This window comes from Psychrobacter sp. CMS30, from assembly GCF_904846565.1.
GTDB lineage: Bacteria > Pseudomonadota > Gammaproteobacteria > Pseudomonadales > Moraxellaceae > Psychrobacter > Psychrobacter maritimus.
This window is the reverse complement of record NZ_CAJHBF010000005.1, coordinates 57,672-115,342: the sequence shown is the minus strand read 5'-3', so window position 1 is coordinate 115,342 and position 57,671 is coordinate 57,672. Positions and strand designations below refer to the sequence as shown.

General features: G+C 42.9%; 48 protein-coding genes and 2 pseudogenes (2 of these 50 cut by a window edge). 30 read left to right on the top strand and 20 right to left on the bottom strand.

The window, feature by feature from the left end; genetic code table 11:
* The 5 genes from JMX94_RS04245 to guaD all read left to right on the top strand — a co-directional run.
* Positions 1–1,165 carry the 3' portion of a uracil-xanthine permease family protein gene (locus tag JMX94_RS04245; protein ID WP_227673511.1) on the top strand. 197 nt of this gene lie to the left of the window's left edge, so the window shows 1,165 of its 1,362 coding nt (coding positions 198–1,362); its start codon lies beyond the left edge, outside the window; the stop codon is at positions 1,163–1,165.
* Positions 1,166–1,322: 157 nt separating this feature from the next.
* Positions 1,323–3,089 (top strand): xanthine dehydrogenase small subunit, encoded by a 1,767-nt coding sequence (locus JMX94_RS04240; protein ID WP_201563510.1) that lies wholly within the window; start codon positions 1,323–1,325, stop codon positions 3,087–3,089.
* Entirely contained in the window at positions 3,086–5,674 is a 2,589-nt protein-coding gene (gene xdhB / locus JMX94_RS04235; RefSeq protein ID WP_201563508.1) for a xanthine dehydrogenase molybdopterin binding subunit, read from the top strand. The genes JMX94_RS04240 and xdhB overlap by 4 nt, the downstream gene beginning before the upstream one ends.
* The gene (locus JMX94_RS04230) at positions 5,667–6,797 is read left to right on the top strand and encodes an XdhC family protein (protein WP_227673510.1); all 1,131 of its coding nucleotides are present in this window, start codon (positions 5,667–5,669) and stop codon (positions 6,795–6,797) included. Before xdhB ends, JMX94_RS04230 begins: the two co-directional genes overlap by 8 nt.
* Positions 6,798–6,896: 99 nt before the next feature.
* Positions 6,897–8,330 (top strand): guanine deaminase, encoded by a 1,434-nt coding sequence (gene guaD, locus JMX94_RS04225; protein ID WP_201563506.1) that lies wholly within the window; start codon positions 6,897–6,899, stop codon positions 8,328–8,330.
* 196 nt (positions 8,331–8,526) lie between these two features.
* Here the strand turns inward: guaD and JMX94_RS04220 are convergent, their stop codons facing one another.
* The gene (locus JMX94_RS04220) at positions 8,527–9,699 is read right to left on the bottom strand and encodes a cupin domain-containing protein (protein ID WP_201563504.1); all 1,173 of its coding nucleotides are present in this window, start codon (positions 9,697–9,699) and stop codon (positions 8,527–8,529) included.
* Positions 9,700–9,857: 158 nt separating this feature from the next.
* Between JMX94_RS04220 and JMX94_RS04215 the strand changes: the two genes are divergently transcribed.
* Positions 9,858–10,049 (top strand): NF038104 family lipoprotein, encoded by a 192-nt coding sequence (locus JMX94_RS04215; protein WP_183617888.1) that lies wholly within the window; start codon positions 9,858–9,860, stop codon positions 10,047–10,049.
* 137 nt (positions 10,050–10,186) lie between these two features.
* On the opposite strand, the gene purB is transcribed toward JMX94_RS04215, so the two are convergent.
* Positions 10,187–11,578: an adenylosuccinate lyase gene (purB, locus tag JMX94_RS04210; RefSeq protein WP_201563502.1), complete on the bottom strand. Its 1,392-nt coding sequence runs from the start codon at positions 11,576–11,578 to the stop codon at positions 10,187–10,189.
* 196 nt (positions 11,579–11,774) lie between these two features.
* Between purB and JMX94_RS04205 the strand changes: the two genes are divergently transcribed.
* Together JMX94_RS04205 and JMX94_RS04200 are read left to right on the top strand one after the other, a co-directional pair.
* Positions 11,775–12,131, top strand: coding sequence for a hypothetical protein (locus JMX94_RS04205; RefSeq protein ID WP_201563500.1), 357 nt, complete (start codon positions 11,775–11,777; stop codon positions 12,129–12,131).
* Positions 12,132–12,268: 137 nt separating this feature from the next.
* Positions 12,269–13,042, top strand: a complete 774-nt coding sequence (locus JMX94_RS04200) for a hypothetical protein (protein ID WP_201563498.1) — start codon at positions 12,269–12,271, stop codon at positions 13,040–13,042.
* A 10-nt stretch (positions 13,043–13,052) separates the two neighbouring features.
* On the opposite strand, the gene mnmA is transcribed toward JMX94_RS04200, so the two are convergent.
* Positions 13,053–14,279 carry a tRNA 2-thiouridine(34) synthase MnmA gene (mnmA, locus tag JMX94_RS04195; protein WP_201563496.1) on the bottom strand — a complete coding sequence of 409 codons (1,227 nt, stop codon included), beginning with the start codon at positions 14,277–14,279 and terminating at the stop codon, positions 13,053–13,055.
* 289 nt (positions 14,280–14,568) lie between these two features.
* Between mnmA and ispF the strand changes: the two are divergent.
* The 6 genes and pseudogenes from ispF to JMX94_RS04165 form a co-directional block, all read left to right on the top strand.
* A pseudogene (ispF, locus tag JMX94_RS04190) lies at positions 14,569–15,045 on the top strand (2-C-methyl-D-erythritol 2,4-cyclodiphosphate synthase); the annotation flags it as partial.
* Positions 15,046–15,332: 287 nt separating this feature from the next.
* Positions 15,333–15,683: a Grx4 family monothiol glutaredoxin gene (gene grxD / locus JMX94_RS04185; RefSeq protein ID WP_025653310.1), complete on the top strand. Its 351-nt coding sequence runs from the start codon at positions 15,333–15,335 to the stop codon at positions 15,681–15,683.
* 209 nt (positions 15,684–15,892) lie between these two features.
* Positions 15,893–16,426: a hypothetical protein gene (locus JMX94_RS04180; RefSeq protein ID WP_201563494.1), complete on the top strand. Its 534-nt coding sequence runs from the start codon at positions 15,893–15,895 to the stop codon at positions 16,424–16,426.
* Between the two features lie 258 nt (positions 16,427–16,684).
* Positions 16,685–18,583 (top strand): tRNA uridine-5-carboxymethylaminomethyl(34) synthesis enzyme MnmG, encoded by a 1,899-nt coding sequence (mnmG, locus tag JMX94_RS04175; protein WP_201563492.1) that lies wholly within the window; start codon positions 16,685–16,687, stop codon positions 18,581–18,583.
* 282 nt (positions 18,584–18,865) lie between these two features.
* Positions 18,866–19,825, top strand: a complete 960-nt coding sequence (locus JMX94_RS04170; protein WP_201563490.1) for an AEC family transporter — start codon at positions 18,866–18,868, stop codon at positions 19,823–19,825.
* A 94-nt stretch (positions 19,826–19,919) separates the two neighbouring features.
* Positions 19,920–20,939 (top strand): ornithine cyclodeaminase family protein, encoded by a 1,020-nt coding sequence (locus JMX94_RS04165; protein WP_201563488.1) that lies wholly within the window; start codon positions 19,920–19,922, stop codon positions 20,937–20,939.
* Between the two features lie 129 nt (positions 20,940–21,068).
* Here the strand turns inward: JMX94_RS04165 and JMX94_RS04160 are convergent, their stop codons facing one another.
* The 3 genes from JMX94_RS04160 to JMX94_RS04150 form a co-directional block, all read right to left on the bottom strand.
* Positions 21,069–21,221: a hypothetical protein gene (locus JMX94_RS04160; RefSeq protein ID WP_201563486.1), complete on the bottom strand. Its 153-nt coding sequence runs from the start codon at positions 21,219–21,221 to the stop codon at positions 21,069–21,071.
* Between the two features lie 48 nt (positions 21,222–21,269).
* Positions 21,270–22,271 carry an LLM class flavin-dependent oxidoreductase gene (locus JMX94_RS04155; RefSeq protein WP_201563484.1) on the bottom strand — a complete coding sequence of 334 codons (1,002 nt, stop codon included), beginning with the start codon at positions 22,269–22,271 and terminating at the stop codon, positions 21,270–21,272.
* 363 nt (positions 22,272–22,634) lie between these two features.
* Entirely contained in the window at positions 22,635–23,564 is a 930-nt protein-coding gene (locus JMX94_RS04150; RefSeq protein ID WP_183617908.1) for a LysR substrate-binding domain-containing protein, read from the bottom strand.
* Positions 23,565–24,040: 476 nt separating this feature from the next.
* Here JMX94_RS04150 and JMX94_RS04145 point away from each other — a divergent pair, with 476 nt between their 5' ends.
* From JMX94_RS04145 to JMX94_RS04125, 5 genes are all read left to right on the top strand, one after another.
* Positions 24,041–25,963 carry an MFS transporter gene (locus tag JMX94_RS04145; RefSeq protein WP_201563483.1) on the top strand — a complete coding sequence of 641 codons (1,923 nt, stop codon included), beginning with the start codon at positions 24,041–24,043 and terminating at the stop codon, positions 25,961–25,963.
* Between the two features lie 66 nt (positions 25,964–26,029).
* Positions 26,030–26,935, top strand: a complete 906-nt coding sequence (gene prmC, locus JMX94_RS04140) for a peptide chain release factor N(5)-glutamine methyltransferase (protein WP_201563481.1) — start codon at positions 26,030–26,032, stop codon at positions 26,933–26,935.
* A gap of 123 nt (positions 26,936–27,058) precedes the next feature.
* Positions 27,059–27,853 (top strand): HesA/MoeB/ThiF family protein, encoded by a 795-nt coding sequence (locus tag JMX94_RS04135; protein WP_201563479.1) that lies wholly within the window; start codon positions 27,059–27,061, stop codon positions 27,851–27,853.
* Positions 27,854–27,920: 67 nt separating this feature from the next.
* Complete coding sequence (locus JMX94_RS04130; RefSeq protein WP_201563477.1) at positions 27,921–29,246, top strand: AarF/ABC1/UbiB kinase family protein; 1,326 nt, start codon at positions 27,921–27,923, stop codon at positions 29,244–29,246.
* Between the two features lie 146 nt (positions 29,247–29,392).
* Entirely contained in the window at positions 29,393–30,736 is a 1,344-nt protein-coding gene (locus tag JMX94_RS04125; RefSeq protein ID WP_201563475.1) for a YbfB/YjiJ family MFS transporter, read from the top strand.
* A 49-nt stretch (positions 30,737–30,785) separates the two neighbouring features.
* Here the strand turns inward: JMX94_RS04125 and JMX94_RS04120 are convergent, their stop codons facing one another.
* Positions 30,786–31,274, bottom strand: coding sequence for an Lrp/AsnC family transcriptional regulator (locus JMX94_RS04120; protein ID WP_201563473.1), 489 nt, complete (start codon positions 31,272–31,274; stop codon positions 30,786–30,788).
* Between the two features lie 229 nt (positions 31,275–31,503).
* Between JMX94_RS04120 and leuA the strand changes: the two genes are divergently transcribed.
* Complete coding sequence (gene leuA / locus JMX94_RS04115; RefSeq protein ID WP_201563471.1) at positions 31,504–33,288, top strand: 2-isopropylmalate synthase; 1,785 nt, start codon at positions 31,504–31,506, stop codon at positions 33,286–33,288.
* A 308-nt stretch (positions 33,289–33,596) separates the two neighbouring features.
* Positions 33,597–34,214: a hypothetical protein gene (locus JMX94_RS04110; RefSeq protein WP_201563469.1), complete on the top strand. Its 618-nt coding sequence runs from the start codon at positions 33,597–33,599 to the stop codon at positions 34,212–34,214.
* 141 nt (positions 34,215–34,355) lie between these two features.
* On the opposite strand, the gene accC is transcribed toward JMX94_RS04110, so the two are convergent.
* The 4 genes from accC to JMX94_RS04090 form a co-directional block, all read right to left on the bottom strand.
* Positions 34,356–35,717, bottom strand: a complete 1,362-nt coding sequence (gene accC, locus JMX94_RS04105; RefSeq protein ID WP_183617923.1) for an acetyl-CoA carboxylase biotin carboxylase subunit — start codon at positions 35,715–35,717, stop codon at positions 34,356–34,358.
* Between the two features lie 158 nt (positions 35,718–35,875).
* Entirely contained in the window at positions 35,876–36,304 is a 429-nt protein-coding gene (gene accB / locus JMX94_RS04100) for an acetyl-CoA carboxylase biotin carboxyl carrier protein (RefSeq protein WP_201563467.1), read from the bottom strand.
* Between the two features lie 251 nt (positions 36,305–36,555).
* On the bottom strand, positions 36,556–37,923 hold the full coding sequence (locus tag JMX94_RS04095) for an MATE family efflux transporter (RefSeq protein WP_201563465.1): 1,368 nt from the start codon (positions 37,921–37,923) through the stop codon (positions 36,556–36,558).
* Positions 37,924–38,268: 345 nt separating this feature from the next.
* On the bottom strand, positions 38,269–38,763 hold the full coding sequence (locus JMX94_RS04090; protein ID WP_201563463.1) for an EVE domain-containing protein: 495 nt from the start codon (positions 38,761–38,763) through the stop codon (positions 38,269–38,271).
* Positions 38,764–39,030: 267 nt separating this feature from the next.
* Between JMX94_RS04090 and hemW the strand changes: the two are divergent.
* Positions 39,031–40,406, top strand: a pseudogene (hemW, locus tag JMX94_RS04085) (radical SAM family heme chaperone HemW).
* Between the two features lie 70 nt (positions 40,407–40,476).
* Here hemW and JMX94_RS04080 read toward each other — a convergent pair.
* Complete coding sequence (locus JMX94_RS04080; protein WP_144296920.1) at positions 40,477–40,617, bottom strand: entericidin A/B family lipoprotein; 141 nt, start codon at positions 40,615–40,617, stop codon at positions 40,477–40,479.
* Between the two features lie 275 nt (positions 40,618–40,892).
* Between JMX94_RS04080 and JMX94_RS04075 the strand changes: the two genes are divergently transcribed.
* On the top strand, positions 40,893–41,465 hold the full coding sequence (locus tag JMX94_RS04075) for a tRNA (cytidine(34)-2'-O)-methyltransferase (protein WP_201563461.1): 573 nt from the start codon (positions 40,893–40,895) through the stop codon (positions 41,463–41,465).
* A 93-nt stretch (positions 41,466–41,558) separates the two neighbouring features.
* On the opposite strand, the gene JMX94_RS04070 is transcribed toward JMX94_RS04075, so the two are convergent.
* The 4 genes from JMX94_RS04070 to tusD all read right to left on the bottom strand — a co-directional run bounded on the left by JMX94_RS04070 (position 41,559) and on the right by tusD (position 43,227).
* Positions 41,559–41,912 (bottom strand): TusE/DsrC/DsvC family sulfur relay protein, encoded by a 354-nt coding sequence (locus JMX94_RS04070; protein WP_201563459.1) that lies wholly within the window; start codon positions 41,910–41,912, stop codon positions 41,559–41,561.
* Positions 41,909–42,262, bottom strand: coding sequence for a hypothetical protein (locus JMX94_RS04065; RefSeq protein ID WP_201563457.1), 354 nt, complete (start codon positions 42,260–42,262; stop codon positions 41,909–41,911). Before JMX94_RS04065 ends, JMX94_RS04070 begins: the two co-directional genes overlap by 4 nt.
* Before the next feature lie 86 nt (positions 42,263–42,348).
* Entirely contained in the window at positions 42,349–42,672 is a 324-nt protein-coding gene (locus JMX94_RS04060) for a hypothetical protein (protein WP_201563455.1), read from the bottom strand.
* A 111-nt stretch (positions 42,673–42,783) separates the two neighbouring features.
* Positions 42,784–43,227, bottom strand: a complete 444-nt coding sequence (tusD, locus tag JMX94_RS04055) for a sulfurtransferase complex subunit TusD (protein WP_201563454.1) — start codon at positions 43,225–43,227, stop codon at positions 42,784–42,786.
* A gap of 295 nt (positions 43,228–43,522) precedes the next feature.
* Here tusD and glnE point away from each other — a divergent pair, with 295 nt between their 5' ends.
* The 5 genes from glnE (at position 43,523) to JMX94_RS04030 (ending at position 50,970) form a co-directional block, all read left to right on the top strand.
* Positions 43,523–46,372, top strand: a complete 2,850-nt coding sequence (gene glnE / locus JMX94_RS04050; RefSeq protein ID WP_201563452.1) for a bifunctional [glutamate--ammonia ligase]-adenylyl-L-tyrosine phosphorylase/[glutamate--ammonia-ligase] adenylyltransferase — start codon at positions 43,523–43,525, stop codon at positions 46,370–46,372.
* Positions 46,373–46,661: 289 nt separating this feature from the next.
* Positions 46,662–47,591 carry a branched-chain amino acid transaminase gene (locus tag JMX94_RS04045; protein ID WP_201563450.1) on the top strand — a complete coding sequence of 310 codons (930 nt, stop codon included), beginning with the start codon at positions 46,662–46,664 and terminating at the stop codon, positions 47,589–47,591.
* Between the two features lie 316 nt (positions 47,592–47,907).
* Positions 47,908–48,996, top strand: a complete 1,089-nt coding sequence (locus JMX94_RS04040) for a glycosyltransferase family 4 protein (RefSeq protein ID WP_201563448.1) — start codon at positions 47,908–47,910, stop codon at positions 48,994–48,996.
* Positions 48,997–49,026: 30 nt separating this feature from the next.
* Complete coding sequence (locus JMX94_RS04035; protein WP_201563446.1) at positions 49,027–49,989, top strand: glycosyltransferase; 963 nt, start codon at positions 49,027–49,029, stop codon at positions 49,987–49,989.
* 3 nt (positions 49,990–49,992) lie between these two features.
* Positions 49,993–50,970 (top strand): capsular polysaccharide synthesis protein, encoded by a 978-nt coding sequence (locus tag JMX94_RS04030; RefSeq protein WP_201563444.1) that lies wholly within the window; start codon positions 49,993–49,995, stop codon positions 50,968–50,970.
* A gap of 1 nt (position 50,971) precedes the next feature.
* Here JMX94_RS04030 and JMX94_RS04025 read toward each other — a convergent pair whose 3' ends face one another.
* The 4 genes from JMX94_RS04025 to aspS form a co-directional block, all read right to left on the bottom strand.
* The gene (locus JMX94_RS04025) at positions 50,972–51,835 is read right to left on the bottom strand and encodes a WlaTC/HtrL family glycosyltransferase (RefSeq protein ID WP_201563442.1); all 864 of its coding nucleotides are present in this window, start codon (positions 51,833–51,835) and stop codon (positions 50,972–50,974) included.
* A complete protein-coding gene (locus tag JMX94_RS04020) occupies positions 51,832–52,548 on the bottom strand; it encodes a glycosyltransferase (protein ID WP_201563578.1) in 717 nt (238 codons plus the stop codon). The genes JMX94_RS04025 and JMX94_RS04020 overlap by 4 nt, the downstream gene beginning before the upstream one ends.
* A 271-nt stretch (positions 52,549–52,819) precedes the next feature.
* Positions 52,820–53,746 carry a lysophospholipid acyltransferase family protein gene (locus JMX94_RS04015; protein WP_201563440.1) on the bottom strand — a complete coding sequence of 309 codons (927 nt, stop codon included), beginning with the start codon at positions 53,744–53,746 and terminating at the stop codon, positions 52,820–52,822.
* Between the two features lie 67 nt (positions 53,747–53,813).
* A complete protein-coding gene (gene aspS, locus JMX94_RS04010; protein ID WP_201563576.1) occupies positions 53,814–55,640 on the bottom strand; it encodes an aspartate--tRNA ligase in 1,827 nt (608 codons plus the stop codon).
* A gap of 465 nt (positions 55,641–56,105) precedes the next feature.
* Between aspS and sohB the strand changes: the two genes are divergently transcribed.
* Positions 56,106–57,092 (top strand): protease SohB, encoded by a 987-nt coding sequence (sohB, locus tag JMX94_RS04005; protein WP_201563438.1) that lies wholly within the window; start codon positions 56,106–56,108, stop codon positions 57,090–57,092.
* 278 nt (positions 57,093–57,370) lie between these two features.
* On the top strand, positions 57,371–57,671 hold the 5' end (the start) of the coding sequence (locus JMX94_RS04000; protein WP_374220396.1) for an acyl-CoA dehydrogenase family protein. 950 nt of this gene lie beyond the right edge of the window; 301 of the gene's 1,251 nt are visible here — the first part of the coding sequence; the start codon lies at positions 57,371–57,373; its stop codon lies off the right edge, out of view.

The following is a 57,671-nucleotide window of genomic DNA, read 5'->3' as shown; positions in this document are numbered from 1 at the left end:
CATCTCCTCTGGAATTGGCACTTATATTCAATGTAAAAAAATAGGTCCTATAGGCGCGGGCATGCTCAGTTTGCAAGGTACTAGCTTTGCTTTTTTAACGGCTATTATCGCTGCTGGACTGATTGTAAAAGGGCGGGGTGGTTCACCAGAAGATATTTTGGCTACTATTTTTGGGGTTAGTTTCTGTGCCGCCTTTGTTGAAATTATTCTTAGCCGCTTTATTCATAAATTAAAAAGAATATTTACCCCTGTGGTCACTGGCACTATTATTATTCTCATCGGTGTTCCGCTGATTGAAGTTGCCATGACTGATATTGCAGGCGGTTTTGGCGCCGAAGATTTTGGCAGTTTGCAAAATCTGTTTTTAGGTATGGTTGTGCTGGTATCGGTGATTGTATTTAACCGCTCAAAAAACCCATTATTAAGACTTTCTTCTATTGTCATTGCCTTAATCTTAGGAATGTTAGCCGCATTCTTCATGGGCAGATTAGATTTTTCTTCATTAAACAATGTCGGTTTTATTACCATTCCTATTCCATTCAAATTTGGTTTTCAGTTTGATATCACCGCTTTTATTCCATTAGCTATTTTGTACTGTGTCAGCGCCCTTGAAACGACGGGCGATCTCACAGCCAACGCGGTAGTATCAAAAGAGCCCGTCAAAGGCCCTGTCTATCTTAATAGAATTCAAGGTGGGGTATTGGCAGATGGGGTCAACTCTATGATTGCTGCCACCTTAAACAGCATGCCGTCGACCACCTTTAGCCAAAATAACGGCGTCATTGCGCTTACGGGCGTCGCCAGCCGTCATGTCGGTATTTATATTGCGGCTCTTATGATTGTCATCGGATTGTTTCCTATCTTTGGCGCCATATTGCAAACTATGCCGCAGCCAGTACTTGGTGGCGCAACATTGGTGATGTTTGGGACAGTAGCGGTAGCTGGTATAAAAGTATTGGCTAGCGCTAAGCTTGACCGCCGTGATATGTTGATTATTGCTACTTCTGTAGGCATCGGTATCGGCGTATCTATGGTGCCTGAGGTGTTATCACAACTGCCCGAATCAATACGTAACGTGCTGATATCGCCTGTCGCCATAGGAGCGATTACTGCCATTGCATTGAGTTTATTTTTACCAGAAGATACCCAAGACGCTGATATATAAAAGTAAACTTTTAGTAGAAGTGTGATTGGTAAATATTATTGTGTGATAGCTATTACATATTAATTGATTGGTTTGCGCCATCAAGCAAGTGTCTATGTTAACACTCTATGTAAGCTGTTTAATTTCACAAAGCCCAATTTTTTAGCCGAGTATTGCTATGATTAGTTTCTATCTGAACGGAAAGTACCATGAGATAAGCCACCTCAATCCGAATACGACGGTACTTGAGTATCTACGCTTGCACGAACATCAAACTGATACTAAAGAAGGCTGCGGTAGTGGCGATTGCGGTGCCTGTACGATTATGGCGCAACGCTTGCCTAATCATGCGATGAGCGATTCTAGTGACAGCACGCCTTTTTATACCTTTAACTCCTGTATTGCTCTATTGTCGCTGATGGATGGTCATCATTTAATGACCGCTTCTTATCTGGCGGACAATCCAGCACATCACCCAGAGCGGGCGTTATTGCATCCTGCACAGCAGGCGATGGTCGACTGTCATGGTTCGCAATGTGGATTTTGTACTCCTGGTTTTGTAATGTCTCTGGCGAATTTGTATGAAAACCATCGTATGCAACAACAAAAAAATGCCAAGCAGGGCAGTGCAAACGGTCAGCCAGCTAATGAAGCACTAAGTAATGACGACCTAAGCTATGATGATATTGTCGCCGCAATTTCAGGGAATCTATGCCGCTGTACTGGTTATCGACCCATCATTGAAGCAGGTCTAACGATGGGTAAGATTGGTCAGCAAAGAGATACTGATAAAACAGTCGCAAAAGATTTGACTATAAGCTTAGCGACGGATGCGATGGTAAGTAAAAGTCAGTCGTTATCTAAAACTGAATCATTGGATACCTCGAATAAAGCGTCAACTATTGAGCCTGCTCTTGCTGAAGGGTCGCGGCAGTTATTCATTCCAAAAACAGTGGATGCGCTTAATCAGTTATTGGCCGTATATCCACAAGCGACTATTTGGGCGGGTGGTACGGATTTGGGGTTAAGCATTACTCAGCACTTGGTTGATCATGAAGTGATTATTCAGCTGTCCGCTATTGATGAGCTAAAAACTTGGTCGCTTTCGAATTCAAAGTCTAGCTCAAAGGCTGATTCAAAGCCGTTATCGGAGTTAGATAAGTCCACTGATAATGAAGAAGCAGTACAAGAATTGACGTTTGGGGCTGGCATGACCTATCAGCAAATGCTACCGATACTTGAACATAACTTTCCTGCCTTTGCGGCATTATTCGCAAGAACCGCTTCACCGCAAATACGTAATATGGGTACGCTTGGCGGCAATATTGCCAATGCCTCGCCAATTGGAGATTTGCCACCAATTTTACTGGCGTTAGAAGCGCGCATTCATTTGCGTTATTGCAATCCCAATAATAGAGATATGGGTGGTGAAGAGGCAAACGCTAAAGATAAAAACAATGAACATAATCAAAAGCCTTATATAGACGAGATAATACCCTTATCAGAATTTTTTATAGATTATAAAAAGACCAAGCTACTGGCAGGCAGTTATATTGTCGCTATTCATATGCCACTGATGCAGGCTAATCAGCACTTATTTATTCATAAAATTAGTAAGCGTTATGAAGATGATATTTCGGCTTGTTTGGTTGCCGTAAGAATCGATCTGTCAGCAGACGGTATGACTATTGACCATGCAAAAATCGGTCTCGGCGGTATGGCAGCAATACCATTATTAGCCAAGAATTGCCAGCAAGCGCTCCTAGGTCAACCCCTTGAGCTTGCAAGTTTTGAGAAGGCTGCAAAAGCGCTACCGATGGATGTCTCGCCATTAACAGATGTCAGAGCAAGCCGTGAGTATCGCTTGCATGTGGTGCAACGTTTGTTGATTAAGTGTGGCAAGCAGCTGATAAAAGAGACGCAAACTGAGAGAGAATCATTATGAGCCATCAATCATCCTTATTTGACAGCTACAGTATTCGCCGCGTACGTCCGCCTAAAAATAAAATCGGCACTTCTGCCAAACATGATAGTGCGATAAGCCACGTCATGGGAACGGCAACCTATGTGGATGATATCCTAAAGCCGCAAGGCACTTTGCATTTGGCAGTTGGTAAAAGCAGTCACGCTCATGCTCGTCTAACCAGTATGGATCTCAGTGCTGTTAGAGCGGCTGATGGGGTCATTGATGTTTTAAGTTTTAAAGACTTACCCGCACAAACGGATATCGGCGCAGTGTTTGACGGTGAGCCATTGATGGTGGGTGAGATCACAGAGTACGTAGGTCAGACGCTATTTTTGGTCGTTGCAACCACTCACCGTGCCGCAAAAAAGGCAGTGCTTAAAGCAGTTGTAGAATATGAACCATTATCAGCAATATTAAGTATTGATGAGGCTTTAGAGCAGGACCAGTTTGTACGTCCTGGCCACTTCATGCAGCGCGGTGATACCGAAGCGGCACTTGCAGATGCGCCTATGCGTATTGCAGGCCATATTCATATGCTAGGTCAAGAGCATTTTTATCTTGAAGGCCAAGTGTCCTATGTCGTGCCTTGTGATGATGGCGGGCTTGAAGTCTATACCTCCTCGCAGCATCCGAGTGAAGTGCAGCAGCTGGTCGCTGAGGTGACGGATTTGCCCTTTCATGCGGTCAATACGGTCGTGCGCAGAATGGGCGGCGGTTTTGGTGGCAAAGAAACCCAAGCCGCTGCATGGGCATGCTTTTGCGGTATCGTTGCCAAACGTCACAATGTACCTGTCAGTATGCGCTTGGATCGTCAAGATGACATGGTGGTGACCGGTAAACGCCACGAATTTGCCAACCGTTATGAGGTCGGCGTTGACGAGTCAGGGCAAATCCTTGGCGTCGATATGCAGCTGGCTGGCTTGTGTGGTTATGCACCAGATTTGTCCGATGCTATCGTCGATCGAGCGATGTTCCACTGCGACAACGCTTATTATTATCCAGCCGCGCAGGTGGCAGGGCATCGCTGCAAAACGCACACCGTATCGAACACGGCTTATCGAGGTTTTGGCGGGCCTCAAGGTCTGATGACTGCCGAATATATGATGGATCATATCGCCTATACTTTAGGCAAAGACCCTCTGCAAGTGCGTTTGATGAACCTCTATCAAAATGGCCAAAGTACTCATTATGGTCAGCCAATCGAGCATTTTGATTTGGCAACGATTATGGATACATTGGCAAAAGATTGTGATTATGAGCAGCGTCGCCAGCAGATTATAAAAGCCAATGAGCAAGCCGAAGCTGAAGGCAGCGACAAACGCCTTGGCATCGCCTTAACGCCTGTGAAGTTTGGCATCTCGTTTACCGTGCAGACGCTCAATCAAGCGGGTGCTTTGGTACATATTTATACCGATGGTAGCATCCACCTTAATCATGGTGGGACAGAGATGGGGCAAGGGTTATTTGTCAAAATTGCTCAAATCGTCGCCAATGAGTTTGACGTGGATTTGGATACCGTAAAAGTATCGGCAACGCGTACCGATAAAGTGCCCAATACCTCACCGACTGCGGCCTCATCAGGCACCGATATCAATGGTAAAGCAGCGCAAAACGCTTGTTTAACCATCAAGGCACGTATCGTCGAGTTTGCCGCTGAGTATTTTGAAGTGGCGCAAGAAGACATACGTTTTGAGCGCAATCATGTCTATATTGGTGATAAGGAAGATTTTACTTTTGCTGAAATGGTGCAGTTAGCGTATCAGCACCGCGTTAGTCTATCTTCTACTGGCTATTATAAAACGCCAAAGATATTTTACGACCGCTCTAAAGCGTGGGGTCGACCTTTCTTTTACTTTGCCTTAGGCGCTGCCTGTTCTGAAGTTGAAATAGATACGTTAACGGGTGAGTATCAAGTGCTGCGCTGCGACATCTTACATGATGCAGGACAGTCGATTAACCCCGCTATCGATATTGGTCAGATTGAAGGCGGCTTTGTGCAAGGCATGGGGTGGCTCACAACTGAGGAGCTTACTTGGGATAAAAAGGGTACGCTAGCATCTAACAGCCCCGCCAATTATAAGATTCCAACGTCACATGATTTGCCAAAACAATTTAAAGTTAAATTATACGATCGTAAAAATGAAGAGCAAACCATTTATAATTCTAAAGCTGTTGGTGAGCCACCTTTTATGCTGGCAGCTAGCGTTTGGTGTGCTATCAATAATGCAGTCGCAAGCTTAAGTGATTATAAAAAGAACCCTGATCTTACGATGCCTGCAACCCCAGAGGCCGTATTGAAAGCGGTAATGCGCATGCAAGGGGAAGAGTGGGAGATTGACACGAATGTAAACTTTGATGCGATTGATAGTTTAACTAGAGATGAGGAGGACAACTGCGGTATTGACGACGATAAAGTTAAGCCACAACTCGTGCCGCATGCCGAAGATATCAAGCCGCCAGAGGTCGAGGGTGAGACAGTCGATGAGCAGCCAGAAGCGATAGAGCATCCTAACGTAGCAACGGCTAGAGGCCCTGCCCATAGTGAACCGACGCACAGTGAATAATTCATCATTGCCACCTATGCCAATACCAGTACGTTGGTATGATGGTCTAGCCCAGTATCAGCAGCAAGGGTCTGCGCACGTATTGGCGACTATCGTTGCGGTCAATGGTTCTGCGCCCCGAGCGCTACAGGCCAAAATGGTGATCACCCATGATAACTGTTGCGATACGCTTGGCGGCGGCGGTCTTGAGCATGACGTTGTTGCGACAGCACGGCAATTGCTAAATGGTGAGATAGATACAACCGTAGCAAAAGCTTCTAAAAGAGACAAAAGTGTCAATAAAAATACCGACAATGACAATGACAATGATAAAGATAACGATAACGATAACGACAGTGATTCGACGCCATCTAAAGTAGTAAGACGCGATGCGGTTTATACCAAGCATTATCCGCTAGGTGCGAAGTTGGCGCAGTGCTGCGGTGGTAGTGTCACCGTTATGTTTGAATGTTTTAATGTGACGCCGCCGATGTCAATATTGGTATTTGGGGCAGGGCACGTGGCAGCAGCGTTGATGACGATACTTGCGGAGCTACCTTGCCAAGTGGATTGGGTGGATAGTCGCCCTGAGATGTTTGAGCGTTATTTATTAGATAAATCTAATTCGCTAAATAAACCTATTCAAACAGAAGGCTTATCTGAAGAATTAGAAGCCCAGTCTAGTTTAAATCAGCCCAAGCTTTATAATCTTCCTGCTCATATTCGCCCGCATATTGATGATGATCCTGTTGATTTCATTCGCCCGTTTATTGAACCATTTAAACAAAGCGGTCAGCGTTTTATTCTAGTTATGACCCATGATCACAGTCTTGATTTTGAGATTGTACGTGCCGCGTTAGATGCTAGTTCAGAGGCAAACGGTTTAGCAACTAGTCTCGATAATAATGGTTCAGATAAGGATTTAGATAATGATTATTCGAAAATATCTATGCCTTATATTGGTTGTATTGCCTCGGCAACTAAAGCAGAACGTTTTAAAAGTCGTCTGCTGCAACGTGGTTATGATAAGCAGATAGTCGAGCAACTAACCATGCCAATTGGATTACCGATTGGTGGTAAAGAACCTATGGCCGTTGCCGTGTCTATCGCTGCGCAAATTTTGCAACATTATCATCAAAAATAAGCCATAAGTGCTAGACCATCAATACTGATTTCTACCTTTACCATTAATTTAGATTCTAACTAAAACGTTAGGTATGACCAAGTGACAGGAGATTTACCAATGGCTCTACATATTTATCAAGCGCAGCTCCTGCACTATCTTACTGAAAATGATCTGAATCAAAGGACTGAGCGCGCGCATGCTGAAAAACCCATCTTAGCGACTGATAACCACCCAAATACAGCAACCATTGATAAAAGTATCACGCTATTACCCGTCATTGCAGGCGTGAACGTCTATCCTGAGTATATTGCTAAGGGTGCGCTGGTGGTCGATGATGTAACAGGATGTATTATAGATTATGGTAGTAGCGAAGCAATATTAGCAAGTTATGCTCAAACTAATGGTCAAGAACCAGTAAAAATCTATGACTATCGTAATAAGCTGATTATGCCGGGCTTCATCGATAGCCATGTGCACTATCCGCAGATAGATATGATTGCGGCTTACGGTGAGCAGCTACTTGATTGGCTCAATAATTATACTTTTGTCACTGAAGCCAATTTTGCTGATCCAAAGGTTGCCCATGATACGGCGCAATTCTTCTTAAATCAGTTACTCGCCAATGGCACGACCAGCGCCATGGTGTTTTCTACTAGCCATCCTGAGTCCGCAGAAGCCTTTTTTACTGAAAGTCACAGGCTCAATACCCGCATGATTACGGGTAACGTGTTGATGGATCAAAACGCGCCTGAGCATCTGTGTGTGCCTGCTGAGCAAAGTATAAAAGATTCGCAAGATATTATTGATAATTGGCATGGTCGTGGACGCCAACATGTGGCTATTACCCCAAGGTTTGCGATTACCTCAACGCCAACACAGCTGCAATTGGCAGGCGAGCTATATGCCAGCTACGACACTGTTTATCTGCAAACACATCTGGCAGAAAACCGTGAGGAAGTGGCTTTTGTACGTGAGCTGTATCCCAAGCATAAAGGTTATCTAGATGTCTACGAGGATATGGGGCTGCTGGGTCGATACACCACTTTGGCACATGGTATCTATCTGGAGACTCCAGAATACGAAAGGCTACGCGCAACTGGTACGCAAATCGCGCACTGTCCAACGTCCAATCTATTTTTGGGCAGTGGATTATTTGATTTGCCTAAAACATTAAGCTATACCGGCGTCAGTATTGCCACTGATGTAGGGGCGGGAACCAGTTTATCGATGCTCGTCACCTTGTCAGAGGCTTATAAAGTTCAGCAGCTACAAAACAACCAATTGTCCGCTCATCAAGGGCTATATCAGATTACTTTGGGCAATGCGCAGTCGTTAATGCTAGATGATAAAATTGGTAACTTTATGCCTAATAAAGAAGCGGATTTTGTAGTAATAGACATGGCAGCAACGCCTTTGTTAGAAAGACGTATGGCGCAGACTAAAATACTTGAAGAACAACTATTTGTATTGATGATGCTCGGTGATGATAGGGTTATTGAGGAGACGGTCATCGCTGGGGTAAGCCGTTATAAAAAAGCGGCTACAGCATAAGGTTAAATCATCTAGGAACCGTTCATTTGCGGGAGCGTAGAGAAAATAAATTGCAAAGTTTCTACGAACTGGGACACATCTTTAAATGACGATCAGCGTTTTTCTACTACAGCTTTTAGTTTGCGTAAATAAACACTGATCGTTTTTAATTATTAATGATGTTTAAACCTCAATTGCTAAAAATATGGCTACCCTATCATTCGGGATATTGTAGCCACACCCAGCCATTTTCTAACCATTCACTTAAGTCATCTGAATCGATATCCGTGACATCTTGATGTTGTAAGTGCTCGCCATTAGCCAAACGCACTAGTATGGCTGTTGCCGCAGCATCAAGTCCGTCAATGCGCTGACCATTGGCATATAGCGTCACGCCATCATCAGTTTGGCTATAGAGTAGGCGATTACTATAGTCCGCTTGCAGGGTTGCGCCATCGAGCAGGGCTTGCATCAGCTCATCAGTGTCTACCGTTTCTTCTGGAATTAGCGCATCGTATTGACGTTTGCTCACGACTTCCGACACTGCTTGACGAATAATATCGTCGCCGCGCTCAGACTGTAGCATTTGTAATAGCTGGTCTTTAATCGCATTGATACTATCTGCTTGCAATTCACCTGACGCTTGTAGCGCTTGTGGTAATAGCATCGGGATAAATAAATCGCTATCGTTGGTGGCGATATCAGCTAGGCTATCGATAATTTGCATTAAGTTTGGACGACGACAGCCAAATGAAAAGGTTAAGCAGTCATCTTGCGCGACGCCAAAGTGCGAAAGTTTCGGCGGTACATAAAGTACGTCACCAGCTTCTAGTATCTCATCAAAGATGAGCTCACCCATATCATCAAACAATCTAATCGGCTCATCGGCAACGAACTCAGTATCTTTATCACAAAATTTGCCAAGCTGCCAACGCCGGGACCCAAAACCTTGCGCTAAAAATACATCATAGTCGTCATAGTGCTTGCCCACTGAGCCGCCTTTAGGCGCATATGAGACCATAATGTCATCACGCTGCCATTGCGGAATAAAGTCAAACGCTTGCCATAATTGACCAAGCTCAGGTGACCACTGTTCCATATTCTGCACCAGTACGGTCCATTGTTTTGGCAAGTTATCAAAATCAGTTTCAGCCAATGGGCTCTTTTTGAGTTGCCATTGTGGCGCACCTTCTTGCTTGCTAGCTGCTTGGGTTAGCAGTCGCGCTGAAGCGTCCTCTTCAAGCGCAAGACCGAGCATATCCTCTGGCTCGAACATGCCAATCAATTGCGGTAGACCTTGTTTAATGAGTAATGGTTTTTTTTGCCAATACTCGTTTAAGAATTGCTCAGGCGTAATAGAGTCGGGTAAACAAAGGGGAATTGAGGTCATTGATAAATCCATATCTAAAAATGGGCATAAGATTAATAGTGAGGAGTGCTTTATAGGACAGTTTTAATAGTTTATGATTATTGCCTATCTGATAGTGAGTATTACAGTGTCAATATCAATAGCTACTGTCAGAACACTCCATCAATCGTAGGAAGTTTATGAAAAAATTGCATTTTATTGTCATTATCGCTAGCGTGTTTTTATTACAAGCCTGTGTCCATAAGATAGTGACCGTACCGGCTAAAATCGCTTATAAAACCACCAAAGGCGTGGTAAAAGGTACCGTCGCTGTCGGTAAAGCTATTATACCGGGCGATAGTGATGACGAAGATAAAAAGGATAAAAAATAAAACCTTACTCAAAAGCTATGTACCATTAAAGACGCATCTTTAAGGATAAATCATAGCATTCAAAGTAAGGTCAATTATTTAGCAAGATATCAATGCATAGTCATTGATATCTTTTTTTAAGGTAACTGCAGCGTTTATTAAATCTTAGCAATCCACTCTTTAATGGTACGTGCTTGCTCAGCCGCATTACCAGTATAGGTCGCAGGCGTCATTTCACGTAAACGTGCTTTATCCGCATCGCTCACAGCATTCAACTCATCACTTTCAACGAAGGTTAGCATGGCCTCACGAGTCATGGCATTGCCACGGGTTAAAGCTTTTAGCTTCTCGTATGGGTTTTCGACACGGTAGCGACGCATGACCGTTTGAATCGGCTCTGCCAACACTTCTTGGGCATTGTCCAAATCATCATTTAAGCGCTGCGCATTTAACTCAAGTTTGCTCACACCTTTTAGGCAAGCATCAAAGGCAATCATACTTTGAGCTAAGCCAACACCGATATTACGCAGTACAGTAGAATCTGATAAGTCGCGCTGCATACGTGAAATCGGTAGTTTTTCACCTAAGTGAGCAAGCTTCGCATTTGCCACGCCCAAGTTACCTTCTGAGTTTTCAAAATCAATCGGATTGACTTTATGCGGCATGGTAGAAGAACCCACTTCACCATCTTTTAGGCGCTGCTTGAAATAGCCTAAGCTAATATATTGCCAAATATCACGGTTAAAATCGATTAAAATAGTATTGAAGCGTCTTACCACATCAAACAATTCAGCGATATAATCATGCGGCTCAATTTGCGTGGTATAAGGATTAAAGGTCAATTCTAAACGCTCATTGATAAATTGCTCAGCATGAGTTTGCCAATCAACATCAGGATAGGCTGAGAAGTGCGCATTATAGTTACCAACAGCGCCATTGATTTTACCCAACAGTTCAACTTGACCGATTTGTTTGATTTGGCGAGCTAAGCGATAAGCGACGTTTGCCATCTCTTTACCGAGGGTCGTTGGGCTAGCGGTTTGACCATGCGTACGTGACAACATTGGCTGGTCAGCATGAGTAAGCGCTAAATCAACAATGCTATCGGTCACTTGCTGCATTTTAGCTACCACAATCTCGCGGCTGTCTTTTAGCATCAATGCATAGGACAAGTTATTGATATCTTCACTGGTACAAGCAAAGTGGATAAATTCTAAGCTATCTTCTAACTGCTGATTGCCGCGGAATTTGTCTTTGATAAAGTATTCAACCGCTTTTACATCGTGGTTGGTCGTCGCTTCGATATCTTTAATGGCTTGTGCATCTGCTTCACTAAAGTCATCAACAATGCTGTTTAAAAAGTCGTTGGTATCGGCATCAAACGCTGCCAACTCAACAATCGCGCTATTATCCGCCAATGACTGTAACCAGCGAATCTCGACGGTAACGCGGGCTTTAATCAGACCAAATTCAGATAGGTAAGGGCGCAAGCTGTCAGCTTTAGATGCGTAGCGACCATCGATTGGGGAGAGTGCGGTAAGTGGAGTCATGAAGGGGCCTCATTTAATAGTAAATAAAATAGTAAATAACACAGTACAGAAATTTTAATGGCACAATTATAACCTGTTTATAAATAAGATTAAGTTAAAAAACAAATACCACATTAGTAAAATAATGTTTACTTGATAAATAGCTAGTGATATATTGCCGGATTAACTCAAACTCATATCAAACCAGGAACAAACAATGAATAAATTATTGGGCGTCTTATTATTAGGATCTACTTTGAGTTTAACTGCTTGTGGTGGTGACTCAGATAGTAGTGGTTCATCTTACACGGGCTCTAACTCAGCACCCACAACTCCGAATACACAACCTACAACTCCTCCCAAGCCTAGTATTGCTAAATGTAAATCTGAAGGTAACAATGTATATGTACCTAGAGAAGGCACATGTACTTTCGCAATTCCGAATGTTAATGGCGGTAAAGAGAGTAGCTATGAATGTTCGGGCAATACTGTTACTTTAGGCTCAAAAATTTCAGGGGGAATATCTGCTGGTAGCCTCAAATTTAATGGTTATATAGTTCAATGTGCTAAATAATATCTATCGGCTTAAAAGATAAGTCGATTTATTTTTAAAAGCATTCACACTGGTAGTGGATGCTTTTTTTATGTTCTAAAAGTTATAATCAGAAGTCTTCAACTCAATCAACTATAGTATTAAACCATTGATATCTTATGAAAGACAAAACCTTATTTATCTCATCTGTTCTTGTTGCCTTTTTATTTGGTGTTTTAAGCACCTATTTGTTTATGACCAAACAGCAAATGGATCGGGTTATGCAGACAAAGCGGCAAACCCCTATAGACACAAATAATCAAAATGGCTCTAATCAAGTAAGTAATACTTTAGTGGAGTTAGAGAGTTACGCAAATAATATAGGCGCAGGAAAATTATCAGCTGATCCAAACACAAAGGTCTCATCTCCCTCTATTAATGATTACTCACAGCAGCAAGCTATAAATATCGTTAATGATATACCGGATTATGTCCTAAGTCAGTACGTTGATAAATTTATGGCAAAAGGCTCCAGTGATGTTATCTCAGATAAAAGACGGTTTGCCCAGCGAGCTGTCGAAGAGCTATACAAATCAAATGACAATCAACCCTTAGTAGGCGATGTCAAATTATCTTTAAGTCAAGTAATGCCGCCAAACTCTTTAGATACATCAACCCTAAATAAAGATACTAAACTATTTGCGCATTTGGACACAGATGGTAAAGCCCCTGCTAGCCCTTTTGTTTTTGTAAAATGGGTCAACAATCAAACAGGGCAAGTGCTATTATTTGAGAAAAAGAATATTATCGCCGACAGTAACCAGAATTGGGTAAGTTTTAAACCATATGATGGCTGGACTTCAGGAAGCTATGATATTCGCTTTTATCAATTTACCTCAGAGCTTCAGCCAATCGCTCAATTGACTTATAATATTTATTCAGTAATTGAGTAAAACCTAAGAATTAAAACCCACAAGGCGCATCAATAACAGCAATCACGCCACCACCAAGACACACCTCATCGATATAAAATACTGCTGATTGACCAGGAGTAACGGCACGTTGTGGCTCATCAAATAGCACACGAACCTCAGAGCCATCATCATTTAGCGCGTAAACACGGCAGGCCTGATCAGGCTGGCGATAGCGAGATTTTGCCATGCAGCGTAAGCCTTCCGTGCTAAAAATATCGGCAGGCGGCAATCCGTCAACCCAGTCAAGCTTATAAGCTCGCAGCTCATTACTCATTAGCATCGGATGCTCATGACCTTGACCGACGATCAAACGGTTTTTGTCCAAATCCTTTGCCAATACAAACCAAGGTTCTTCTGGACGGTCTTTGACGCCGCCGATACCGATGCCGCCGCGCTGACCTAAAGTATAATACATCAAGCCATCATGCTGACCAATCACATGACCGTCGTCGGTGACGATGTCGCCTTTTTGCGCCGGCAAGTACTGTTGTAAAAAGTCTTTAAAACGGCGCTCACCAATAAAGCAAATACCAGTAGAATCTTTCTTTTTAGCTGTCGCCAAGTCATGCTCTTCAGCAATTTGACGCACGACTGGTTTTTCAAGCTCACCTACTGGGAATAGCGTCTTAGCGATTTTATCGCCGCCGACCGCATGTAAGAAGTAGCTTTGGTCTTTATTATTATCCAGTCCACACAATAACTGGGCGACGGTTTCGCCGTTGTTATTTTCATAGTTCAGGCTGCGGCGCGTATAGTGACCGGTGGCAATATAATCAGCGCCAAGGGTCAGTGCATAGTCTAAGAACGCTTTAAACTTGATTTCTTTATTGCATAAAATATCTGGATTTGGCGTGCGTCCGGCTTTGTATTCGGCTAAGAAATGCTCAAACACGCGATCCCAATATTCCATGGCAAAGTTGGCGGTATGCAGCTTGATACCGATTTTGTCACACACCGCTTGCGCGTCTGCTAGGTCATCCATCGCCGTACAGTATTCGGTGCCGTCATCTTCTTCCCAGTTCTTCATAAACAGACCTTCCACTTTAAAGCCTGCTTGCTGGAGCAAAACAGCCGATACGGAAGAGTCGACGCCGCCTGACATACCGACGATGACGTGCTTGCTGCTAGGATTGTCGATATCGGCAAGCGTCAAAGGACGATGGACGCTAAAAGAGTCTGAAACGGGTAGGTTTGCGGTGTTTGGCGTGGCTGACATAGAATTGCTCAACAATTTATACGTTATCCAAAGGGTGACATGACGCTATTCATCAATAAAACGACTAAGAGTGATAGACTTAGTCAGCTGATAAGGTCATCTCGTTTTTTGGACGGGGTATTTTGGTCTGGGTATTGTGATAAAATAAGCGTCATATTATAACAGTTAATTGTAAGCGGTGGCGACCTATGCGCGCTTACTGAGCGTAAAACCGCTTTAGAAATTTAGATAGTGGTTCTAAATTATTTCAATCACCCTTCATTCACTTAGTAATTCACTTGGAATAATAATGATAAAAATTGGTCAAGGTATCGATGTCCATGCGTTTCATAATACGGGCGAGCAGCAGCAATATGTGATACTGGCAGGCGTGCCGATAGAGCATACCCATAGTTTGCTTGCACATTCTGATGGCGATGTGGTGTTGCACGCGCTTGCTGACGCGTTGCTTGGCGCATTGGCGCTTGGTGATATTGGGCAGCATTTTCCAGATACCGATGCGGCGCACGCAGGTTTGGATTCGCGCGTCCTACTCCGTTATGTGTATGGTAAAGTCCAAGCCGCCGGTTATACTTTAGGCAATGCTGATATTACCGTGATGTGTGAGCGCCCAAAATTGGCACCCTATAATCAAGCGATGCGCGAAAATATCGCCAGTGACTTGCAAACTGCTGTGAGTAATGTCAGCATTAAAGCCACAACAACTGAAAAACTGGGCTTTACCGGTCGGCAAGAGGGCATCATGGCCAATGCCGTGGTATTATTGGTGCCGAATATGCCTATGTCTGGCGACAATCTGGCTAGCGACAACATGGCTGGCGACAACATGGCTGGCGATAATGTTTCTGATGTTAACGTTTCTGATGCTAATGTGCTTGACGTTTAATCCCTAATAGCAAGTGATTAGATGGCTATTATAGTAAGTATCACTTGATGATGGTTGCAATATAATGGCAATCGCCCCATGTAGCAGCCACATGCCAAATTTAACGTGACATACCTTTTTTTGATAATGGTTTTAATAATTTTTGATTTTAATAAATAGGAGCTTTTATGAGTGAGCAAACCCCAAATACTGCTGCAAACGATGTTGAACAGCTGATTCGTGATCAAATTAAAGACAATAAAGTCATTCTTTATATGAAAGGCACCCCACAGTTTCCACAGTGTGGTTTTTCTGCCAAATCGATTGAGGTTTTGACGCAAATCGGTCGTCCATTCGCCTTTGTTAATATTTTAGAAAATCCAGAAATCCGTGCAACATTGCCAAAGATTGCCAACTGGCCAACGTTCCCACAGTTATGGATTGATGGCGAGTTGATGGGCGGTTCAGACATCATTTTACAAATGTACCAATCAGGCGAGCTTAAGCCTTTGGTTGAAGCCAATAGTCCTGCTGCTTAATATTTAAGCGCGTTTATTGGGCAGTTTATATGTCTCAATAAATAGTTTGAAGCATTTTTGAAGTATTGAAGCACAGTAAACCCGAATAGCCTTCCTTAGTGGAATGGCTATTCGGGTTTTTTTATTGTCTATGCAATTTATTGTTTTTATAGCTTTTAGCCCCATATAGTGTCCAAGATAAATATATTTTGCATAAAAGAGAGAATTATATGAATAATCAATTATCAAACACGGAATTAACGGAGCAACAAGAGGCGACTGAACAAGCAGCCATCGAAAAACGCCGCGAACATTTAAAAAACGAATCAACCCGTTTAATTGATATGGCGGATAATGAGCCAAATTCTGCCCTTAAATGTATTCATCAGCTAAGCGTGGCAGGCGGTGCAACCGAGGCGACTTATATTGCTATTGAGCAGCGTATCGTCGCTGATCAAGATGCTGCCGGTGCCTATCATTTGGCATTATTGGCGCAAAATACCCCAGATTTACCCATCGATGCGCGTCAACTTATCGAGCTTGTGGTTAATAAAGGCGATAACGCTCAGCGTTTGGCCTTGTTAAAAAACTTGCCGTTGCCGCCAGTTGAGATGATTAAAGAGCAAATCTTGGCCAGCAATGATGGTGATGCTATTGGGCAGATGAATGCCTATTTGCAGATTAATCCAGAAGGTTATGGCAGCCACCATATGCTGGCAAGTGGGCAGTCCGACCGTATTGTACCGCTCAGCCCTGGTAAATAAATCCCACCTAGGTTCATCAAGCTTCTATTGATGTGCCTTGATAGTCAATTGCAATAATAGTTAATTTGAATAGTTTTTCGTATAACGTTTTTTCAGCGGCAAAAAATTGTTATAATTACCGGCTATCTAACCTATCTTTAATGGCTCATCTGAGTCGTTATCTTTTTTTAAATTCGACTGACGTTTATTTACCGGCAGCCATGCTATTTAACCATAGCCTCTGGCTCACGGTTGCGTTGAGAGTCAAGTGAGGCATACATGCAATACCCAAAAAATTACGACGTGGTAGTGATCGGCGGCGGTCATGCTGGCACAGAAGCTGCTCTGGCGGCCGCACGTATGGGGGCGCAAACTTTACTTTTAACGCATAATATCGAGACGCTGGGGCAGATGAGCTGTAACCCTGCGATTGGTGGTATCGGTAAATCACATTTGGTGCGTGAGATTGATGCGCTTGGCGGCGCCATGGCATTGGCCACCGACAAATCTGGTATCCAGTTTCGCGTGTTAAATAGCCGTAAAGGTGCTGCTGTTCGTGCCACGCGTGCGCAAGCGGATCGTATTCTTTATAAAGCTGCCATTCGTCATACGTTAGAGAATCAGCCAAATTTGGATATATTCCAACAAGCGGCCGATGATATTCTAGTTGAAAACGGTCGTGCCACAGCGGTTGTGACGGCAACCGGTATTATTTTTAACACTCAAACCGTGGTACTGACCTCAGGTACTTTTTTAGGGGGTGTCATTCATATTGGTCTTGAGAATTCAAAAGGCGGACGCGCAGGCGACCAGCCTTCTATCAAGCTTGCTGACCGTTTACGTGAATTGAAATTGCCCGTTGGACGTCTAAAGACCGGTACGCCAGCGCGTATCGATGCGCGTAGCGTTGACTTTAGTGTCATGACAGTTCAGCCAGGCGATACGCCGCTGCCAGTGATGAGCTATATGGGCGATGTGTCCATGCATCCTGAACAGGTCAATTGCTATATCACCCATACCAATGCGCGTACCCATGATATTATCCGTGAAAATCTAGACCGCTCACCGATGTTTTCTGGCAAAATCGAAGGCGTAGGTCCACGTTATTGTCCATCAATTGAAGATAAGATTCACCGCTTTGCCGATAAAGACAGCCATCAAATCTTCATCGAGCCAGAAGGCTTGACCACACATGAGCTATATCCAAACGGTATCTCAACCAGCTTGCCATTTGATGTGCAATTAGACTTTATCCATAGTATGAAGGGTCTAGAGAATGCGCATATTACGCGTCCAGGCTATGCGATTGAGTATGATTATTTTGATCCGCAAAACCTAAAACCAACTTTAGAGACTAAATCAATTGATCGTTTGTACTTTGCCGGTCAAATCAATGGTACGACAGGCTACGAAGAGGCGGGCGTGCAAGGTTTATTAGCCGGTACTAATGCGGCACTGGTCACCTGTGAAAACAGTGAGTTTGACGTTTGGACGCCGCGCCGCGATGAAGCATATCTTGGCGTACTGGTCGATGATTTGATTACGCATGGCACCACTGAGCCATATCGTATGTTTACCAGCCGCGCCGAATATCGCTTGCTGTTGCGTGAAGACAATGCCGATCAACGCTTAACCGAAACCGGTCGTAAGCTTGGTTTGGTAGATGACGTGCGCTGGCAAGCCTATCAAGAAAAAATGGAAGCCATTGCCACTGAAACCTCGCGTCTCAAAGACATCTGGGCGACGCCTGCTAATGCTCTAGGTCAGCAAGTGACCGAGCAGACAGGAGAGGTGCTTTCTAAAGAATCGACTGCTTACGATTTATTAAAACGTCCACAAATTCACTTTAATGATATCGCTGCTATAACTGGCTCAGAGGTCGATAGCCAAGTCGGTGAGCAGATCGAGATTTCTGTTAAATATGCCGGCTATATTGACCGTCAGCAAGAAGATATCGACCAGATGAAGCGTTTGGAAAATACTGCATTGCCAATGGATTTTGATTATAGTGTGGTGTCAGGGTTATCCAATGAGATTGTACAAAAGCTGGCGCAAATTCGCCCTGCCACGCTTGCACAAGCGGGACGCATTAGCGGTGTTACGCCTGCCGCTATTCAACTGTTAGCCATGACCGTTAAGAAGCAGAAAAAAGCACAGGCGGCGTTAAATGCTTCATAGTCATAACTTGAAAGATAAAAGAAGTAAAAAGGTAAGATGTAATAGAAAAGTAACGTAGCAACAACTATTAGTTTAAAGCGTAAAAAAAGCCCATAATGAGAAATCGTTATAGGCTTTTTTTTGTCAAAATATCGCCGTTATGAAAAGAAAGTCGCATACCAGCTTGTCTTGCTTGCTGTTTTGTCTCTATACTCATATGACGAATCATCCTACTTATCATTCATTAATTTATCTCGCTATTGTCCATAGTATGGTGGGCTTGTCACTGAATTGAGCTTATTTATGACCGCTGCTATTATTTTTGCCATCACCATTGTACTGCCTAACCTTTTTTTGATGGGGTTGGGTTTTTTTATGCAGCGGCGCGGTGAGGCGAGTCAAGCTTTTATCGATCAAGCATCCAGCTTTGTCTTTAATTATTGTTTGCCTTGCTTGTTATTTTTTAGTGTCGTCGATAGTGAGGTCGATTATGCTAAGCAAATGATTTTAATCATGGCTGGTATTTTGGTGACCTTTATCCTATTTATTGGTGCCGAGATTTATGCCAGTTATTTTATCCGTAAGCCTGCCGACCAAGGCGTGTTTGTACAAGGTATCTTTCGCAGTAATATGGCGATTATCGGGCTAGCAACCGTCGCCAATGCTTACGGAGAGCAGGGCTTAAGTATTGGCGCCGTCTATATGGGGGTGGTGACGATATTATTTAATATCTTAGCCGTCATTACCCTGAGTCGTGTGTCCAAAAGCGCAGACGATACGTGGCTCAGTCGCAGCATAATGATTGTCAAAAAACTGTTTACCAACCCTTTAATCATTGCGTTGGTTGCGGCATTTGCTTATAAAGCGTTACCGCTGCCACCGATTACCGGTGTGATTCATAAGACGGGCGATTTGCTGGCGGCGGTGGCATTACCGTTAGCACTGATTTGCGCTGGGGCGAGTATTGATTTAAAGTCGATGTTGCACCCGTCGGGGCTGTCGATGCAGGCTAGTATTGGCCGTATCGTTATTGCGCCTTTTGTGGCCATCGCCGTTGGGTTAAGTTTTGGTTTATCAGGCATGCATATGGGTGTGCTGTTTTTAATGGCGGCGTCACCGACGGCGGCTGCCAGTTATGTGATGGCAAAGGCCATGGGCGGGAATGATATATTGGCTGCCAACATTTTAGCATTTACAACGGTAGTAGGAATGTTTGGTATGGCGATTGGCGCGGCGATACTACGCGTGTTAGGGTGGATATAGCAGGATGGATGTAGCAGGGTGGATATAGCGCCAATCGTCGTGTTAAATGATGGATATAAAGTAAATAATAAACTGATAAAAAGGAGCACTCAACGTGCAGTTATTAAATCAAGCGGTCGTGACCGAACATCTTAATATGCAAGCGGCTATTGACGCTATCGAAGCAATGTTACATCAACAAGCGGCGCACCCTGAATGGGTTAAAGCCCCTGAGCGTTTGGTCATTGAGACGTTTAGTGAAGATGATAAACACAGCTCAGGCTCGCATTTATCGATGCCAGCGACGATTTATGATGGGGAAAAAGAATATACTGCCGTGAAATTGGTGACTATTTGCCCTGATAATCCTAGCCGCGATATGCCAACCACCACCGCCCTTATCACCGTATCCGATAATGATACGGGCGCCATATTAGCGATTATGGATGGCATTTATATTACCCAAGTGCGTACGGCGGCGTTGTCAGGTATCGCAACCAAATATATGGCAAAGCCTGATTGTCAAAGCGTGGCAGTGGTTGGCTGCGGCGGCATGGCTTATGAGCAATTGCATGCGGTATTGACAGTACGTCCTGAAATTAAAACAGTCTATTTATGGAATAGAAGCAATGAAGGCGCTGAGCAATTTAAAACGCGTTTTGAGCGTGATTATAGCCAATGGAAGGTTGATATAAGCATTTGCAAAGATATCAATGATGCTATTTGTGATGCCGATATTATCAACGTGGCGACACGGGCGACGGAAGGCTTATTTGATAGTCAACATATCAAATCTGAGGTTCATATCAATGCGGTTGGAGCATATCAGCCGTCGATGAAGGAGATAAGCAATGAGGTTATCGCCAACAGTGATATGGTGGTGGTTGATGACTTGGTAGGTAGTCGCCATGAAGCCGGTGACTTAATCCAAGCGCACGATAGCGAGGATTGTACATGGACGTGGAGTGACCTTAGTGGTGATTTGCAAGCGCTCGTCACCAAAGAGATCGTAAAATCAGAGCCGGGCATTACCTTGTTTAAATCAGTCGGCGCGGCAAGCTTTGATGCGGCCGTGGCTTTATATGTGGCAAAACAAGCCAAGCAAAAAGCTTTTGGCGCGGCAGTTGATTGGTGAGACGACTGATAGCTTATAAGCCTGATAGCTTATAAAGCCAACAACTAAGGTTTATTATCTTAATCATTACCATCATTAAAAAAGCCCCCGTTTCAAATTAGAAAAGGGGGCTTTTAACATTGAAAATAGTTATTTGATATCGTCTTTACGGCGTTTGCTTGCAAGACGCTGCTTGCGCTTGGGGCTTATATGATAGGTTAAATAGCCGCCAACAACCATCACCGCAATAAATGCCACGATATATAAAAATATTGATGAACCGATAAAAGTAGAGGGTTCCATGACCGTAATCTCATTAGGGCTTATCAATAATTATGCGAGCGAGGCGGTCTATTGTAAAGTAAACAAGTTTAGCTCAGGTGTAAGTTCCAGTGAACGTAAACGCGCTGCTTGATCATAAACGTTGGCGGTGACAATCAATTCATCTGGCTGATACTGCGCAAGGAATTTCGCAAGTTTCGGTTTGACCGTTTGTACAGAACCGATAAATGACACGGATAAAGCATTGTCTACCATCATTCTCTCAGCAGGACTCCAGATGCTATCCATATCATAAGTGGGCATTGGCATTTGTCCGCGCTCGCCTCGACGTAGACGCACAAAGCTTTGCTGCGCTGAGGTAAAGTGATATTGTGCAGTTTCATCATCATCGGCAAGTAATAAGTTTGCCGCTAGCATCACATAAGGCTTGTCCAAATACGCTGATGGTTTAAACTGTTCGCGATAAGCAGTGATGGCTTGACCGAGCATCTGCGGAGCAAAATGTGAGGCAAAGACGTATGGTAGCCCCAAATGTGCCGCTAAGGTCGCGCCAAAAAGCGATGAACCCAATATCCAAATAGGAATGTTTGATTTCGCCCCTGGGAATGATTGTACAGGGCTATCGTCTGTGCTATCGCCTAAGAAATATAGCAGTTCTTGTACATCTTGTGGAAAACGATCGGCGTCTTGCATTTGACGACGCAGTGCCTGAAAGGTAGCGCCATCTGTACCCGGTGCGCGCCCTAGACCTAAATCTACGCGGTCACCATATAGCGCCTGTAAGGTACCAAACTGCTCGGCAATGACTAGCGGTGCATGATTGGGCAGCATGACGCCACCTGCACCGATGCGTATGCGCTTGGTTTGACTGCCGATGTGCGATAACAGCACGGAAGTCGCTGCACTAGCGATACCAGGCATGTTGTGATGCTCGGCCATCCAATAACGGTTAAAGCCGGATTTCTCTGCTTGCTGAGCGATAGCAACTGTCTGTGCAATGCCTTCAGCGATGGTTTTTCCTTCAGGAACGGGTGCTAAGTCTAAAAAAGATAATGGAATTGTATTGCTCATGATTCACCTATTGTTATGATGGCGCTTTTCAACGACATTTTTATAGTTGGTTTTTTTAAACATCAGTAATAAAAAGCATTCTGATTATTCAATAGCTCATAAGATGGGGCAGTTATAGAGAATATAAAGGTCAACGCCCAAGGTAATAACAAATCGTAATAATTCGAGGCGCGTATAAGAGTGCTGCGCAGATTTCTTACCGAAATAAATAGTCTTATAAAAGAAAAATACAAACGGCACCGTTATCAATTGATAACGGTGCCGTTTGTATTTTTAGCAAGACGATTATTAAGCCATGCTGCTTGAAGTCGCTGTTAATTGCTTAAGCGCTGCTGCTTAAAAAGCTACTGATTACGTTAACAGCTACTGACTAAATTGCTTTTGGCATAACTCCATAAAGGCGCGTCCGTATTGACGGATTTCTGCATCATCACGTACCGCCATCCAGCTGGTAAAACGTCCAAAATGATCAACAGGAATGGCAGTCAAATTCTGATAATGACTTGGCTCAAATGCCATTTCGGCGATAATGCCAATGCCCAATCCTAATCCCACATAAGTGCTAATCACATCGGCATCAAGCGCTGCGAGTACAATATCAGGCTCAAGTCCTGCGTCACTAAAGGTTTTATCAATAGCGCCGCGCCCTGTAAAACCGCCGTGATAAGTCACAATCGGATAGCTGGCAAGCGTTGGTAAATCAATCGATTCTAGTCCTGCAAGCTCATGGTCGCTTGGTACAATGACCCGATGCGTCCAGTCATAATAGCGGTAGCAACGCAAATAGTTATTGTGTAATAACGATTCAGTGGCAATACCAATATCTGCCTGCCCGCGAATGACCATCTGGGCGATGGTTTCAGGATCTGCCTGTTGCAGGATTAAATTAACCTTGGGGAAGCGCTCTTTAAACTCTTTGACCACTTCTGGCAATACATAACGCGCCTGCGTGTGCGTGGTGGCAATCGTTAACGTGCCAATATTGGGATTATTAAAATCCAGACTGAGGTTTTCAATGGTACGAATTTCAGCAAAGATAGATTCGATGTGCGGCATGAGTGCTGTGCCCATGGTGGTCAGACCCGTCAGGCGTTTGCCTTGGCGCACGAACACTTCGGTTTTAAGCTGGTTTTCAAGTGCTGCAATATGTTTTGATAGACTCGATTGGCTGGTATGCAGCACGGTTGCTGCTTGACTTAAATTATAGCCATTAATTACCGTATGCCACACTGTTTCCAACTGCTTCAGTTGGATTTGTAGATGCCGCTGATTGACCACTACGTCGATTGCCATCACTTAACCCTATTGTATAAATATACAAACCCTGTCTGTATATAAAAATAAAAACGTACAAATACTCAGTAAGTCACCAGTGTAAATCAAAGCTATTATTCTTGTATATAATAAATAGCTATGAATTTATGTTAATTAGGAATATAGAATAGTTTATTTAACTTAAATGGACAAGTTGATTTGAAAACAAGATACGGTTAGAGAAAGTCATTTTTAATACTTGAGTGAGTTTTTGATACACGACGTTACCGTCATGAAATAAATAAGGTGGCCGAATGCTATGGTTATTAAGTTAATGCAAAAACATCTAGTCAAGGTTAGCGTTCTCAAGTACCATAATTCAATTTTGTGCTAATGATGGTTTTATGCAACGCTGAGCAATTTTTATCGATCCTTTTTATCTATAATCAATAAGAAATGATTGATAAAAATTGTGCGCAGTTGTGTTCTTTTGTCTCAAGTTTTGGTGAGTTATTATGTCTGCTGTCCAACCTGTAACGCCTGATCAACCGATTGCCAAAAAATCATGGGGAGAAGCCGCCAAAGCTTATCTAGACCCACGTGTCATTATCATGCTGTTTTTAGGGTTTTCAGCCGGTATTCCCATTTTGCTTATTTTTTCCAGTCTGTCATTATGGCTAAGAGAAGCAGGCATTGACCGTGGTGTGGTCACCATGTTCAGCTGGGCAGCATTAGGGTATTCATTTAAGTTTATTTGGGCGCCATTAATCGACGCGCTACCGGTGCCTTTTTTGACCAAATGGTTGGGTCGTCGCCGTAGTTGGATGGTGGTATCACAGCTGCTTATTGTATTGGCTATCTTTTTGATGGCGACGGTCAATCCTGTTAGCGAAGACGTATTGGTTTATATGGCGGGTGCGGCGGTTTTGCTGGGCTTTTCTTCTGCCACCCAAGATATCGTCATTGATGCTTACCGTATTGAGCTGGCACCGCCATCGATGCAGTCTATTTTGTCCTCTATCTATGTGTCAGGTTATCGCGTTGGTATGATTGTGGCTGGGGCAGGCGCGCTATACTTAGCAGATTATTTCGGTTCGACGGAAAGCTTTTATAGTTATGAAGCGTGGCGCAATACCTATTATATTATGGCTGGGGTTATGACTTTGGGTATACTGACCACCTTTGCCAGTTATGAGCCAACGGCTGAGATTTTGCAAAGTCATAAGCAAAAAAGCAACCTGAAAGTTTTCCTAATTTACTCAGCGTTACTACTGATACCAGCCTTATTGTTCGGCGTTATATACCTTATCAATATCCTTATTAATAAGGTCTTTGATAGTACCATTGCACTGATACCGTTAATGGCAATGCCAAGTATTAAGTTTTACTTTTTAGCGCTGGTGGTGTGTGCGCCTCTGCTGCTACTGTACTTTATGATCAATCAACCCAAAATTATCAATAAAGCGCCATTGGTAGCGGAAACCCGCGAAGACTATGTCAGATTGGTTTTATTGTTTGTGTTTGCCGTCGTCGCATTTATCGCGGCCTATGTATTAATAGGGCAGATACTGCCAGAGTTTGAAGGCGTGTTTGTCAGCTTTATTAGTGAGACATTGCATTTACTGATAAGCTTAGCCGCAGCAATGGCAGCAGGTTATGCATTAGTAAAAGTAGGTTTAGTCAAAAAAGAAATTGCGATGGCGACGTGGATTGAGCCTATCTTAGACTTCTTTAGACGCTATGGTAAAAAGGCATTATTGTTATTAGCGCTGATTGGTTTGTACCGCATATCGGACATCGTGGCAGGGGTGATATCAAACGTCTTTTATCAAGATATGGGCTTTAGTAAAACCGATATTGCCAATGCGGTAAAATTGGTTGGCGTGATTATGGCCATTGCTGGTGGTTTCTTAGGTGGGCTGTTGGCGCAGCGTTTTCGTATCATGCATGCCATGATGATTGGCGCTATTCTCGCTTGTGCGACCAATTTATTATTTGTGGTGCTGACCTATAATCCAGGCAGTTTGCCCATCATGTATATGGCGGTAATTTTTGATAATTTAGCCGCAGGTCTTGCTAGCGCGGTATTTATTGCTTTCTTATCGGCGTTGACTTCAATACGTTTTACCGCGGTACAGTACGCTATTTTTTCTTCGTTAATGACGCTTATTCCTAAGGTCATGGGTGGTTATTCAGGCTCTATTGTAGATAGTATGGGCTATCCGTTCTTCTTTATTTTTACCTTTGCGATTGGTATTCCTATTTTAGCGCTGATTTACTTTGTCGATAAACATATCGTCATTGGTGATAACGATGATATTTATGGCGACAATGACAATAATGGCGATGGTGAAGGCGGCAAAGGTATTGGCGATAAGTTAACCAAAGCCAATCCAAAACTAACGGATACCAAAGAGCCACCACGGGCATCAGAGTAGCTAAGACAATAAAATATAACCAGTTCGACAGGCTTATTCAGTAAACAGTAATTTTACGAGTTATTTATGACAGCAGCTACCATTGGTCAAATAAAACAGCAGATTCAGCAATTGACGAATGCAGCTGCAAGCAGTCATTTGCCCTCGTTTTGGCTCACTGATTGGTTGTTATTTGTCATTGAGCAGCCAAGCTCGTTTTTAATCACTGATGAAAACTATCAACTGAACGATAGCGAGCTTGCGCAATTTCATGCGGGTGTGACTAAGATGCAGCAGGGCACGCCCTTGGCATATTTAACGGGACAGCAAGAATTTTGGTCACTGAACTTTAAGGTGAATGAGCATACGTTAATACCGAGACCGGATACTGAGATATTGATTGAACAAGTATTAACGTGGATAAACTCTCGACCAAAAATCGCAAATGATGATAAAAAACCAAAGCGACTATTAGATTTAGGGACGGGCTCAGGTTGTATTGCTATTAGCTTAGCGCATGAGTTAAAACAAAGCTGTCAAAATAGTTCAACAGAAAGCTGGCAGGTTGTTGCCGTTGATTTATCGCTAGAGGCGTTAAAAGTCGCTCAGCACAATGCAATGGTAAATGAGGTTGCTGATATCGAGTTTATTCAAAGTAGTTGGTATGACGCGCTGTCTACTCAGGATGAGCCATTATTTGATGTGATTGTGTCTAACCCGCCTTATATTGATGAAGAAGATGAGCATTTAGCAAGACTAGTTGCCGAGCCGATTAGCGCCTTAAGTGCTCCCAATCATGGACTTGCCGATATCGAGTATATTGTCCAGCAGGCGCCGAAACATTTGAATGTAGGTGGGCTTTTAGCAATTGAGCATGGCTTTGATCAAGGTTCAGCGGTTCGTCAGCTGTTTTTAGACAATCGCTTTGATTCTGTCCATACGGTTCAGGACTTTGGTGGGAATGACAGGGTGACTTTGGGTCAGCTGTCATAATGGGTTATTGTAGTGAATGGGTTTTAGACCCCCATTATTTTAATAATAGTGTTTTTAATAGCAGGTATTTTTAGTAATACGTTTTTTGATTATAAATCGTGGTGAAAAATTGTGGTAGAAAGTATGACGCAGTCAAAAGAAACAGGGCAGCTAGTGGATGACGAGCTGCTGCGTTATGCACGGCAGATATTGCTTGATGGTTGGGATATCGATGCTCAATTACGCTTAAAAGCATCGCGCGTCGTTATGATTGGCGCAGGCGGTCTTGGTTGCCCAGCTTCTGAAACGCTCGTGCGGGCAGGATTGGGGCAAGTGCATCTAATAGATGATGATGTGATTGAAGCCAGCAATCTGCAACGGCAAACGCTATTTTTACCTGAAGATATCGGCAAACCTAAGGCGCTTACAGCTGCGCAAATGCTCAGCAAAATTAATCCTCTGATTAGTGCCGGTGGGACAGTGGCAAGATTGAGTGAAGACAATGCTTATGAGCTGCTTGATATGGCATCTGGCACGCCTGACCTGCTTTTAGACTGTACTGATAATTTTGCCACCCGAGATATCATCAATCGTATTAGTGTTCGTTATCAGATTCCGTTGTTATCCGCTTCAGCGATAGCGATGCAAGGGCAGTTGGCATTATATGAGCCGCACTTGGATACAGGCTGCTATCATTGCGTCTTTGGTTCTGTGGTACTTGATGCAGAGGCGGATGAACGTACCTGTGCCAATTCAGGGGTGCTTGCCAGCACGACAGCTATCATGGGTAACTTACAAGCCAATGCTGCGCTGCAATATCTAGGATTAACCAAAAATCCACTGACAAATAAGCTGTTAATATGGGATGGTAGCCAGATGCAGCAACGGCTGATGGGCTATCGCAAAGATGCGCATTGTCCGATTTGTACTAAAGATTAGCAAATACTTAACCATTTTCAGTCTCTGTATCCTCATAATCTCCTTTTTATTACCATAGTTGTTTCTTATGAAAATTCATCGCCCGCATTTACTAAAGCATACCTTTAATGTCGTTAATCGTGTTCGCCAAACTGCAAGCGTTGCTGGTTTGTCAGCGCTTAGAATTGCAAAAGGTGAAAAACCTGATGCCATGCTGCTAAAGGAAACCTTTGAACAATTAGGTACGACTTACATTAAAATTGGGCAGTTTATCGCCAGTACGCCGTCATTGTTCCCGCGTGAATATGTTCAAGCATTCCAAAGCTGCTTGGATCAAACGACGCCATTATCCTATGCTTACATTGAACAGGTATTAAAAGAAGAGCTGGCCGTTGATGGTCTGACGCTTGAGGAGATGTTTGCTCATATCGACACAAAACCGTTAGCATCAGCCTCTATTGCCCAAGTACATGCCGCGCGTTTGCATAATGGCGATGAAGTGGTATTAAAGGTACAAAAACCGGGCGTTGAAACCATTATGCAAACGGATTTGGGCGTGTTGCACGGCGTGACCAAATTGGTTGAGCTACTAATGCCTTCGATGCGCTTTGCCAGTATTGCGCCTATTATCGATGAAATTCGTTTGCGTATGCTTGCCGAAACAGATTTTATCGCTGAAGCGCAAAATATTCGTGATTTCCAGCAGTTTTTAGCGATATCAGGAAATACACGCGTCGTCGCGCCGACCGTCTATGAAGAGCTGACCACCAAGCGTGTGCTGACCATGAGCCGCTTATACGGCGTCTCTATGGTAGATGAGTCCGTCATGCGCCAGTATTGTAATGACCCTGCGCAAGTGATGGCAGATACTTTGAATACCTGGTTTGCCAGTTTGATGCTGTGTAATAGCTTCCATGCGGATTTGCACGCGGGTAATTTGATGCTATTAACTGATGGGCGTATTGGTTTCTTGGACTTCGGTATCGTTGGTAAATTAAAAGCTGAGAGCTGGCGCGCCTGTATGGGTATGATGCAAGCAATGCAAGACAGCGATTATCAAGCAATGGCGCGCCATATGATTGATATGGAGATGACCCATGGCGGCAACCAAGTTGACGTCGCGGCATTGGGCAATGATTTGCAGCGTATGATGAAAACCATTATGGCAGAAGACAAAGCCTTTACCAGCGGCGTGCCTTTTAACAGCAAAGAGCAGGCCGATGAATTAAATAAGATGATGCTTGAGATTGTTGAGGTCGGTAAGCGTCATGGTATTCATTTCCCACGTGACTTTGCTTTATTGACCAAGCAAATGCTCTATTTTGACCGCTTTATGCGCACGCTTGCCCCTGATATGGATATGTTTAGCGATCAGCGCGTGCAAATGTTAGGTCAAGCAGAAACAGCCGAGTAGGCGAGTCCTCCAGTCCGAAATATTTCTTAGTAGTAAGCATTATCTTTATAACTCTTTTATTCTATTTTTAATTGGTTATGTATTAGTACTTTTGGCTGCTTTTAACACAAAGGATTGTGTGCTTCTTGCCACAAAATGGCTCTGTCATGATGACTGCTTTTAAAAGCCGTGCTGCTACTATTATTACCAATCAAACGGCGATTGCTTGTATAGGGTTATATTGTCTGGCGGTGGTTATGGGGTTTGGGCGGTTTTTATTTACCGCAACCTTACCTGATATTATGACACAATTATCGTTATCGACGGTCATTGCAGGTTGGCTGGCTTCGGTCAATTATAGTGGTTATTTTATTGGCGCGCTGATTGCGATGTTTGTGCCCCAACGTTTGACATGGCAAATGCTCATAGCATGGACAGCAGTCAGTATCGTTACTACCATGCTATTGGTGGTGCCAAATCTATCGTTGAATAGCTGGTATGTCATCCGCTTGTTATCTGGTATCGCCAGTGGGGTGGCGATGATTTTAAGCTCATCGCTAGTGATTCAAAGCTTTAGTCATGAGCGCCGCTCGGTACTTTCAGCCTTACATTATGCGGGCATTGGCGTCGGTATCAGCGCCTCTGCCGTCTTGACATGGTGGTTATTAACACTCGGCTATCATTTCGATATCATTTGGCTAGTAGCAGGGATTATCAGTCTACCGTTATTATGGCTGCTTTATGCCATTAGACCGCAAAATCTGATTTCAGCTGATTTATCATCATCTAAATTATCGTCCTCTAACTTGCAGTTCCCTAAGCGACAATCCTCTAAGCTATCATCCCTTAAATCACAGCCTGTTAAATTAAACCGCAGCAATCAGCGCCTATCCATACAGCAAACTTATCTTAATTTTAAACGTTCTTTATATGAAGCGGTGGCTGGTCATACCAAGGCGATTGTATTACTGTCGGCAAGTTATGTATTGGCGGGGTTTGGTTATATTACTTCAGCGACTTTTTTGCCCGTAATGGCAACGCAGCGGCTTACGACACAAAGCTATGCAGGGTTACTGATTTGGCTCGTAGTTGGTATCTTTGCCATGCTATCGAACCCTATTTGGGGCGCGCTTGCCAAGCGCATTGGCGAGACCAAAACCTTGATGGGTTTAACGTTATTGCAAGCGTTTGGTATGTGTTTGCCAATATGGTCTGATGGTGCTATTGGCTTATATGGTAATGCAGTGATTTTGGGCTTAACCTTTGTCGGTATGGTGTCAATGACACTTAATTTGATTAAAAATATCAATCCCGCTTACTCAAATTTATTAATTGGGCTGGCAACTTTGGCGTATGCAATAGGGCAGTTCATAGGGCCGCTGGTCACGGTGGCGCTGGCAGGGAAACAGGACAATTTTAACGCCGGTTTATTGGTCGCGGCTAGCGGTTTATTACTAGGGTTGGTTTTAGTTTTCTTTTTTCAGCGGCAAACTCAGTCATCTTCTAATTGATAACTAGAATTAATGAAAGGAAACAGCCACAGCCACATTAACCGTCAAACTAAACCACGCTACGACTAAATACTTCTCGTAGCTCAAAGCTGGTATGCACTTGGGCGACGCCTTCGATGCGATTGAGCCTATGCAATAAAAACTCCTCATAATGCGCCATATCACGTACACGCACTTTAATTAAGTAGTCTTCAGTGCGACCGGTGACGATACTACAGCTAACCACCTCATCGAAACTTTGAATTTTTTCTTCAAAAAGCTCAAAGCGATCTGCAGTATGGCGATCCATACTAATCGCAATAAATACCGCCAGAGGATAGCCAAGTTTTTGCGCATCGGTCTGGGTATGGTAGCCGGTGATGATGCCTGAATCTTCTAAGCGTTTGATACGGCGCGCGCAAGGGGTTGCCGATAAGTTAACCCGTTCGGCAAGCTCGGTAATACTCATACGTGCTTGGGTTTGTAATAAGCGTAATATCTGTTTGTCAGTATCGTCAATATCTATGGCTAAAGAGTTTTCCGTATGGTTATTTAACATCGAATATCGCCTTATTGGTGAATTACAGCAATTATAATCATAATTGTGCATTTTTTCACTAAATTACTATAAATTTTGGTGAAATAAAGCTGATTTCTAACGCAGAAACTTTGTTATTATAATGGCATAAACTTTTATTATCTCGTATGATAAAGAATGATTTGGTCATTAGTTGCCCAGCTAAAATCTACACTTCAACTCAGCTCTTTATGTTATCTAAGGATTGATTATGCCTAATCAAGCAACACGCCATGCAGACAACACCTCTGCAAAAGTTACCCCAAAAAATGCCGCTTTCGATTTCCGTAAATATCGTCCATTTGCGTTTGCACCTGTGCTGACAGATCGCACTTGGCCGAGCAAAACGATTGAGAAATCACCAATTTGGGCAAGCGTGGACCTGCGCGATGGTAATCAGGCGTTAATCGATCCAATGACGATTGAACAAAAAATGCGCTTTTTTAAAACCTTGGTCGATGTGGGTTTTAAAGAGATTGAAATTGGCTTCCCATCAGCGGCACAAGTTGAGTTTGATTTTGCGCGCAAATTAATCGAAGAAAACCATGTGCCTGCTGATGTCACCTTGCAAGTATTGGTGCAGGCGCGCGAGCATTTGATTGCCCGTACTTTTGAATCATTAAAAGGGGCGAAGCGTGCCATCGTCCATGTTTATAACTCAACGTGCCGTATCCAACGCGAAAAAGTATACGGTAAAAATAAAGCTGAAATTAAAGAGATTGCCATTACCGGTGCGAATTTATTGGTCGAATACGCGGCCAAATATCCGGAAACAGAATGGGTATTCCAGTATTCACCTGAAAGCTTTAGCCAAACTGAGACGGAATATGCAGTCGAAGTCTGTGACGCGGTTTGTGATGTCTGGAAGCCTGAAAACGGTCAAGAAGTGATTTTAAACTTGCCCGCGACGGTTGAAGCGTCAACGCCAAACGTCTTTGCTGACCAAGTTGAATATTTCTGTCGTCATCTTGCCAAACGTGAGCATGTCACTATCAGTTTGCATACCCATAATGACCGTGGCTGTGCGGTAGCGGCGGCTGAGCTTGGCGTGCTTGCTGGTGCCGATCGTATTGAAGGCACCTTGCTTGGTAATGGTGAGCGTACCGGTAATATGGATATCATGGTCATGGCAATGAACTTGTTCAGCCAAGGCGTTGATCCAGAGCTTGATTTTAGTAATATGAGTGAGATTGTACAGGTGGTGAGCGAGTGTAATAACTTGCCACTTCATCCTCGTCATCCGTACGTTGGCGAGTTGGTGTTTACCGCCTTTAGTGGCTCGCATCAAGATGCCATCAAAAAATGCCTCGATTATAATGAAAAGCATGCCGAGCAGACCGAAAATGTGTGGGATGTGGCGTACTTGCCAATTGATCCGGCGCATATCGGTCGCAGCTATCAAGATGTGGTTCGTATCAATAGCCAGTCTGGTAAAGGCGGCGTTGCTTATATCTTGCAGCGTAACTATGGCTTTAACTTGCCACGCTGGATGCAGATTGACTTTAGCGGTGTGGTACAAAAACAAGCGGAAAGCGCGGCCCGTGAATTGCAGAACGATGAAATCTTACAAACCTTTGAAGACACTTATTTGCAGCAAGGCAGCTTTGAGCTTCTAGATTATAGCGTCAATAATAAAGGCGGTGAGGTGTACTTTAACGGTCAAGTACAGATGAATGGTGACGCTATTACTATTGATGGTACAGGTAACGGTCCTTTATCATCGTTTATTGACGGACTCGCCCAGCATACGGGTAAATCCATTCATGTCATCAACTACGCTGAGCATGCGATTAATCCGCAGCACAATAGCGGTGATGGTATCGATGATGATACCAATAATGATAACAAAACCAACGCCAACGCTGCCGCTTACATTCAGCTAAATGTCGATGGTGAAGTTTACTCAGGCATTGGCACTTGTAGCAGTACCGTATCGGCGATGCTTAAAGGCGCGTTATCCGCCTTTGCTCAAGCAGTAAATACCGCCGCTGCTTAATAAAATTTATACTATTAATATTAAAACAGTATTAGTATTAAGACGGTTCATTTAATACGGTAACCTATAACGTCATGGCTCTTGCAACCGGCAAATCAGCCATGGCGTTATTTTTTTATGGAAGAAAATATCATAGTAGCGTGCTATTTTAAAGGTACTCTTTTTATATTGAAATCATGATAACTGAGTGCGTGCTTAGCGACGTCTTTACGACTGATAGCATAATGTTACTTGTGTTTTTGGTGTCTAAGACTTACGCTAATGTATATATCATTCATTATTATAATAGTAGAAAAACAAGGTTAATTATGGAACCTATATCATTTGCTTCATTTACATTGGCATCTATTTTAGCTTCACTGCCAGCGAATGGTGAAGTCGTCAGTAAGCCCACGATTACCACGCATATCAGTCCCGCCATTGCCGGACAGTGGGAGATAGATTTAGACAGTAGTATCACAATGACTAAAGAAGCGGAGGCCAGACAAGCGGCATCCAAGCAGCAAAAAGTAAAAAGTGTTGAGCCAAAAGTAAGCGCTGATACGAAAGATGGGCTACTGAGCCAAAATGAAAAACGTATTGTTAATATCAAGCCGAGCAGCAGTCAAAAACTGATGGCTTCAGCAGCGAAATCCAATCAATGCCGTGAGTTATATAACTTTGCTGCGGATAATGAGATGTGGGCAGTCAGTGGTAAAGAATGGACCTATGGTCGCTACCTAGTCACTCACCGCGAAGAGGGTTTGCCGATTATTGCTCTCAAAACAGTCTATGACAACAATGAGGTAGATTGCTCAGGCAATCAGATAGATCAGACTGATGAGGCGCTGATTGCGTTTTTAAACCATGACGGTAATCAGATGCAGTGGCGTGCCGACCCTGATGGTACAGAATGCTTTATGAATTTCACTAGAGTATTACCATAATATTTTATTATCATTTATAAACTGTTATCTATAAAATTTAAAAATGTCATTTATAAAATCCAGACACAATAAAAAACCGCTATCTATTTGGATAGCGGTTTTTTTATTAATTTTCTTGTAAAACAATAGCATTTAGACAGACTATGAATCAGCCTTGTCTTTATTAGCCGTTAATAACTCTCTTTCAAGATAATGAATATTTTGTGCTTCATGGACAAATTTATCATCAGCCAAAATTACATCACGATGCATCGGTATATTGGTCTTAATACCTTCAATCACCAATTCATCAAGTGCGTGCAGGGTTTTAGAGATTGCTTGCTGACGCGTTTGACCATGGCAGATAAGCTTGCCAATGAGTGAGTCGTAGTAACTTGGAATCTCATAGCCGGGATAGAGATGTGAATCAAAGCGAACGCCAGCGCCACTAGGTGAGTACAGCTGAGTGACAGTACCGGGTGATGGCATAAAGGTCACTGGATCTTCAGCATTAATACGACATTCAATCGCATGACCTTGAACTTCAATTTCGCTTTGACGATAAGATAAACCGTAGCCCGCTGCGATTTTAAGCTGCTCAACGACCACATCGATACCTGTAATCATCTCGGTGATGGTATGCTCAACCTGTACACGGGTATTCATCTCGATAAAAAAGAATTCATTATTTTCAAATAAAAACTCAAATGTCCCAGCACCGCGATACTTGACCAGCTTACAGGCTTTGACACAGGCATCGAGGATAGGCTGACGTACATCATCAGGGATATCAGGGGCAGGGGCCTCTTCTAATACTTTCTGATGGCGGCGCTGTAAAGAGCAATCACGGTCATAAAGATGAATCGCATTACCATTGCCGTCGCCAAGTACCTGTACTTCTACGTGGCGCGGATTTTGTAGATAGCGTTCCATATAGACCGTATCGTCGCCAAACCACAATTCAGCTTCTTGCTTTGCCGCTTGCACTTGACCAATAATTTCCTCAAAGCGCTCAACAACGCGCATACCACGACCACCACCGCCTGCAGCTGCTTTAATAATAAGAGGAAAGCCAATGTTGCGTGCTTGCTCTTCCGCATTGTGCATGGTCACCGCACCCACTGAACCGGGTACCGTTGGCACACCTGCTTTTTTCATGGCATTGATGGCAGAAACTTTATTACCCATTAAGCGGATATGATCGGCGTTAGGACCAACGAAGGTCAATCCAGCTTCTTCGATACGCTCAGCAAACTCAGCATTTTCAGCCAAAAAACCATAACCGGGATGAATGGCGTCAGCACCAGTAATTTCAGCGGCGGTCAAAATCGTATTGATATCAAGATAGCTTTGGTTGGCATTGGGTTTGCCAATACAGATTGCTTCATCAACAAAGCGTAAGTGCATCAAATTTGCATCAGCGGTAGAATAGACGCCGACAGTCTCTATGCCAAGCGCCTTACAAGCTCGAACGATACGTAGGGCAATCTCACCTCTATTGGCGATGAGCAGTTTTTTTATCATGGGGTCATCCTTGTTGAAGCGGCAGTCATTGATAAAGTCGCTATTTTAGACATCATAAAAATAAATGACGATACAACTCATTTAGGTAAATTGAGCGCTGATGCCGTATCAATAATAACGAGGTCTCAATCATTACAAAGTAAAGGTTGGAAATAGCGTTACGCTTTGTAGCGTATGACCGGCTGACCAAACTGCACAACTTCAGAGTTATTTACTAAGATTTCATCCACAATACCGCTTTGAGTCGCTTCAAGAGGATTCATGATTTTCATGGCTTCGATAATACCAAGCGTGTCACCCGCTTGTACTTTTTGTCCAACCTTTACAAACGGTGGATCGTTAGGGCTTGGGGCTGAATAGAAAACACCAACCATCGGCGATGTCTCAACGCTACCAGCTTTGATAGCAGCTGTGGCTTCAGCAGCGATTGGCGCAGCGCCAACAGTTGGAGCGGCCATCATCGTTGGTGCAGGCGCATCATAGTGACGAGTTAAGCTAATATGTTCGTCGTCTGAGCTGATTTCTAAATTAACCAGTTCACTTTCTTCCATGAGTGCGATCAGGGTGCGTATTTTTTCAATATCCATAATTTTAATTTTGCCTTGTACTAAATTCGAGAAAATAGTGTAACTAAATATTGTGTTGGTAATTGCTAATGATACCTATATTCACGCCAATGAGCAATCGATGTACAGTTGTTAACTGAGTTTTTTTACATATTATGACGTAAGCTATCTTATAGAGTAAGAAATACTTAATGATTTATCATAGTCTATGTGACAAGGTAGCGCTAGTAATGGTTACTAGACGCTACGATTGGATAAAGGTAATGACAGCATTAAGCCCACATCATGGTTAAGCGTTTTTGCTGATAGCGCAAACGTACGGTAAGCAAGATGGAAGATAGGAATAAGCCGGTGATAAGTGCCATCCAAAAACCTTGCGCGCCAACGTCGGTAAAGCGCACGAGATAAATACCAAGTGGTAGGGCCACGAGCCAATAACAAAATAGCGTGACCCACATCGGTATGGTGGTGTCTTGCATACCGCGTAATATACCGGCGACATTGACCTGCCAACCATCAAATAACTGATAGGCTAAGGCAAAGATAAGTAGGTGCATGGCTTGGGCTGTGACATCGGGATTGTCGGTAAAGGCCGCGGCCAATTGCGGTCTAAATAACCAAATGCCAAGCATACAAGTAAGGGCAATTATTACCGTCCATATCAAACCTGTGGCTTGTACCTGACGTAATGCCATCAGGTTTTTCTCACCAAAGCGGTTGGACACCATAATCGTCAGCGCCATCGCGACTGAGATGGGAATCATAAACAGCTGCGAGGTCACCGATAGCGCCACCTGATGCGAGGCGGTTGCAAGCTCGCCTAAGGGGCTGATTACCAAGGCTCCTAAGCTAAATAAACTGGCTTCAAAAAAGATAGAAATGCCAATCGGGATACCAAGCTTTAATAGTTTTTTGATTTGCGTGCGATTGGGACGGGCAAAAGCATAAAAGAAGCGCGTACTAGCAAACTGTTGACGCTTAGTAAAACTGGTATAAGTCGCTAATAGTATGACATTAATCCAAAGGACTATTGCGGTTGCAACCCCGCAACCTGCGCCGCCCATCTCAGGCATGCCAAATAAACCATGGATAAAGATATAGTTAAGCGGAATATCGGCAAGCAGCCCGATGATACTGATAACTGTCACAGGCTCCGGTCGACCAAGCGCCTCACAATAACTGCGCAGTACCGCATAGACCGCAATCGCAGGGAAACCGAACGATACCCCTCGTAGATATTGGGAAGCGATAGGTTGGATGTTTTCAGGCACACCCATCACCCCAAGTATATTGGGTGCCAGATTGACAATAATAAAACCGAGAATACCGATGACACCTGCCGTCCATAAAGACTGTTGGGTGATGTGTGGTACTTGGCTGTGTTTGTTTTGACCGATTGCTTCGCCAATGAGCGGCGTGGTGGCGATTAAAATACCGGTCGCCAATAAGAATAATGGCAGCCAAATACCGGAACCAACAGCGACGGCGGCTAGGTCAAGGGCAGAGACTTGACCGGCCATAATGGCATCGACAACCCCCAGCGCGGCTTGGCAAAACTGGGTAATTAAAATAGGCAGTGCAAGTACGCCTAAGCGTAAGCTGTAACTTTTAAAATCTCTGAAAGATAATGGGAAAACCATAATAAGCAACTTTTTATTCTTTGCGGTAATGATTGTAGATGAGCAAATGCTGCCATCAACAAGTTAATAGCAAGACAGTAAAATAGGATTGGTGCGACGATAATACTCCGATAAATAATATGAGCAAGTCCAATCTGAGTAACAATAGGCCGGTTAGGTATAAAAATAAAAATGGTAGCCCTAAAATAAAAATAACCCGTCAATTCGCAAGTAGAATCGACAGGTTATTATTAAAAATAATGGTAAACAAGCTTAAGTCTGATGTCAACGTTCTAGACGCGTTTGTTAATACTAAAGCATCGCTTTTTCTTGAATTTTAAGGCGTTGTAAGCCATGCAGTAAGCGTCAAATAGAATTAGTCTCATACGGTATGAGATTAAGCTCTTCTGCCATATCCATAATCGTGTTCCAATGCTTGGGTTCAAGCGGCAGAATGGTCAGCTGCTCACAGCCTTTTCTCAGCAACAAGGAATCTTCAAGCGCCGGCAAGAATTTAAGTTGGGCTAAGGGCAATATATCCGTAAAAGCCTGCTCAAAAGTCACATCTACCATATACCAGCGTGGCTTATCTTCAGTTGCTTTAGGGTCATAATGTCGATGCTCAGGATGGAACTGGGTGATGTCAGGGTAGCCGGCCTTGCTAATGGTCACGATGCCAGCGACGCCAGAAGGTTTAGCGCTCGAATGGTAAAAAAATACTTTGTCACCGACTTTCATATCGTCACGCATAAAGTTACGGGCGCGGTAGTTACGCACGCCATCCCACATCTCCGTGCCCGCACGTTGTAAGTCTTCTATATTAAAACAGCGGGGATTGGATTTGATAAGCCAATAGGCCATGGTCTTTATCCTTGTAAAATTATTAGTGTAATAATAACGGTTTAATAGTCATGAGTTTAAAAGCTGCTCATCATAGATTCTCATCTTATATGGTCATTGAGCTTTTTTTGTATTCTAGCTATGAGCTATCAGCTTAAACACCATTTTGTGTCACTGCTTTTATGTCTAATTTATGCTGATTAGGCTTTTCTTTAGCTCGCCCAGCCGTTATCCTAGCGCTACTTTCTGCTGATGATAGCAGCTACCCCTTTATAGATAAGTCCGATTATGTCAAATATCAAATCGTCTCATTTTTCTAACAACCTTGGCTCTGTTAATCGTGATAATTCAAATCATGACAATACAAGTCCTGACAGTATAAGTGCGCTCGATGTCAGAGATATTCCATTAGCGCTTTATATTCATATCCCGTGGTGTGTGAAAAAATGCCCTTATTGTGATTTTAACTCGCACGAGCTGCCGATGGACAGTCAGCTGTCTATGTATGACGAATATGTTGATACGCTATTACTTGATGCGGCGTCGCAGCAATCGTTAACACAAGGGCGAGAAATCAGCTCAATATTTATCGGTGGCGGTACTCCCTCGCTGCTGCCCATTGCCCAGTATCAACGCTTATTTAACGGTTTGCGCGAGATTTTTAGGTTTGCCGGTGACATTGAAATAACGATGGAGGCCAATCCAGGCACCCTTGAGTATGCGCCATTTGTGGAGTATTTAAAGGTAGGCATCAATCGTTTGTCGATTGGCGTACAAAGCTTTGCTGCTGAGCAGCTCACCACACTGGGGCGTATTCACAATCCAGCCCAAGCGCTCTCTGCCATTAAAGCGGCTCGTCGCGCTGGATTTGAGCGCGTCAATGTGGATTTGATGCATGGGTTACCGCAGCAAATGATGAGTGAAGCATTGAACGATATCCAAATGGCACATGACGCAGGTGCTACGCATATTTCATGGTATCAGCTGACCATTGAGCCAAATACCGTGTTTTATCGCAGTCAGCCGATTTTACCCGATGAAGATAGCTTGGCGGATATCGAACAAGCGGGTCAGGCATTGCTTGAAAGTTTGAGCTATAACAATTACGAAGTGTCGGCACATGGGCAGGTGCGTCCGATAAGCCTTGCCGTCACAACGTCAACTATTGGCAGTTTGGCGACTATCTGGCGATTGGTGCTGGTGCTCACGGTAAAGTCACCATGGATAAAGATGTCAGTCAAGAATTGATCGCTGAAAAAATGTCTGATGAGATATTAAAAAACGGGGCGGGTATATATCGCTTTAGCAAATCACGTCTGCCCAAAGACTATATGGGCTACCAAGATGAGACTAAGCAAAATAAAATAAACCAAAACAACCAAATGGTAACCATACCAAAGACGCTAATACCGCCAAAAATGGTAGGTTGGCAAGCAATTGCAAGTGATGAGCTGGTCAGTGAATTTATGCTCAATGCGTTACGTTTACATGATGGCGTGGCGTGGTCGTTGTTTGAAGCTCGTACGGGACTGAGCTATGACAGTATTGCTCTAGAGGTGAATAAGCTCATTAAACAAGGGCTATTGATAGATGATAATGAGCATTTACAGCCGACTGCATTGGGTAAAAGGTATCTGAATCAAATCTTAAGAGAGTTTTTGTAAAATCAAAAGATAAAAAAAGAGGCTTACCAAATGATAAGCCTCTTTAAAATAAGTCTAACAATATTCAGACTTAGATTTTGTTTTGTACTTCTTGTGCAGTACCGGTTACAGCGCCACCAGCACTTGAAACGTCTTGACCTAGACCTTTAAAAGTGTTGCAACCAGTTAGTACAAACATAGCAGTCAAAGATGCGATAACCAATTTTTTCATAATTTTTTCCTCAAAAAAGACAGGGTTGTTTTATAAGTAATAACAGTAAAACTTAGCGTTTTGCTTAAGTTTTACTGAGGGGTTGCAGGATACGATAACATTGCATGATAGGATAGCAATGTTTTTAAGCCATCTCGTTGTCCGTTACAGCCATCATAATCAAAGTTAAAATCAGAGCACAGTATCAAAATGTAATTATTGGCAGTAAACTGTAACTTTTGATTACGCCTGCTATATAAGCCAAATATAAAGTCCAAACCATTGACGGAGTTCGTATGACCATTCATATCGTGTTGGTAGCGCCAAAGATGCCTAGCAATACTGGTAATATTATTCGCTTATGTGCCAACAGTGGGGCGCAGCTACACTTGGTTAGACCGTTAGGGTTTGAGCTCGACGATAAGAAGCTACGCCGCGCAGGTTTGGATTATCATGAATATGCCCATCTGCAAGTACATGACGATTGGGCAATGACCAAACAAGCGCTGCAAGCTGCTGGTTGCGATATTATTACCGCCCTTACAACCAAGCTTAGCAAACCGTTTTATGACTATGATTTTAGCGGACAAACGACTGACCAATCAGACAATCAGTCGACTACTAGCCCATCATCAAATCATGTTGCGCTGGTTTTCGGTTCTGAAACGGCAGGGCTACCAGATGATATCCGCGCAGATATTGGTGCTAATAATTGGCTACGCTTACCAATGCTGGCGGATTCGCGCAGTTTAAATCTGTCTAATAGCGTGGCGATATGCTTGTATGAAGTCTGGCGACAGCAAGGGTTTGACGGTGATGAAGGTCGCAGTATCGGTTATGAGACCTTGACGGTTTATGATGCGAAATAAAGAAGATAGTTACGTTAAAAAGAGGTTAAAGAAAATTAAACTAATGATTTTCTTTAATCTCTTTTTTACTGCTTTTTTTATAAACCACGTTTTTTATAAACAATTAGGCGGTTTTGGTAAACCTGCAAGACGATTGACGTGACGGGCGACCAAACCAGTATTAAATAGCTGCTGGAGCTTTTGATTACTGATGTGATGCTCAGGTAAAGTTTGCTGTAGCCATTTAATCAGCGGGCGGGTAGCAGGGGCGTGATTAAATTTGACAAAAAATGCGCGCACCTGTTGCAAGATTGCTAAATGTTCAGCATTGATAATCACCTCTAGGCTATTGGCTAGCTGCTGGGCGATAGCAGGCGTCCAAATCGTATGGTCGCATAAATGTCCGTCTTGATCTAATTCAACGTTGAGCGCTGCTGTGATAGGAATGATTGCATTGTCATTATTCATAGAGCAATCGTCACCACTTTATCAAACTTAGCACCATTAGCATGAGTATTTTGAGTCATGGCAACCCAGTCACTATCGCTTAAAATAGCGGTTAATTTCGTAGTAAGGTTTAGCTTAGCGGTTGTATCAACATTAAGCTGCGCCACATCTTCGGCGAGGGCATAAATAGCAGCGATATCTTCTATCTCGATGCTCTCAAGGTCACCTAAGTAGGCATTAAACCAGTCAATAAAAGCGACCGTTGAGCCTAATAATATGATGCTGTCACCCGCACGCCACGTCGATGCCATCTGTTCTGTAGCGCGCCTGAGCGTATCCATGCTGCAATGTAATTGGTATAAAGTTGCCATAATCGTGTCCGCTTGCTTACTGTATTTATTGTTATATCAAACTAAATATTAAGAGTGAAGAGTTGTACTAGTACTAAAAGCTGCTACTAAAAAACCAGAATCTGGTCAAAATCTTGCGAATTTACTACCTCTGGAATCAAGGTTAATTGCGTCGCCAAATCAGCCGGTAGCATGCCCGCAATCCAACCGCTAAACACATCGTCAGGTAACCAAGCGGCTGGCATATCATATAACTCAAGCGACTGAATCATGCCATGCAAACGTGAGTTAGGCTGCATTAAAAAGCCAAATACAGGCGCATCCAAATACAGCTGCACCTCATGACCAAAAGTCGCTAAAGTTAAAGCCAGCGCGCAGCCTTCATAGCTTGCCATCTCGGTAGCTGTGTGCAAGCGAATGAGTAATTTCATGATGTATCCCTAATCTGAGGTATCGCTAGTCGTTATTGCTAAGCTGGTTTTTTATGGGCTAACTATTTATAGGCTGGTCATTTTCAGAGCGAACTATAATTCCAATGCTAATTAAAACTGTATTAAACGACAGTCACCTTGCATCATCATGGCAAGCTCACTCAGTCCAACCAGCTTAAAACCAGCGGCCAGATTTTCGCTATCTAATTGATGGCGAGTGCTATTTTCGCCATCTGAAATACCACGGCTGAGCGCCGTACTGACGCAAACAGGCAGCGCCAATTGATATTGCTTAGCAAGCTTTTGCCACGCTTGGGTGATACTCATCTGGTCTGCTGACTGCCAGCGTAATCGATTGGCGGTATTGGCGGCATCGGCATAGAAAAAAACATTCAATGGCGCGTACGGGTTTTTAAGGTCGTCGCTGTTATTGCTCTTATCATTATTATTTATGTTAGTGCTTGCTAGATAAGTACGAGCATAGCGTAGCGCAAGATGTGCCAGCGGATGGCTGGGATCAGCGGTAATTAATAATAGCGGGGTTGTGGTCGTCATAATCGCGGTGTCACTTATGATGAATGAGTATGAAGAAAAAAGCGCAACGCCTTAATTTTTTTAAGACTCAAGTTTTTTAAGCCTTTCAAACATTGGCTATTGTAGCATTATTCACGAAATTTTCTTGTGTTCGTCAGTTGTTAGTTAGTATAGGGCTGTCAGTAGCATGGTTGAGGATTTATGCTACTATAAAACGCACAAATTAGAAGATGTACAATCGCTTTAATATTCTAAAAATAATTTTTCCAATTCATGTGGTTTTTATAGCTTTATGCTGCAAGGAGTTGTCGTCGTTATGCTATCTACCGTACCTAGTGGTACAGGCTTTCAGCCCACACCAGAGCAGCTACAAGTGCTACAGACTGCCAGCGAGTTTGCCTATCAGGTTTGGCAAAGTCGAACGGGCGCTTGCCAGACGTTTTTGCGCAGTTATCCATTACAGAGCACTTTAACGCGCCAGCAAATTGATGATTTGATTCAAGATTATACGTTGGATGAGAATTATCAGCTCGCCAATGAAGACAAAGTAATGATCGGCTTGCGGCATTTGCGTATGCTACTGATGATGCGCTGGATTTGGCAAGATGCCTTGGCCGTCATTGAGCTTGAGCAATTGACCGATGAGCTGTCTGAGTTTGCGGATGGCTGCATTTTATTTGCCAAAGACTATACCTACCAGCAGCTGATGGCGCAATATGGGCAACCGACCTTTATTAACGCTAAAGGTAATGTGCAAGTGGATGATATGGCGATTATGGCGATGGGTAAGCTTGGCGCACATGAGCTGAATTTATCCAGTGATATCGACCTTATTTTTGTCCATCAGGCGCGCGGTGAGACGGATGGTGACAAAGCAAAAGGCACGCGCAGTATTGATAATAAGCGTTTTATGACGCGGCTTGGTCAAGGCATTATTAGGTTGCTCGATAATAATACCGCTGATGGTTTTGTGTTTCGGGTCGATATGCGTTTGCGTCCGTGGGGCGATGGCAGCGATTTGGCGATTCATTTATCAGCATTACAGAAGTACTTTGCTCAGCATGGGCGGGCATGGGAGCGTTTTGCTTGGCTCAAAGCCCGCGTGGTTGGGCATATAGAGCAGCCGTTTTATGATGACATACAAGCGCTGATTAAGCCTTTTGTGTTTCGTTATTATGTTGATTATAGTGCCTTTTCAGCCCTCAGAGAGATGAAGTCTCTTATTCAGAATCAAGTGGCTCAGCGTGAAGACTTGGATAATATCAAGCTTGGCGCGGGTGGTATTCGAGATATTGAGTTTATCGTCCAAGCCTTTCAACTGATTTATGGCGGTCGGCATCCGCAGCTACAAGTTAAGTCTTGTTTGGCGGCGATGCAGGCGCTGTGTCAGCTTGAGTATTTAGAGCAGAGCACTTATCAAGAGCTACAAGCGGCTTATCGTTTTTTACGTCGCCTTGAGCACGGTATTCAAGCGATTAATGATCAGCAAACGCAGCGTTTACCGCATGATACTCAGTGGCAGCATAATCTAGCAGTCACCCTTGGCTTTGATGATTGGGCAGGGCTATTAGCGACACTTAATCAACACCGTTATCATGTCAATGTACCGTTTGAGCGTATGGTCACCGAACGGCAGATACCCGATCAAGAGGATGACGAGCTTGAGCCTGAACAGTTAAATGAGCAGATAGCGCGTTTAAATGAGGTATTAACCGAAGAAAACCGTGCGTTATTACAAGGTTTTTGGCAGTCAAAAATGGTTGCCAATTTGAGCGATGAAGCGCGTGAGCGTTTGGATGATGCTTACCCTGTGATTGTACACGCGCTACTTATCCATGAAGAACAGCAGCAACTTGCTAATACTGCCTTGCCACGTTTAATTACTTTGCTAGAAGCCATTTGCCGCCGCTCTATCTATTTAGTGATGATTGCAGAAAATCCTAATGCCACCGTTGAGCTGATTCCGATGTTATCAGCCAGCCCTTGGATTGCAAAAGAATTGGCGCAGTATCCAGTGTTATTGGATACCTTCTTACAGCAGCGCTATAGGCATTTGCCAGACAAGCGTGAGCTGCGGGACATTTTGCGTCAACAGTTATTGCGCGTAGAGCCGAACGATGAAGAGGAGCTACTTAGCGTACTGCGTTTATTTAAAAAGAATCAAGTGTTGGCAGTGGCTGCCAGTGATGTGTTGGCAGAACGCCCAATTATGAAAGTATCAGACTCACTGACTTATATTGCCGCTGTGGTACTCGAGGCCGCGCTTGAGCGTGCCTTTGCCGAAATCGTCAAACGCTATGGCTATCCAATTGGTCAAGATGGCGATCCGGTCACGGAAGCGGATTGCGGCTTTGCCATCATTGGCTATGGCAAGCTTGGTGGATTGGAGTTGTCATATTCATCAGATTTAGATTTGGTGTTTTTGCATAAAATAAAAGAGCAAGGCATGACCACGGGCGAAAAATCAGTCAGCGGTATGAAGTTTGCGGCTCGCTTAGCACAAAAGCTCATGACTTATCTTAATACGCAAACCCGTGATGGCCGCGCTTATGAAGTCGATATGCGGCTGCGACCGTCGGGTAACGCTGGCATGATGGTGGTTTCTTGTCATGCGTTTGAGACTTATCAGCTTGAGAAAGCGTGGTCTTGGGAGCATCAAGCGTTGGTACGGGCGCGGGCAATCTGCGGTGACAAACGCGTGACCGCCCGTTTTTGTGATATTCGTCGTACTGTTTTGGCATTACCGCGTACAATTGAGCAAGTCCGTATCGAAGTCACCAGTATGCGTATTAAAATGCAAAAGCATTTGGGTACCAGTCAGCACCAGCAGCAAGCGGGTAAGTTCCATCTCAAACAAGATGCTGGCGGTATTGTAGATATTGAGTTTCTGGCGCAGTTTGCGGTATTAGCCTATTCGCATGAACATCCAAGCTTGACTAAATGGAGTGACAACGTGCGTATTTTTGAAGAGATGGCGACTTTGGGTATTTGGGAGGCACAGGTTTGTCAGGATTTGACCGATGCTTACTTACGCATCCGCGCCGCGACGCACCAACTGGCATTATCCGAACAGTCGTTATTGGTTGATGAGTTATTATGGACAGAAACGCGAGCACTGGTACAAGCGCAGTGGCAGCATCTGATGGGTGTGGAATCCGTAGAGTAAGGTTGCTACATATAATGATGCGGCCAAATGATATGACGATAAGCATAGCGCTTTGATAGCCATTGTGCTCAAGGGTATATGAATAAAAGCCATGCAGTGATAAACTAAAATATTGTATTTGCCTCTCGTGCCGGTGCTATAATCACTGGCACCTTAAATTTGTACCTAGAAAAATTGCATCTAAAAATAGGCACTCAGTGTCAGCAGGCAATTTTAATTAAAACATTTATTTAACCATTAACACTCAACAAAAAAAGTTAGACGTCAGCGCTAGCATAAGGACTATTAAATGAATATGGCAACACAAGAAGGTAAGCTTTGGATGAATGGCACGATGATTGAACAGCCAGACGCCAAGGTTCATGTGCTTACGCATAGCCTGCATTATGGCATGGCGGTGTTTGAAGGCGTACGTGCTTACCAAACTGCTGACAATCGTACGGCGATTTTTCGCTTAAAAGACCATACCGATCGCCTATTGGGTTCTGCAAAAATCTTTCAAATGAATGTACCATTTGATGCAGCGGCACTTGAGCAAGCGCAAAAAGATGTGGTCAAGCAAAACAACTTGGCAGAAGCCTATATTCGTCCACTTATTTGGGTTGGCGCAGAAAAACTCGGTTTGTCATCGCGTGACAACAGTATTAACGCAATGGTTGCTGCTTGGCACTGGGGTGCATATCTTGGCGAAGACGGTATCAAAAACGGCATCCGTGTGAAGACATCGTCATTTACGCATCACATGACCAATGTGACCATGTGTAAAGCCAAAGCATCTAGCAACTATCCAGTATCTATCATGGCCAACCAAGAAGTCACGCGTAATGGTTATGACGAAGCCATCTTGATGGATCCACAAGGCTATGTCTGCCAAGGCGCCGGCGAGAACTTATTTTTAGTAAAAGACGGTGTGCTGCATACACCAGATTTGGGAGGCGGTGCGCTTGATGGTATCACGCGTCGTACTATCATTCAGTTTGCTGAAGATTTGGGCATCAAAGTCGTTGAGCGCCGTATCACTCGTGATGAGTTTTACTTAGCGGATGAAATCTTTATGACAGGTACCGCAGCTGAAGTCACGCCTATTCGTGAATATGATGATCGTGTTATCGGTAATGGTGGCCGTGGTGAGCTAACTGAGAAATTGCAAACCTTATACTTTGATGTGGTACATGGCCGCAATGAGCAGTATATGGATTGGTTAAGCTTTATTGATTAATTTTAAAAACTGCATTGTATGAAGTAAAAAGCTAAGACTGTTTTAAGTCTTAGCTTTTTTTTTGAGTGGTATTAATCGGTATTCTAAAGTGAAGTTTATACACTATAACTACTAACGATAAGCTCGCACATAATTTATGGATGCGGTATCATAACGTCGCTTAGTTTCAAGCTACATCTTGCTATGGTGTCCATCTATAAATACGGCTGCTTAGCATGTCGATTCTTAAAGCAGGTGAGTTCAAATTGAGAGCGGCATAGAATCTTATTTTTTAGCTAAGTCTGGTTTTACTTTGAATAGATTAATGGAGAAGCTGTTGAGAGTCTTACATTTTGTCACTGGTGGCTTTTCAGGAGCCACGAAAGTTGCTATTGATTTGGTTGAGGCTCACAATCAAATAGAATCGACTGAAAACCTATTAGTACTGCGTCGTAAAAAAACGACCGTACCAGAAAAGCTTGCTGAACTTGAAGATAAAGGTATCGATTACAAGGTTGTCACAGGTACTACCCATCTTGCGACCGTTCACGAATTAAAAAAACTATGTGAGCAATGGCTACCTGATATATTGGTTGCGCATGGGTTTCCTGAGCATTTACTGGGAAGACGGGCAGGGCTATTGGCACAAGTACCTTGCTTGGTACAAGTGGAGCACAACTCTAAAGAGCGCTATACACCTTGGAAGCTATACCAAACGCGTAAACTAAGTAAATCAACTGCTAGAATTGTGGCTGTCTCTGAAGGCGTAGCCCAAGTCTTATCTGAGCAGGGTCTTAAAGCGCCTATTCAAGCCATCCCAAATGGTATTGATACCACTCGATTTGGCGGTGTGAACCTTGCACCTGTTAATGAAAGGTCGCATGATCTGATTATGGTGGGAAGATATGCTAAAAGTAAGGATCACGTTACTTTAATTGAAGCACTGAAGCAGTTAAAGCAAAAAGGCATAAACCCCACTCTTACCTTAGTTGGCAGTGGGCGTAAGCGTTACCAAAAAGAAGTACATGATTTGGTTGCTCGCTATGAGCTGCATGAACAAGTGACCTTTATAGAGTACAGTAGCGAAGTTGAAAAGCTATTGCTGCAACATAAAGTATTTGTCATGTCGAGCCGTTTTGAAGGGCTGAACCTAGCGGTGCTAGAAGCGATGGCAAGTGGCTGTATCGTTGTGGGAAGTACTGCAATGGGAGTAAAGGAGTTGATTGATGACAGAAAAGATGGCTTCTTGTTCCCAGTCGGAGCAGCAGCAGAGCTGGCAGATATCATCGCGACTGTTCTATCTAACCCATCAAACTACCAAGCACTAGCAACGGCAGCTAGAGAGAAAGTTTTAGTTCATTATGATAAAAAACAGGTTACTCAAGCGTATTATCAATTATTTCAGAATTTATTAACAAGCTGTTAATTATTATAAAGTTTTTAATGTGAGTGTTGTATGAATAAAGAAGATCTAACAATTGGTATTTTAATACCTGTTTATAATGTAGCGGATTATGTAGAAGAGTGTATAGAATCCATACTCACTCAAATCGATACTAGAGCATCTATTTTAATAATGAACGATGCTTCGACAGACAATAGTGCAGCTATTATCAAGCGTTTTGAAAACCATCCTCAAGTGCAAATCTTCGATGCGCCTCATAATAGAGGTTTGTCAGCCACACGTAATGCGCTTTTTGATATGGCCCAAACAGAGTATATCTGGTTTATTGACTCTGATGATGTTATGTACGAAGGTGCTTATAAATCTGTCATGTCTCAAATAGAAAAATTGAACTCGGATGTGCTATGTGCTGATTATGTATCATTACGAGGGAAAAAAGAGGTAAAGAAAAAAGCTTTTATAGGCAAGGCTAATAAAAATTATATCAATAAGAGAAATAGCTTCTTAGATAATGTTATTGAAAATAATAGTAATCATGTTTGGAATAAGGTCTTCAGAAGACAGGTAATACAAGACATAAGGTTTAAAGAAGGATTGAATTTCGAAGATATTTTGTATATGACTCATATCTCATTAAAGAGTTTCCAATATAGCTATTTGAAACAGCCTGTAATAAAGTATCGTGAGCGTGAAGGTTCTATTCTAAAAAATCTCGACAAAAAATACGTAGATGATTATTTATATGCTTTCACTTATCGTGTTGAGAAATATCAGAGAATAGGAAGAGATGATGGTTATCATTATTTACTTTATAAGGTATATAAGCATTATATAGGGCTGTTAAATAAAATAGCTAAAAACCATCAGGAAGATTTGTTAAAAGACACCTATGATCAATACAACAAATACTTCTCAGAGCTCTATCTGGTTGCTAATAAAGAGCTGCCAATACATCAAAAAATAATTTTGAATATTAAACGTTCCAAATTAGACAAAATTTTGAAAGGTATATAGACTATGGAAGATATCTTTAACGTTATCAGTAATAAGCCCTTTAAAATATTTTACAATGGTCTTGTACCTAGAAGTGTAAGGAAGCGCTGGAGTTATCAATATGATGATAAAATTAAGCAAGAAAAATTAGCCTCTTACTGGAGGATAGTTATTGATCAATACGCTGATAAAAAAATTCAAAAGTATGATATTCCACCAATCAAAAAAGAGTTAGTAGGCAAAAAAATTATTTGGCAATATTGGGGACAGGGATTAGAAAATTTACCGGAAATGGTGGAAATATGTTTTTCTTCAGTAGATAGTCATGCCCATGATTATCAGATTATCAGAATTACTGATGAAAACATAAATGAATATATAAAGCTTCCAGAGTTTGTTGATGACAAACGTAAAAATGGTGTTTTTAGACCAGTATTCTTTTCTGATTTGCTGCGTGTTGCATTGTTATCAGTTTATGGGGGAGTTTGGCTAGACGCTTCAGTTTTACTAACAGATAGCATACCTAAGGAATATACTAAATATAATTTCTTTATGTACAGCCGTGATCCTAATTCTCCTAATAGAAGTTGGGGTGAAAATGATACGCATTTTTACTTTAATTGGCGTGATGAATTCAAAGTAAAGCATCTTAGTAGTATTGTGTTTTCTAAGCCGAACTCATTGATTGCAAAAACCTTAACGGATTTACTGCTTTTTTATTGGGAAAATGAAAATAAAATTGAATATTACTTTTTCTTTCAGGTAATGATTAATGAGTTAAATGAATCACAAATTATAGATTTCGACTTTCCTATTATTGATGATACTCATCCACATTTATTACAACTTAAGATGAAAAATTTTTTTAGTGAAGATGAATACAAAAGAATAATTTCACAAAATGGGATGCACAAACTGACTATTCATGAAGCCTTTCGCGAATATCGTTTTACAAAGCAAACCTATTATGGCTATCTAAAGGATAAATACTTAAAAATATGAATTACACATGAAATTTTTGCATAGTTCCAAACCAGTCTTTCTTGCCGTTGTTATCTTTTCCAAGATAATGTAATTTAATCAAATCTGGTCTTAGATAGTTACACATAAGATACACCCCCTGATCATCATCAACCATATTCTCTTGATATATTGCTCTTTGAGCATCTTTTACCACTGTCAAGAACTCATTCCATAGTTGCTTATGGCCTACAATTACACCGCCAATAATAGTTGCTTTATTGTTTAAAATACAATTAGTTATTTGGTGCTTTTTGTAAGGAAAATTTGGGTTATTAAAAACCGATAAAAGCTTAGATCTTTTCAAAGTAAATAGATGTATGTATTGGGCATCAAAATTATAATACCAATTATTTATATTGGCTAGAGTATCTGTATCTCTACAATAACCAAAATCTACCCATGCTACGAGATCATTTACAAGGTCGAATTCCTTTATAGCTGTATGGACGAAATAAGTTTTCAAGTTATTGATGAGTACATATTTCTCAGACCAATATTCAGGGTTCTTTCGCTGAGCTTCCGGTATTTTTTCCATAAAATCTGCATTTTTCAATATATCCCTTATAGATGTCAATAAACCTTTGAATTTTGAATCTAAATCGACGATTACAACTTCTGTTTTCTTTCCTTTTCTTAGTTTTATGACGAAAGGAGCTATTTCCTCAGTTGTAAACACGACCATTTCATTATCGAGTTTTGCTAAGTTCTCAAAATATGATAGGTATGTTTGATTGTTTCTAAGCAAGTGAGAAGAGTGTCCTTTTTCAGTAGACCAATCGCCTCTGCCAATATCAAAAAAAGCAGTCACTATAGTGATCGAATTAACAGAATTATTAATACTCATACCCAATGCTCCTCTAACCAAGGACTTGGCTTCACATGACGATACCATTTACCGCCGCCGCCTTTAATGGCATCTGGTGGATTAATCTCGCCATGGAAAATGACAATTTTTGCGCCCTCAGGCAACGTCGGTGCGCGCACTAAGTTAAATGGAATAGGGGCAATACACTGATATTTAAAACTGACACACCAGTCCTTATCCCAGTATTCTAAGTGATGATGCTCACGCAGATAGTTAGATAAGTAAGCTTGCTCATGGCGAACTTGCTGACGAATGCTGTCGAAGTTGCGCTCAAAATTTGCCAGCAAATCAGGATACGTACCCATACCAACGTTAAAACGATAAACTGAGCTATTACCAATCATGCGCCATGGCTTTTTCCAGTCACGAATAATGACGACGCTGTCTTCATACTCAGCTTTATAAGTGAAAAAAGCATCGATATTATCGACGATCACGATATCGATGTCTAAGAATAAGGCGACGCCTTTTAGGTCATATAATTCTGGCTTAAAAGTGGTGAGTTTTTTCCAACCACGTTCAGGGCCTGCTGGTAAATCCATTTCTGGAATCGGGTAACATTGAACGGCAGGATCGATGCCGGTGCTATCATCGGTGAGACAGACCATCTGGAAATCTAAGGTCAGGTGCCGACTGACCATGTTATAAAGACGGTTGACATATTCTGCACCGTATTTATCGCCCCATTTCATACAAATAATATAACGTTGCGCATAGTCTTTGCCGTCTGCTTGGGCTGAGTCTATTGATAAGTTTTGCTTTACGTCAGTTGCCATCATGCACTCATATTGATATAAATGAAGAACGAATGTTAAAAAAATTAGGGCTTAAAAAGGATGTAAATAATACGAACGTTGACTGATATTAACACACCTATTATTCACATTATTTCTTAAGTGTTAGGTATTAGATGTTAGATCTTGGTATTGTTTTACTTATTATGAGCTATTGATTATTCTTAGTTTAAGATTTTGTATGCTTAGAGTTTTGATTACGAATAAACGCTGCTAATGCTTCTTTATCAGCGCTATAAGGATTGTCTAAAACGGGTATATGCTTAAAACGGCGATAACCCCACATATAATGGCTGCATTTATCTTCAATCATCTGTTGCATGGCCAGATTAAGCGCATAAGCAGCGGTTTCAGTATTGCGATCATATAGGGCGGGATCGTCTAATTTATAACAATAAATATCAAAGCCACGCCCGTCATCACGGCGAATGCAGGATAAGCCAACCAACGCACATTTGGTCTTGCTCGCAAGTTTGGAGGCAAGCGTACTGGTTAAGGTTTCAATCCCAAAAAAGGGCACGACCACACCGCCTGATGGATCGGGAACATGATCGGGCAGTACAATACTAAAGCCACCTTGTTTAAGGGTCTTAAATACGGCTTTGACGCCGCTACCATCGGTCGGAACCAGTGTCGCATTCAGACGCGAGCGACCTTGCAGGACAAAGTCATTGGTAATATCGCCTTTAACAGGCTTATACATAATCGTTGGCGAACCAAACTGATTGAGCCAAGCGTTCATCATCTCCCACGTGCCAAGATGTGGGACAATCGCCAGCATGCCGTTAGGATTGGCAAGCCCCTCTAATAAAATATCTTTATTATAAACGTCGCGAATTTGAGCAATGCTCCATTCAGGTGGCATTGCCCAACTCTTGATAGACTCAATACTGGTTAAACATTGATGATAAATAATGTCTTTGGTTAAGGCTTGCTTTTGACGCTCAGATAACGACGGCGCAATCAGTGCCATATTGATACTGACAGTACGCATAATGCTAGCATTTGGTAGGCGTAATATTACCCAAGCAACAAAACGTGCCAGCATCTGTAAGACAGACAGTGGCACGAATTTGAAGATATGATACGGATTCATGACCGTTCACACGGTGATGAATCACGTAACCAGTCAGATAATAAGTAACTAAGCATTATCTGACTATTTATTGCGCAGGTTTGTTGGTGTCAGCCTGTGCTTTTTCGCGCACACGGATACCGAGGTCACGTAGCTGCTTGCTATCAACTTCAGCAGGTGCTTGGGTTAGTGGGCACTCAGCCGTTTTGGTTTTTGGGAAGGCGATGACATCACGAATAGAGTCTGCGCCTACCATGAGCATAATTAAGCGATCTAAACCAAAGGCCAAGCCACCATGCGGAGGCGCACCGAATTTTAAGGCGTCAAGTAAGAAGCCAAACTTATCTTGAGCCTCTTGCTCTCCGATACCAAGCGCTTCGAGTACGGCTTGCTGCATATCATAGGTATTGATACGTAAGCTACCACCGCCAACTTCTGTGCCATTTAGTACCATATCATAAGCGATAGAAAGTGCCGCTTCAGGATTGGTTTTTAATTCTTCAACAGAACCTTTTGGCTTCGTGAATGGATGGTGCATTGACGTCCATTTGCCATCGTCAGTTTCTTCAAACATTGGGAAGTCAGTGACCCAAAGTGGCGCCCATTCACACGTGGTCATTTCTAAATCTAGACCAATCTTTTGGCGTAGTGCGCCGATTGCGTCATTGACGATACTGGCTTTATCCGCACCAAAGAAGATAATGTCGTTGCTTTGGGCACCAGTACGTTCAATCAAGCTGACCAATACGTCATCAGTCATGTTCTTGATGATAGGAGACTGTAGACCAGACTCTTGGTCGACACCGTTATTGATGTTGCTGGCGTCATTGACTTTGATATAAGCCAAACCACGTGCACCATAAATGCTCACAAACTTGGTATAAGCATCGATTTGTTTACGGCTTAATGAAGCGCCACCAGGGATGCGTAGGGCAGCAACGCGACCTTTAGGGTCGTTCGCAGGGCCCGCAAACACTTTAAAATCAACGTCTTTCATTAAATCGGCTACGTCGACCAATTTTAATGGGATACGTAAGTCAGGCTTGTCTGAGGCATAGTCACGCATTGCTTCAGCATAAGTCATGCGCGGAAATTGCTCAAATTCAACATCCATCATAGTTTTAAATAGATGCTTGATAAGACCTTCGTTGATATTCATGATTTCTTCTTCATTTAAGAAAGAAGTCTCAATATCGACTTGGGTAAATTCAGGCTGACGGTCAGCACGTAAGTCTTCGTCACGGAAGCATTTAGCGATTTGATAATAACGATCAAATCCTGACACCATTAATAACTGCTTAAACAGCTGCGGTGACTGCGGTAAAGCAAAGAAGTTACCCGGACGTGTACGTGAAGGCACAAGATAGTCACGCGCGCCTTCTGGCGTTGCACGAGTCAAGATAGGGGTTTCAACGTCTAAGAAACCATGGTCATCTAAATAGCGACGAATCGTTGAAGTGGCTTTAGCACGGAAAACCATACGCTCTTGCATCTGCGGACGACGCATATCAAGGTAGCGATATTTTAAACGCAAGTCTTCTGATACCGTGGTTTTCTCATCATTCAATGGGAAAGGCGGTGTTTCAGATTTCGCCAATACTTCAATCTCTTTGCCCAATAGCTCAATTTGACCACTGGTCATATTGGCGTTTTCAGTGCCTTCATAACGGCGGCGTACGCGACCGGTAATTTTTAGCACGTATTCAGGACGTACCGCATCAGCAAGAGCGAACGCTTCTGGCGTATCAGGGTCAACGACGACCTGCAAGATACCTGCGCGGTCACGCATGTCTAAGAAAATCACGCCACCGTGATCGCGACGACGATGTACCCAGCCTACGATACTAATGGTTTGCTCAAGTAAGCTTTCGGTTACAGCGCCGCAATATTCGTCTCGGTATTCGCTATGCGTCATAGTGCTTTGCGTCATAATATAATTATCCAGTTGTCAGCCCAATTCGAAATACAATAATACAGCCGCTAGCGTGTGATACAAGCGCCGTGCAATTCAAGCCTTTAGCTAAAAAAGCACAAATAACGCGATATAAGACAAATGGTCATCACGTTGGCTGCAGAAAATTTGGTGTAAACACATATTATGCCTAATCTGCCTTTGTTATACAACCAGCGGTTGCGATACAAAGCGCTGAGAGTAAGCAATGCTCAGCAAATATGGCATCTTACTGATTCGTGGTATGTGCATGTGGTGTTTATAAGATGTTCATCGTTGTTTATGGTATTCATGCCATAACATTGAGCGTCAGTTAAATATTGTCATTTTGCTTGAAAATACTAGCCACTGTGCACATATCAGGCTAACTTATAAAACCTTATTAAAACAATCTCGATTATCTATTTTAACTAACAAGGAATTCCGCTCATGCTTTTTCATCCTTCTAAAAACCCTGTTGAGCTAAGAGTTATCCATCTGAATAAAAGCCAAGAGCAACGTCGTGAAGACCTGATGGAGGCGACGCAAGGTAAAGCGGCGCTTAAACAACTGAAAAAAACCATGGCTAAAAAGGCCAAACAAGCATTAAAAGTAAAAAGTAAAAGCAAAAATAAAAAAAATAATAGCGATGATAAGCAGCAAGTCTTTGTGCTTGATTTTGATGGCGATATCAAAGCCACGGCGGTGAAGCATTTACGCGAAGAAATCAGCACATTAATCAGTACTGCTAATAAAGGCGATGAAGTGGTGGTGCGCCTAGAATCGGGCGGCGGCTTGGTGCATGGCTATGGTTTGGCCGCGGCACAATTGGCCCGTTTAAAAGACGCGGGTCTAAAACTCACCGTCTGTGTTGACAAAGTCGCGGCAAGCGGCGGTTATATGATGGCTTGCGTCGCCGATAATATCGTCGCTGCACCCTTTGCTGTGATTGGCTCTATCGGTGTGGTATCGCAATTACCAAACTTCCATAAATGGCTCAAAAACCATGATGTCGATTATGAGATGTTTACCGCTGGCGACTATAAGCGTACCGTGACCGTATTTGGTGAAAATGACGCTGAAGACCGCGCCAAATACCAAGAAGAACTTGAGCAAACACACGAGTTATTTAAGCACTTCGTTAATACTTATCGCCCAACATTGGATGTTGCAAAAGTCGCAACTGGCGAGCATTGGTATGGTGAAGATGCGCTGAAACTTAATTTAATTGATAGCCTGCAAACCTCAGACAGCTATATTTTAGAGCGCATGGAAAATAATGAAGTGTATGCGCTGCATTCGCGTCAAAAACCAACCCTTGCAGAAAAGTTAGGGCTGTCACAAGCAGCAGAGGCGACACTCAGCATAGCGATTGATAAATTGCCAGATGCCTTGGCACGTTTCGATTTAAACAGTCGCTTGAATATTCTAAAATAATCTTGAATATCATCATGATATCTAGTCGATGATGTTTTAGCGTTGCATTTTTTAATCGTGCATTGTTTGTATTTTGTAAAAGGCGTGTCCTAGCGGGTCGCGCCTTTTTACTGTTTATTGATAAACGCTGTGTTATAAATGTGGCATACAGAACAGAGTATACGCACGTACACTATAAGAATTTCATTGCGTTTTTTATAAAAGCTTTGTATGAGCGTGATGAAAATAATTAACCAGAAGCAAGGAAAAGGATGTCAGCTATGTCTACCGATACATTAATGTTTACCGCCACCGAACATGGTCAAGCCATGCATGCCAAAGTTAAAGCCTTTATCGAAACCTATATCGAGCCAATCGAAGCGCAGTTTTGGGCGGATTGTCATGGGCAAAATCCCGATGGCGATTGGACCAAATGGCACTGGCCAGAAAAATACGAGAGCTTGCGTAAGCAGGCACGTGAAGCGGGTCTTTGGAATTTATTTTTGCCAGATGACACGCTAGGCGCTGGGTTATCGGTTACCGATTATGCACCGATTGCTGAGCTGACTGGCCGCAGCTTACTTGCCCCTTACGTATTCA

Bases quoted from the DNA above. Each gene is read 5' to 3' on its own strand.
- JMX94_RS04240 (WP_201563510.1), top strand. From the start codon at position 1,323: ATGATTAGTTTCTATCTGAACGGAAAGTACCATGAGATAAGCCACCTC.
- xdhB (WP_201563508.1), top strand. From the start codon at position 3,086: ATGAGCCATCAATCATCCTTATTTGACAGCTACAGTATTCGCCGCGTA.
- guaD (WP_201563506.1), top strand. From the start codon at position 6,897: ATGGCTCTACATATTTATCAAGCGCAGCTCCTGCACTATCTTACTGAA.
- JMX94_RS04220 (WP_201563504.1), bottom strand. From the start codon at position 9,699: ATGACCTCAATTCCCCTTTGTTTACCCGACTCTATTACGCCTGAGCAA.
- JMX94_RS04215 (WP_183617888.1), top strand. From the start codon at position 9,858: ATGAAAAAATTGCATTTTATTGTCATTATCGCTAGCGTGTTTTTATTA.
- purB (WP_201563502.1), bottom strand. From the start codon at position 11,578: ATGACTCCACTTACCGCACTCTCCCCAATCGATGGTCGCTACGCATCT.
- JMX94_RS04205 (WP_201563500.1), top strand. From the start codon at position 11,775: ATGAATAAATTATTGGGCGTCTTATTATTAGGATCTACTTTGAGTTTA.
- JMX94_RS04200 (WP_201563498.1), top strand. From the start codon at position 12,269: ATGAAAGACAAAACCTTATTTATCTCATCTGTTCTTGTTGCCTTTTTA.
- mnmA (WP_201563496.1), bottom strand. From the start codon at position 14,279: ATGTCAGCCACGCCAAACACCGCAAACCTACCCGTTTCAGACTCTTTT.
- grxD (WP_025653310.1), top strand. From the start codon at position 15,333: ATGAGTGAGCAAACCCCAAATACTGCTGCAAACGATGTTGAACAGCTG.
- JMX94_RS04180 (WP_201563494.1), top strand. From the start codon at position 15,893: ATGAATAATCAATTATCAAACACGGAATTAACGGAGCAACAAGAGGCG.
- mnmG (WP_201563492.1), top strand. From the start codon at position 16,685: ATGCAATACCCAAAAAATTACGACGTGGTAGTGATCGGCGGCGGTCAT.
- JMX94_RS04170 (WP_201563490.1), top strand. From the start codon at position 18,866: ATGACCGCTGCTATTATTTTTGCCATCACCATTGTACTGCCTAACCTT.
- JMX94_RS04160 (WP_201563486.1), bottom strand. From the start codon at position 21,221: ATGGAACCCTCTACTTTTATCGGTTCATCAATATTTTTATATATCGTG.
- JMX94_RS04155 (WP_201563484.1), bottom strand. From the start codon at position 22,271: ATGAGCAATACAATTCCATTATCTTTTTTAGACTTAGCACCCGTTCCT.
- JMX94_RS04150 (WP_183617908.1), bottom strand. From the start codon at position 23,564: ATGGCAATCGACGTAGTGGTCAATCAGCGGCATCTACAAATCCAACTG.
- JMX94_RS04145 (WP_201563483.1), top strand. From the start codon at position 24,041: ATGTCTGCTGTCCAACCTGTAACGCCTGATCAACCGATTGCCAAAAAA.
- prmC (WP_201563481.1), top strand. From the start codon at position 26,030: ATGACAGCAGCTACCATTGGTCAAATAAAACAGCAGATTCAGCAATTG.
- JMX94_RS04135 (WP_201563479.1), top strand. From the start codon at position 27,059: ATGACGCAGTCAAAAGAAACAGGGCAGCTAGTGGATGACGAGCTGCTG.
- JMX94_RS04130 (WP_201563477.1), top strand. From the start codon at position 27,921: ATGAAAATTCATCGCCCGCATTTACTAAAGCATACCTTTAATGTCGTT.
- JMX94_RS04125 (WP_201563475.1), top strand. From the start codon at position 29,393: ATGATGACTGCTTTTAAAAGCCGTGCTGCTACTATTATTACCAATCAA.
- JMX94_RS04120 (WP_201563473.1), bottom strand. From the start codon at position 31,274: ATGTTAAATAACCATACGGAAAACTCTTTAGCCATAGATATTGACGAT.
- leuA (WP_201563471.1), top strand. From the start codon at position 31,504: ATGCCTAATCAAGCAACACGCCATGCAGACAACACCTCTGCAAAAGTT.
- JMX94_RS04110 (WP_201563469.1), top strand. From the start codon at position 33,597: ATGGAACCTATATCATTTGCTTCATTTACATTGGCATCTATTTTAGCT.
- accC (WP_183617923.1), bottom strand. From the start codon at position 35,717: ATGATAAAAAAACTGCTCATCGCCAATAGAGGTGAGATTGCCCTACGT.
- accB (WP_201563467.1), bottom strand. From the start codon at position 36,304: ATGGATATTGAAAAAATACGCACCCTGATCGCACTCATGGAAGAAAGT.
- JMX94_RS04095 (WP_201563465.1), bottom strand. From the start codon at position 37,923: ATGGTTTTCCCATTATCTTTCAGAGATTTTAAAAGTTACAGCTTACGC.
- JMX94_RS04090 (WP_201563463.1), bottom strand. From the start codon at position 38,763: ATGGCCTATTGGCTTATCAAATCCAATCCCCGCTGTTTTAATATAGAA.
- JMX94_RS04080 (WP_144296920.1), bottom strand. From the start codon at position 40,617: ATGAAAAAATTGGTTATCGCATCTTTGACTGCTATGTTTGTACTAACT.
- JMX94_RS04075 (WP_201563461.1), top strand. From the start codon at position 40,893: ATGACCATTCATATCGTGTTGGTAGCGCCAAAGATGCCTAGCAATACT.
- JMX94_RS04070 (WP_201563459.1), bottom strand. From the start codon at position 41,912: ATGAATAATGACAATGCAATCATTCCTATCACAGCAGCGCTCAACGTT.
- JMX94_RS04065 (WP_201563457.1), bottom strand. From the start codon at position 42,262: ATGGCAACTTTATACCAATTACATTGCAGCATGGATACGCTCAGGCGC.
- JMX94_RS04060 (WP_201563455.1), bottom strand. From the start codon at position 42,672: ATGAAATTACTCATTCGCTTGCACACAGCTACCGAGATGGCAAGCTAT.
- tusD (WP_201563454.1), bottom strand. From the start codon at position 43,227: ATGACGACCACAACCCCGCTATTATTAATTACCGCTGATCCCAGCCAT.
- glnE (WP_201563452.1), top strand. From the start codon at position 43,523: ATGCTATCTACCGTACCTAGTGGTACAGGCTTTCAGCCCACACCAGAG.
- JMX94_RS04045 (WP_201563450.1), top strand. From the start codon at position 46,662: ATGAATATGGCAACACAAGAAGGTAAGCTTTGGATGAATGGCACGATG.
- JMX94_RS04035 (WP_201563446.1), top strand. From the start codon at position 49,027: ATGAATAAAGAAGATCTAACAATTGGTATTTTAATACCTGTTTATAAT.
- JMX94_RS04030 (WP_201563444.1), top strand. From the start codon at position 49,993: ATGGAAGATATCTTTAACGTTATCAGTAATAAGCCCTTTAAAATATTT.
- JMX94_RS04025 (WP_201563442.1), bottom strand. From the start codon at position 51,835: ATGAGTATTAATAATTCTGTTAATTCGATCACTATAGTGACTGCTTTT.
- JMX94_RS04020 (WP_201563578.1), bottom strand. From the start codon at position 52,548: ATGAAATGGGGCGATAAATACGGTGCAGAATATGTCAACCGTCTTTAT.
- JMX94_RS04015 (WP_201563440.1), bottom strand. From the start codon at position 53,746: ATGAATCCGTATCATATCTTCAAATTCGTGCCACTGTCTGTCTTACAG.
- aspS (WP_201563576.1), bottom strand. From the start codon at position 55,640: ATGACGCATAGCGAATACCGAGACGAATATTGCGGCGCTGTAACCGAA.
- sohB (WP_201563438.1), top strand. From the start codon at position 56,106: ATGCTTTTTCATCCTTCTAAAAACCCTGTTGAGCTAAGAGTTATCCAT.